The sequence below is a fragment of the Arthrobacter sp. TJ-270 genome, assembly GCF_058269075.1.
In genome coordinates this window covers 1-57671 of the sequence record NZ_JBZCNB010000003.1, presented here as the reverse complement: position 1 = coordinate 57671, position 57671 = coordinate 1, and the positions used below count along the sequence as shown (strand labels likewise).

Sequence of the window (57671 nt, the reverse complement as noted above, 5' to 3'; positions counted from 1 at the left end):
TTGAGCTGCTCAATCTGGATTTCGGAGACGTTCGACGGTTCCTCCAGTTCGACCACCAGGGCAAGATTTTGGGCCAGCCCACCGAAGGTTTCGTTCGCGTACACGAGACTGCCCCAGAAGCTTGCGGGGTTGTCATCGATGATCGCCCCGAGGTCGCCATCGGTCTGTGAGTTGAGCTCCGGGTTGTCGGGTACGAGGCGAATGACGTTTGTCGCCACGGGTTCGACAAGCTCAGGCTCCGGCGTTGCATCATCGGCAGGTGACGGCGAGGCGTCCGGGCTGGCAGTCGGCTCAACGGTGCTCTCCGCCGCCGTGGTCTCATTGGCGACAGGCTGATCGAAGATGGGCCGCAGCTGGCTCACAGCGAATACGACCGCGCCGACGATGACGAGGGCGAGGACGATACCCACGAGCAGCCGGGTGAAGCGCGGGTTATTTTCGCGGTCCTCGTCATCGGAATAGTCGTCGTAGGGATCGTCATCGTTGAATTGGGTGTCGGCAGCGGTGGCTCCACCAGCGGCGGCTGCGGCGGGAAAACGCGAAGGCGGCCGTTGGGACGCCGAAGTGTCCTCTGGGCGGTCGTTATCTTCAGGTGCCGAGGCTTTGGGGTGCCCGTTCCGTTCGTCAGCTGCAACTACACGGGGAGGGGCACTCGGCGGCGGCGGCACATTCGCACTGTCACCGGCCGCGCGCGTCGCTGAGATCTCCTGCGGTTCAGTACCCGGGTCCGAGGGCGCGGATGCTGCCGTTACGCCGGCGGCACCACCCGCGGCGGCACCGCCTGAGGCAGCACGTCCGAATCGCGGCATCCGTGCCTTCGGGAGGCGCGAAGGCCGCCGCTCCGGCTCGTCGTGATCGTAGTACTCGTCCTCGTAGGTTTCCGGTTCCGTGGAACGGGCAACGCCGAAAATCTCCGAACCGAGGGTGTCCGTGAAGAACGGTTCGATGAAGGGGGCGTCCTGCTGGATGACCAGGTCGAGGAGGTCCGCGGCCGGAGCGCGATTAGTGACAAGGTAAGTGCCGGCGTCGGTGATTCCGAGGTCAAGGACCTGGATGTGGCCGGCTCGCTCACCGGTGGCCACTTCACGCGCACTCGTAGCAACCTGGCTGGCGTTGGAAGGTGATGCCATCAGAATGCTGACCGGCCGATTCAGCACCTGATCGACACCGTCCAGCACCAGGTCCTTCTCAGCAGAGGCCAGTACGTAGGCGGTGACCTTGTATCGGCCGCCCAGTACTGAACCGACGTCTACTGCTTCAGGCACGAATTCCTCCCGGATGTGGATAATTTGTACCAATGCTACCGGTCACTTCCGGGCTGACTGGCGTGTACGCGCGGACCGGCGCTTACCGGCGCCGAAAGCGGGACAACAGTGGAGCGAGGAAGTCGCTCAACTCGGTGACCCGCAGGACCTTCAGCATTCCGATGTACACCACGGCCATCAGCGGTCCGGTAATCAAAAGTACGACGGCGGCGCTCGCCACCGACTGCCAGACGAACCCGTCCGGCCGGTACGCGCCGAAAAACCACATCAGGCCTGCGCCTGCGGCTGCTGCAATGAGGCCTGCGACGGTGAGCCGGACATGGAGGTCATAGATATGCCCGGCGCCGTATCCACCGATCTTTCGGACAAGGAATAGATGGCTGACGATGACGGCCACAATGTTGCCGATCGTGAAGCTCAGGGCAAGCATCGGCACGATCAGGGACGGCTCGAACAGACTTGCGGTGAGAGCGAGCGCGACCCCCGCAACGGAAAGGATCAGCTGAACCTTCAGCGGAGTGATCGCATCTTCCGCGGCGTAGAAGACCCGGTTGAGGAAGAAGTTCGCGCTCAGGAAGGGTGCGCCGACCGCAAGCAGGGTGATGACGACGGCGTTGAGGGCACCGCCTTCACGGATACCGCCCGAGAAGACCATGCCGAGCGGCGGCGCCAACGTAAGAAGGGCAGCTGCACCGAAGACGGTCGCGACGCCGATTGTGCGCAGGCCAAGCGACAGTGTCTCCTTGATGGTCTTCATGTCGTCCTGGGAATGCGCGGCCGCGAGGCGGTTGAACATCACGGTGGCCACCGACAACGCGATCACCGAGTGCGGGAGAACGTAAACCAGCGAGCCGATGTCCAGGTTGGTGAGACCGGCGATGTAGACATCGTCCGGAAGCTCGGTACGTGCCTCGGTGGCGATCGTGGCCACCCACTGGTTGACCATGTAGAGGCCGTTGCCGATCAGCATGGTCACGATAGTGATGGAAGCCAGGCGCCCGGTTTTCCCGAGACCGACGCCGCGCCAGCCGAAGCGTGGCCGGAGACCAAGGCGCAAACGGCGTAGGGGCACGAACAGGACCAGCGCCTGGACGACGATCCCGAGCGTGGTTCCACCCGCGAGCAGGAGTGTGTGGGTGACGGTCCAGGTGTCCGGAGTGTGGTTGGTGGTCCGTTCAGCGCCCATCATGGTGATGAAGGCGATCAGGAAACCGATGGAAACGATGTTGTTCACTACCGGAGCCCACATATACGGACCGAAGGATCCGTTGGCGTTGAGGACCTGGCCGATGATCGAGTAGAGGCCGTAGAAGAAGATCTGCGGCAGACACCAGTACGCAAAGACTGTGGTCAGGGCCAGCGCGTCCCCTGTCACGTTCGTGAGCAGATCCGCGAGGAACGGGGCCGCCAGCGTGATCAGTACCGTAAGGATGAACAGGACAATCGCGGAGAGCGTCATGAGGCGGCTGACGAAGTCCGCGCCCCGGTCCTCCTGCTGGCTTGCCCGGATGATCTGCGGTACCAGCACGGCGTTGAACACGCCGCCCGCGATCATCAGGAAGATGTAGGTCGGCAGGTTGTTCGCTGCCGGGAAGAGGTCAGATACAGCACCGACTGTTCCGATTGCCGTCGCGAGGAGGGCAACCCGGACGAGTCCGAGTATGCGGGATACCAGGGTGCCCGCAGCCATGATTGCGCTGGAGCGTGCTGTTGATTCGGTGGGCGGGACGTTGCCCGCTGGGGTGGGACGGCGGCCGGGCACCACGCCCGCATCCTGGACCGGTATTGAGGCGGTATTGGTATCAGACATCGTCACTTATCGTCTCACCAATACCTGCGGACGCCGGTAACGGGTGGTCACAGCTGCGCAACGGGGGTGCCGGATCAGAGGTACTGCGGCAGTACTTCCCGGGCGAGGTCAGCGATGCGGCGCTCATTGGGGAAGGAAAGCTTGCGGCCGAGGTCTGCGAGCGGCACCCATGCCACATCGACAGCCTCGTGATCCGGGTCATTCTCAATGGTGAGATGCCCGCCCGTCGATACAAGCAGGAAGTGGTGGACCGTCTTGTGGACGCGGTGCCCGCTGACGGTGAACCAGTAGTCGATGCTGCCCAGTGCGGTGAGCACGCGGCCGCGGATGCCGGTTTCCTCTTCGATCTCCCGCACTGCGGCCTGCTCGTTGTTCTCCTGGTTTTCCGGATGACCCTTGGGCAGGCACCATTCGAGACGCCCACCGCGGTTCAGGCGCGCGATGATCGCCACATTGAGCAGGTCTGTCGAGGCGTCGACGACGATCCCACCGGCCGATACTTCCTCCACAGTGGGAAGCGTCTGGTGGATCAGGGGCGCGCCTGTCCTGCCCAGTGACGCTGTCAATGGGGTGCGCTTTGGGGCGCTCGGAACGGGACGGTCCATGACCCCACTCTAACTACCTTTGAGGTGGGATGATGACGAGGCACCTAGCTTCGACGTCTCCATGCAGGACGTTCGGCGTGTTGCATGCGGGAACGGCTGCGACTGCGCTGTTCGCCCCGCACAACACAACCCGTAATGGTGTTTGGGCTGATCTCTGGCACGCTTGAAGAACTATGGTGCACCTGTTGGAAAACTCCCCGCTGACCGCCCCGCTTCCGGCGGTGGTTACTGAGCTCGGTCGGCTCTTCGCTGAGGCCGGCCATGAACTTTCCTTGGTCGGCGGCCCGGTGAGGGACCTTTTCCTCGGACGATCTTCCCCGGACCTCGACTTCACAACGGACGCAGACCCGGATCAGACACTCGCGGTCATCCGTCGCTGGGCCGATGCTTTCTGGGAGATTGGCCGGGAGTTCGGCACAATCGGCCTGCGCAAGGGGTCGTTCACCATCGAGGTCACCACCTATCGGGCCGAGGCTTACGATCCGTCTTCCCGTAAGCCGGTGGTCGCGTTCGGCACCAACCTGGAGGATGACCTCCTCCGCCGCGACTTCACGATCAACGCTATGGCCCTGCGCCTTCCTTCGATGGAGCTCGTGGACCCGTACGGCGGGGTGAAGGACCTCCACACCGGCCTGCTACGCACTCCGGGCGCGCCGTCGTCGTCGTTCTCTGACGATCCGCTCCGCATGATGCGGGCGGCGAGATTCGCCTCCCAGTTGGGAGTGGAGGTGGCCCCGGAAGTCCGGAAGGCAATGACAGCGATGGCGGAGCGAATCACCATTATCTCCGCCGAGCGGGTCCGCGACGAGCTCACTAAATTGATCAACGGGGCGCACCCGCGACGTGGGGTGGACCTGATGGTCTCTACCGGGCTGGCCGACCACATCCTCCCGGAGGTGCCCGCGCTGCGCTTGGAGATGGACGAGCACCACCGGCACAAGGATGTCTACCAGCACTCGTTGACAGTGCTGGAGCAGGCTTGTGAACTGGAAACGGACGACGACGGCGCGGTGCCGTCCCCGGACTTCGTCCTGCGGTTCGCTGCCCTCATGCACGACGTCGGGAAGCCGGCAACGCGGCGATTCGAACCGACGGGGGCGGTCAGCTTCCGCCATCACGACGTCGTGGGCGCGAAGCTCACGGCAAAGCGGATGAAGGCGCTCCGTTTTGACAACGACACCATCAAGGCTGTGGCCCGGCTGGTGGAACTGCACATGCGCTTCTACGGATATGGCGAGGCCGGCTGGAGTGATTCGGCCGTCCGCCGCTACGTCACGGACGCCGGCCCGCAGCTGGAGCGGCTGCACCGTCTGACCCGGTCGGACGTGACCACACGCAACCGCCGGAAGGCCGAACGGCTGGCCTTCGCGTATGACGATTTGGAGGCGCGCATCGCTGCGCTGGCCGAGCAGGAAGAGCTTGCGTCGATAAGGCCGGATCTCGACGGACAACAAATCATGGCGCTGCTCGGTATCGGGCCGGGGCCGGTTGTGGGGCGGGCCTACCGCTTCTTATTGGAGGAACGCATGGAGTACGGTCCGCATACGCCGGAGGAAGCTGAAGCAAAGCTGCGTACCTGGTGGTTCAGTCAGCCCGAAGCTGCCGGGGGTGCCTCATGAGCCAGTCGGGTGCGGCTGCCGCAGACCTGACCGCCGCCGGTACGCCGCTGCCTCACCTCTGGCTTCTGCGCCACGGTGAGACCGAGTGGTCGAGGGACGGCAATTACACCGGACTCACTGACCTCGCCCTGACCACGGCGGGTGAGCAACAGGCACGGGAGGCGGCGAGCCGGCTGGCCGGTGTCGAGTTCGATCTGGTGTTCACCTCCCCGCTGCAGCGAGCCCGGCGCACCGCTGAATTGGTTGGGTTCCCTGACGCCGAAGTAATCCCTCACGCGCACGAGTGGGATTACGGCGACAACGAAGGCCGTAACAGCGCCACGGTCCGCGAGGAAAACCCGGGCTACCTGATCTGGAAGGACGGCGCACCGAACGGAGAAACACTGGCCCAGGTCGGCGCCCGCGCAGACCAGATCATTTCCCGTGTTCAGGCCGGTTGCGGAACACCCGCAGATCAGGACCCCGACGCGGCTCCCATCCGGAACGCCCTGCTTGTGGCACACGGCCATTTCCTGCGGATCCTCACGGCACGCTGGCTGGAGTTCGACCCAATCGAAGGGCGGCGCTTCATCCTCGGTACGGCTGCGGTGTGCGCACTTGGCTGGGACAAGCGCACCCCGGCAATCCTTCGCTGGAACATCTAGTTAAGCCGTAACTGCTGACGCCGCCCGCCGTAGGTGATCCGACGCAGCAGCCATTCGGCCGGTCCTACCCGGACGCGCGAGAGCAGAATCCTGCTGAAAATCAGCTGAGCCAGGAAAATGACGACGGCGGTGCCCGCCACCGCGGCGGCCGGCAGCTGGTCGGAGAGCCGTAGCCCGTAGGCGGTGAAGACGAGCGCCATGATCACCGACTGCATCAGATAGTTGGTGAGCGCAATGCGGCCGGCAGGTGCGAGCAATCCGCAAAGGTGACCTCCCGCCGTCGTACGGAAAAACAGCAGGAGAAGGCTGACATATCCAGCGGTCAGCAGGGGTGCCGTGAGGGTGGAAATGCCAAACGCGAGAACGCTGAACCGGGCACCATCCACGTAGGTGGTCAGATATGCCTGGACGATGCCGGCGATGAGTCCGATGGGCAGACAGGCGGCCGCCGTCGTCGTCAGTGCACGGGCGGAGAGCCGCCGCTCCATAAGCCGCGATCTCCCGGCTGCAAGGCCGAGGTAGAACATGGCCAGGGAGAGGGGTCCCTGAAGAAACACCACCCCGGTAACGGTGTCCAGGAAGTTGCCGGCGTTGGAGGAGAACGCGGATCCTGGGCTCTCGACAAGAGCGCCGGCGTCCACAGTGATTCCGGAGGGCGGGTTGCCCGTCGGAGCGACGGCAATGAAAAGGCCCACCGCGAGAATCAGTGATCCAAGGACGCCGATCAGCGCGCTGCCCGCAATGGTCGCCGTGGATGTACGGATCGAGTGCGTAGCGAGCAGGATGAGCCCCATGAGTGAGTACGTCAGCAGGATGTCACCGAAGAACAGAAGAACGCCGTGCAACAGGCCGAGGACAAATAGCGCCGTCAGGCGGCGCCGCATCCTTTGAACCGGGGATACGTTCGCTGCTACCGCGGCTCGCCACTGCAGAACGTAGCTGTAGCCGAACAGAAAGGAAAAGAGCAGGTAGAACTTCGCTTCGAAAAGCGCGGCAACGGCGAAGCGGACTGCGAGGTCCTCGGCTGTGGAGTGATTCGGGCTGATCTCGCCGACGAGTGTGAGAGGGTCGGCGAAGTACCAGATGTTGACCATGAGGATGCCGCCGAGCGCGAAACTGCGCAGCGCATCAACCTCCCTGAATCGTTCTGATCCCACCTGTTTCCTCTCGTCCAGTCCCCGGTCAGCCTAACGCCGTGCGTGTCCGATTCACGCTCGGTATAGCCGCTATTCCCGCCGCGGAAAATTTTTGAGGGAATTCTCAGAAAGACCTAGGCGGAGGCGGTTCGCGTGGGGTAACTTTGAGGAGTGCCATTGGGAGATGTCAATCTTCCCTTGTTTTGCACTGTCAGGTAAGCGCTAGACAGAAGTGGAGGTGGGATCGGTGATTAATTTTCTCGGCGGCATGATGGCCGCGCGAACCCGCCCAGCCTCCGCCGTCGCTGCGCACTGATCTCCTGCTGAAACCGGCACTTCTCTCCTAATTCCTTTCTGGGAGAAGTCTCTCTTTCACCCGTTGTGTGTCAGGCGGAATCCGCCTCTCTTTTTCGTGTCCTTTTCACGAATTCCGCGCCTGCCCCGGCGTACTTCCAATTCATGCACCACATATCCAGGAGATATCCATGCCTGATTTACAGGTCCATTCCGCCCTCATTTCCACCGAGCGCACCACGACTCCAGTCGCTGTACAGCCGCGTTCGCAGGGGGAATTCATCATGTCCGGCAACCTCACCCGCCTCGACAGTATGGTCGGCCAACTGCCCATCGAAGCTGTTGATTCTGCAGCGGTGATGCCTGACTTCACGCAGCGGGAGGAGGTGAACGCCGTGATCAGGAAACTCCGTGAAAGTGTGTCTTTCTGGAAGCGAATACAGGAAACGTCCGTAGATAACGCCTGGGACAACGCCCAGTCCTATGCACTGCCGCAGCATCACCTGTACATCAAATAGCAGGTACGTCCGTGCGGCTGTGTGGTCGCTCCCTGTCAATCCGCGAAGGAGCACTGATGCAAGTCATCGGTCCTACCAATAGAGAAGCCCGCGCTTCCCAGCGCGGGCTTCCGCCTTTAACGGTTGGCATACTCCATTACGAGTTGTCGGACGGTCACGGAATGTAGCGGCTTGTATGCGCGTTATATGGTCAAACATGGTTAACGGGCACATGCGGTGAAGCCCACAACATGGATGGCGAAGGAGGGCTCGTGACCCCCGTGAAGCGCGTCGCGATGCTGTCGCTTCACACGTCGCCTTTCGACCAGCCAGGCGACGGAGACGCCGGCGGCATGAATGTGTACGTCCGCTCAGTCGCGCTGGAACTGGCCAAGGTTGGTATCGACGTCGAAATCTTCACGCGGGCGGCCGCCGACGGAAAACCGCACGTCGAGGAACTCGGGCCGGGCGTTCTGGTGCGCCACCTTATCGCGGGGCCCACCCGCAAGGTCCCCAAGGAAGTACTGCCGCAGCTCTCCGATGACATGGCGGACGCTATTTCGGATGCAACAGACCTGCTGGCAGACGGACACTTCGACGTCATCCACTCCCACTACTGGGTTTCCGGAATCGTAGGCCTGATGGTCTCCAGATCCCTCAATCTGCCGCTGGTTCATTCGATGCACACCATGGCCAGGGTGAAGAACCTTCGCCTCCACGCAGGCGGTGTGATGGAACCCGAGGAGCGGATCGTCGGTGAGCAAACGATCGTTGACGACGCTGATCGGCTTATCGCCAACACGAGCACCGAAGCCGCCGAGCTCGAGTCCCTCTACGGAGCAGGCGCCGAGAAAGTCGACATCGTCGCTCCGGGGGTGGACCTTGACGTCTTCAACGCAGTTGACCGATCCACCTCGCGGGAGAGGCTCCACTTCCCGTCTGATGTATTCCACGTGGTCTTCGCTGGCCGGATCCAGAAACTGAAGGGCCCGCACCTGCTTGTTGAGGCCGCCGCGGACCTCCGGGCACGTCGCCCCGACATTCCGCTGCAGGTCAGCATCATCGGGTCCGGCAGCGGAGCCGAAGCGCTGGAACTGCAGCCCCTTATCAATCGGCTCGGGTTGCATGATGTGGCTCGGCTTTATCCGCCCGTCCTGGCCAAGCAGCTTGCACACTGGTTCCGTGCCGCCGACGTCGTAGCCATGCCCTCCTACAGTGAATCCTTCGGCCTCGTGGCCCTGGAGGCCCAGGCCTGCGGTACTCCGGTGCTGGCCGCGAATGTCGGCGGACTGCCGCAGGCAATCAGCGACGGCCGGACCGGCGTGCTGGTGAACGGGCACAGTGCCGCCCTGTGGTCGGCAGCACTGGAAGCCCTGCACGACGACGGCGGCATGCGGCGCACGCTGGGCACCAATGCCGCGGTGCATGCGCTGGCCTTCGGCTGGCAGCGGACCGCGCTGTTTACTGCGCAGAGCTACCGCACCGCCGTCGAGCAGTATGAGGGTGCGCCGGTACCCTGACCCCTGGCGGGCTTTCCGGATCCTCAGGGCGGTGCGCCTAGGATGGTTGGGTGGACGCAGCCGAAGAACTTGCCAGCTATCTCGACTCCGTGGGTATCACCGGGAAGGTTGCCACGCCGCGGCAGGACAACCTGAGGCACATGCGGCTGTTCCTCGAAGGCAACGAGCACCTTGAGTTCGGGGTTCGTCTCACGCGGGAATGGACGTTCGACGAGGTTTTCGACCTGATGCATGAGCGTGTGGGCACCAGCGCCGACCGGGACCACCTCGAGGGCCAGGACACGATCGATGCCGCCAAGTGCGTTGCCGCGCTGGACAGGTTCGCCGACCGGTTGGGTGAGGCTGTTCGTGCCGGACACCGCATACTCTTCGCCACGGGTCATCCCGCCGGGCTGCTGCCCGTCCACGCCGCTCTCGCCGCCGCCGCCGAGCGGGGTGGGGCCACTCTGGTCAAGGTCCCGGAGGGGCAACCCTTCAGGGACGGTGACATCCGGCAGCTTTTCGGCGTCCTCGCGTGGCACCAGTACGGCGGCCTGGTCCACACGCATTACCCCGAGCCGATGCGGCTCAGCCTCGAGCTCCTCGCATCGCAGGGCGCCCTGCCTCCGCAGCTGGTGGTGGCCGATCACGGCTGGGCAGGGCATGCCGCATCGGAAGGAATCCCTTCACTGGGCTTCGCGGACTGCAATGACCCCGGTTTGTTTGTCTCCGAGGCCCAGGGCCATCTGGAGGTCGCGGTGCCGCTGGATGACAACCTGTGTCCGGGCCTGTACGAGCCGATGACACGCTACATTCTCGAGCGTGCAGGACTGTCCTGAACAGCTGGAATTGCCGGCGGAGCTGCCGTCGCCTGCGCTGGTAGATTGGACCTGAGCTCACACCCGAGCCACCGTAGTCCAGCCAGCACCCCGGAGGGATTCAGACGATGACGTCTATCCACGCCCCTGTGTCCGACCTCGACATCGCTCGAGCAGCCCGCATCCGTCCCATCGGGGAGATCGCGGCCGCTGCGGGAATCCCACCCGAGGCGCTGGAACTGTACGGGCGGTACAAGGCAAAGATCGATACTGCGCGGCTGCCTCACGTCCCGGGCAAGAAGCCCGGAAAGGTGGTGCTGGTAAGCGCCATGAGCCCCACGCCTGCCGGCGAGGGCAAATCCACCTGCACGGTGGGGCTGTCGGATTCGCTGGCCCGCGCCGGTCAGCGGGTGATGGTTGCACTGCGCGAACCCTCCCTGGGCCCGGTAATGGGCATGAAGGGCGGTGCCACGGGGGGCGGCTACTCGCAGGTGCTGCCGATGGAGGACATCAACCTCCACTTCACCGGTGACTTCCACGCAATCACGAGTGCGAACAACACGTTGATGGCCCTGGTGGACAACTCCATGTATCAGGGCAATCCCCTCAACCTCGATCCACGCAGGATTACGTTCCGGCGTGTGCTCGACGTAAACGATCGGGCGCTGCGGGAAGTAGTGATCGGTCTGGGCGGACTGACCCAGGGCATTCCACGCCAGGACGGGTTCGACATCACGGTCGCCTCGGAAGTGATGGCCGTCTTCTGCCTTGCAACCGATCTCGCTGATCTCAGGCGGCGGCTTGCCGCAATGACCGTCGGCTACACCTACGACCGGAAGCCCGTCACCGTTGCGGATCTCGGGGTCGAGGGAGCGCTCACGCTTCTGTTGAAAGATGCGGTCAAGCCCAACCTGGTGCAGACCATCGCCGGCACGCCCGCCCTGGTGCACGGTGGTCCGTTCGCCAACATCGCTCACGGCTGTAACTCGGTCATTGCCACAAGGACAGCGCAGAGCCTCGCTGACATCGTGGTGACGGAGGCCGGTTTCGGTGCGGACCTTGGCGCCGAGAAGTTCATGGACATAAAGGCGAGGGCAGCGGAGGTGGCGCCTGACGCCGTCGTACTGGTTGCCACCATCCGCGCGCTCAAAATGCACGGCGGAGTGGGGAAAGAGGGTTTACGGCAGCCGGATGTGTCGGCGGTGGAACGCGGCGTCGTGAATCTCCAGCGGCACGTGGAGAACGTGAAGAAGTTCGGAATCACGCCCGTGGTGGCGATCAACAAGTTCGCCACAGACACGGATGAAGAACTCGCCTGGCTGCTGCAGTGGTGCGCCTCCAAAGGCATCAGCGCCGCCGTCGCGGATATCTGGGGTGAGGGCGGCGGCGGACCGGGCGGTGACGAGCTTGCTGCGAAAGTCATGGCCGCGCTTGAGGCACCCCGTTCTTTCCGGCACCTGTACCCCTTGGAGCTGCCGGTGGAGGAAAAGATCCGGATGGTCGCTCAGGAGATCTACGGAGCTTCCGACGTCGACTTCTCTCCGGCTGCCCTGCGCCGGCTGACGGAAATCGAGGCGAACGGGTGGGATCAGCTGCCGGTGTGCATGGCGAAGACGCAGTACTCGTTCTCCGACGACGCCACCAGGCTTGGTGCGCCCGAGGGCTTCACCCTCCATGTGCGCGACCTGATTCCAAAGACCGGGGCAGGCTTCATAGTCGCCCTGACGGGCGCCGTCATGACTATGCCCGGCCTGCCCAAGGAGCCGGGAGCCCTGCGCATGGACGTGGACGACGACGGCGGCGCCGTAGGACTTTTCTGAGCACCGTCCGGCGATTCCAACGAGAGGACACCTGAGTGAAGGCGCTCTATAAACCCGGAGCCATGGCCGGATTCGAGTTCGTGGACCGGCCCGAGCCCACCGTGGGGCTCGGCGACGTGAAGATCCGCGTAATCACAACCGGCATCTGCGGGACGGACCTGCACATTGAGTCATGGGATGCCTGGGCGGCGAGCATCATCGAGGCACCGCTGATTCCCGGGCACGAGTTCTACGGCGAGGTGGTTGAGCTCGGTGACGGCGTGCATGACGTCCGGGTGGGAGACCGGGTCTCCGGCGAGGGTCACATTGTGTGCGGCATCTGCCGCAACTGCCGTGCCGGGCGCCGCCAGATGTGCATCCGGACCGTCAGCGTCGGTGTTCAGCGCGACGGAGCCTTTGCTGAGTTCATTGTGGTTCCCGAGACCAACGTGTGGGTGCACCATGACGGTGTGAGTCCGGAGCTTGGAGCAGTGTTCGATCCGTTCGGAAACGCCGTTCACACGGCACTGAGTTTCCCGCTTGTGGGCGAGGACGTGCTCATCACCGGAGCAGGCCCGATCGGGCTGATGGCGATCGCCGTCGCCCGTCACGCCGGTGCGCGGAACATCGCCATCACGGACGTTTCCGAACCTCGGCTGGACCTTGCCCGTGCCATCGGAGTGGATCTCGCCGTTGACGTGAGCAGGATGAGGATCACGGAGGCGCAGCGCGAACTGCACATGGTGGAAGGCTTCGACATTGGACTTGAGATGTCCGGATATCCCACCGCGCTGCCCGAAATGATCGACAACATGAATCACGGCGGCCGGATTGCGATGCTCGGCCTGCCGTCCCAGGACATCACGATCGACTGGGGGAAGGTCGTGACGCACATGCTCACCCTGAAGGGCGTGTACGGGCGCGAAATGTTCGAGACGTGGTACGCCATGAGCGCCATGCTGCAGTCCAATCACCGGTTGCGTGACGCTGTGGCGAGTGTGGTGACCGACGTGCTGCCGGCGTCGGACTGGCAGGAAGGTTTCACCATTGCGCGCAACGGGCGCAGCGGCAAGGTAGTGCTCGACTGGTCGGCGATCTAGAGGAGTTGAAATGTTTGTATCGGTGAGGGATCAGCTTCAGTCCGAATTGCAGGAAATCCGGGACGCCGGCCTGTACAAGCGCGAACGGACCATCTCGTCGCCGCAGTCCAACACCATTCGTGCGGCGCTGGGAAACGCGGAGGGAGCGCAGGTCCTGAACTTCTGCGCCAACAACTATCTAGGCCTCGCGGACCACCCCTCGATCATCGACGCGGCGAAGGGGGCACTGGACGATCGCGGCTTCGGAATGGCGTCCGTCCGGTTCATCTGCGGAACCCAGGACCTCCACCTGCAGCTCGAACAGCGTGTGTCGCAGTTCCTGGGAACTGAGGACACCATCCTTTTCTCCTCGTGCTTCGACGCGAACGGTGGAGTGTTCGAATCACTGCTGAACGCCGACGATGCCGTTATCTCCGACGCGCTGAATCACGCCTCGATCATTGACGGCATCCGGCTCAGCAAGGCGCAGCGGTTCCGCTACACGAACCGGGACATGGCGGATCTTGAGGCCAGGCTGCAGGAAGCCTCCGGCGCTCGCCGGCGTTTGGTTGTCACTGACGGCGTCTTCTCGATGGACGGCTATCTCGCTCCCCTGAAGGAGATCTGCGACCTCGCCGAACGGTATGACGCCATGGTGATGGTGGATGATTCTCATGCCGTGGGATTCATGGGAGCGACAGGCGCCGGAACGCCTGAGCACGCCGGGGTTTCCGACCGCGTTGACATCTACACGGGAACGTTCGGCAAGGCGCTGGGTGGTGCATCGGGCGGCTATGTGTCGGGGCGACGGGAGATTGTGGAGCTGTTGCGGCAGCGTGCGCGCCCCTACCTGTTTTCGAATTCCCTCGCGCCGTCGATTGTCGCGGCGACCCTCACGGCCCTGGACCTTGTTCAGAACAGCGCTGAGCTCCGTGCCCGGCTGGGTGAGAATGCCTCCCTCTTCCGGCGCCGCATGACCGAGGAAGGATTCGACCTGCTGGAGGGAGAGCATCCGATCATCCCGGTGATGTTCGGTGACGCCGCCCTGGCTGCCCGGGTGGCTGACAGCATGCTGGAGCACGGCGTTTACGTGATTGCCTTCAGCTACCCCGTGGTTCCCAAAGGCGCCGCGCGGATCCGTGTACAGCTGTCGGCAGCGCACAGCGCAGAGGACATCGAGGCGTGTGTGGGGGCTTTCGTCACGGCCCGCGATTCTGTGGCATAACCCTTACCCGCGGCGGCTGCTCATCCCGTCGACACACTGCGGCCCTGGACGCCCGGATGGCCGCTACGGGTGCGTTGCCGTCTACACTGGGCGACGTACGTCCGGCGTGGGGACGTACGTACGTCGTAGGGGGACGCGTGCAATTCGATGCCGGCCGCAGGGCACTCATTCTGGCGGGCCTGGGGATAACCCTGGCCGGGTGCGCGGCGGCGACGCCGCAAACAAGGCCGGCCGAGAGGCCGGTTCCCAGCCCGCGGCCTTCAGGAACGCCGTCGCCTACGTCGGAGCCCGCCCCGACCGGTTCGCCGTCCTTCCAGCCGCCGGTGCTGCCTACCCGGGACGAAATCATCGATAGGTTCACCGGGCACGTCCCACAACACTGGGGAATGGACGTTCCCGGTGCTGTCAGCCAACTGCCTGCTACTGCCGGCGGCGCCGTACTGACCCTTGACTATTGCGGCGGGCCAGGTGGGAGTCAGACTGACCATACAATCCTGGACCTCCTGCGTGAGCACAGGATGCCCGCGACCCTGTTCCTCAATTCGCGGTGGATCGCCAGTAACCGGGGACTTGCGAAGGAACTGGCAGAAGACCCGCTCTTCGAGATCGCCAACCACGGAACTCAACATCTGCCGTTGAGCGTGATGAGGCAAAGCGCGTACGGCATACCGGGCACAATCGGGCCGGGAGAGGTGTATGACGAGATCATGGTGAACACGGACATGATCGCGGAGCTCACCGGGAAACCGCCACGCTTCTTCCGGTCGGGCACAGCGCACCTCGACGAGCTGGCGTCCCAGATCTGCCTTGCCCTCGGTCAGACGCCGACCGGCTTCAGCATCAACGGCGATGCCGGCGCAACTTACCCGGCACACATCGTGACCCAGGAGATCACACGGGCGCAAAACGGCGACATCATCATCGCCCACGGGAACCAGCCCGCCGCCGCCACCGGCCAGGGCCTCGCTGCAGCCGTGCCACTACTCCAGACCAGCTTCATCCCGCTGAATCTGCCCGCGTGACGCTGGTAGCAACGCTAGGGGTTAGACCGGAGTCCTGGTTGTCCGGATGGTTCTGGTCGGCACCTTTCGCGGTGCCGGTCTGACCGCAAGGTACAGACCGGCTGCTGTCAGCAGCACCAGCACAGTAACGACGACGGCGGTAGCCGGGTCGTCAGCCAACAGTCTTGGTATTGCCCGCCCGGGTGCGGTGGCGGCGAACACGAACGCTATCGAGATGCCGATGTAGCTGCCGATCATGTTCGCCCGGTGCGCTGTGATGTTGCGCCGGATGGCGGACACGAGGCCGAGCGTCACGGTGATGATCGTGAAGGCTGAGAGGCCGTGCAGCCAGCTGTAGTGTCCGTCGGTGACAATCCAGAAGCTGCTGACGCAGACGAAGTACATGGCGCCCACCCACGTATAGCCAATGATCCGATGAGCCCGATCACGGCGGCGTCGGAAGATATTGAGGGGTCCCAGCACAAGCACGTACAGTGCGGCGATTACGTGGGCGGCTAAGAGCGGGCTCCAGTCCATGTCTATAAGATAGGCCTACTATCCCATGGTGTACATCAGGATAGTTGCCGCTGTTCTACTATCCGATGAGGAGTTCCCGATGCAGCTGAAGGAACTGAGCGCGGCAACGGGGATAAGCGCGGCCAGCATCAAGTTCTACCTGCGCGAGGGCATCCTTCAGCGCGGTGATGAGATCCACCCCACGCGAGCAGAGTACGGTGCCGGACACGTCGAACGCCTCGAGCTGATTGCGGGGCTGCGCTCCGTTGTGGGGCTACGCATTGACCAGATTCGCACCCTGATAGGGCTGGTTGAGGATCGTGGCGTCTCCCGGCTGGAGCTGCTCGGCAGGACCCAGGCGATGGTGCTCGGGGCCTCGGAGCAGAACGTACCGGATCACCCGCTTGTGGCCGAACTAATGGAAGCCCAGGATTGGCCGGATACCTCCTCCGATGCACGTGCGCTGCTCAACAGGACCCTGCAGGATATGGAGGCGATGGGCCTTTCGGTGAGTGCCGACGTCGTCCTCGGGTATGCGCGTGCGGCCGATCTGGTGGCCCGGCAGGATCTGGGCACCGTGTTCGACGCTCACTCGCGGGACCGGGCGGTGCTGGCCGTGGCAGTGGGCGTCCGCGCCTATAGCAAGCTGCTCCTGAGTCTGGTGGCGCTTGCGCAGGCGTCACAGAGTATCCGGCGCCTACGTGATGCGGACGAGGAGTAGGTTCGGTGGGCCGTTCGGTTCCTCAGGACAGCGGCAGGACCATCGTACCGACCAGGGATACCGCGAGAATGACCAGCGTGGAGAGCAGACCGAGCAGAATCGGGCGCCTGCCTACCCTCAACAGGCTTCTCAGTTGGACGCCGAGCCCGAGCGCGAACATCGCTGCTGAGAGCAGCAGTGTCTGTAGGACCTGTGCCAGTTCCAGAATGTCCTGAGGCAGCAGGTTCGAGGTACGCACGAGCATCGCTCCTACGAACCCCACAATGAAGAGGGGGACCACCGGCGGCATCTTCCCGCCGGCCCTCGGCCGGGTGCGGCGCATATGCATCACAATGCCCGCGGTGATGGGGGCCAGGGTGAGAACTCTGGCGAGCTTGACCGTGACAGCCACGGCAAGCGCGGACCCGCCCACCGCTTCACCCGCCGCAACGACCTGTGCTACCTCGTGAGTCGAAGCCCCGATCCATATCCCCAGTGGCCCCTCGGGAAGTCCCAGGAGCTCACCGAAGAAGGGGACGGCCGGAATCATCAGGGTTCCGAAGAGCACCACCAGTCCGATGGCTGTGGCAACTTCAGTTTTCTTGGCTCCGGCTGCGCTCTCCATCGCGGCCACCGCCGCGGCGCCGCAGATCGAGAACCCGGACGCTATGAGGAGGCGCTGCGCGAGGCTGACGCCCAGGAGCTTGCCGAGCCAGAGCGTCGCAGCGAAGGTAAGGCCAACCGACAGCAGGACAATCAGCAGTACACCTGGCCCCAGTTCGAGGACTGCCGACAGTGAGAGCTGGAGACCGAGCAGTACGATCCCGGCCCGCAACAGGTTTCTGGAGGAGACCGCGATACCTCCGAAAAAGCGGGTGGGGATCGGCCACAGGTTTCCCCATACCGCTCCCAGCAGGATAGCTATCAGCAGCGGACTCGCTCCCGGGAGCACGCGGCTCACGAGCCAGGCCAGCGTCGCAGCGGCGAGGCAAACGCCCAGCCCGGGAAGGATCGCCAGGATCCGGCCGAAGGGTCGTTCCGTCATGGCCGGGCGGTAGGTGGGACCAGCGGCAGCCGGCGTGTCCGCCAGAAACGAAACGCCCCCGGCAGAGCCAGGGGCGTTTCGTGAAAGTGAACGTGTCTAGCGCTCAATGTCACCGCGGATGAAGGCCTCGACCTTATCGCGGGCGATGTCGTCGTTGTACTGCTCCGGCGGCGACTTCATAAAGTAGCTCGATGCCGAGAGGATCGGACCGCCGATGCCGCGGTCCGAGGCGATCTTTGCGGCACGGATGGCGTCGATGATCACGCCGGCCGAGTTCGGGGAGTCCCACACCTCGAGCTTGTACTCAAGAGAGACGGGGGCATCGCCGAAGTTGCGGCCTTCGAGGCGGACAAACGCCCACTTGCGGTCATCGAGCCAGGCGACGTAGTCCGAGGGGCCGATGTGGACGTCGTCGGCGTGCATTTCAGCCTCAACGTTGGACGTAACAGCCTGGGTCTTGGAGATTTTCTTGGACTCAAGGCGGTCCCGCTCAAGCATGTTCTTGAAGTCCATGTTGCCGCCCACGTTCAGCTGGTAGGTGCGGTCCAGCGTGACGCCGCGGTCTTCGAACAGCTTGGCCATGACGCGGTGCGTGATGGTTGCGCCGATCTGGCTCTTGATGTCATCCCCCACGATCGGGACGCCGGCCGCGGTGAACTTGTCAGCCCACTCCTTGGTGCCCGCAATGAAGACGGGAAGGGCGTTGACGAATGCGACTCCGGCGTCGATTGCGCACTGGGCGTAGAACTTGGCAGCGGCTTCGGAACCGACGGGCAGGTAGCAGACCATGACGTCGACCTGTGAGGCCTTGAGCTCTGCCACGACGTCAACCGGCTCAGCGTCCGACTCGACGATGGTTTCGCGGTAGTACTTGCCCAGGCCGTCGAGGGTGTGGCCGCGCTGGACCTTTACGCCGGTGACCGGAACGTCGGCGATCTTGATGGTGTTGTTCTCGCTGGCGCCGATGGCCTCTGCAAGGTCCAAGCCGACCTTCTTGCCGTCAACGTCGAACGCCGTAACAAACTGCACGTCATTGACGTGGTACTTGCCGAATTGCACGTGCATCAGGCCGGGGATGGTCGCCGTTGCGTCCGCATCCTTGTAGTACTGAACGCCCTGTACCAGCGACGCGGCACAGTTTCCGACACCGACAATTGCTACCCGAATGGGGTTAGTTCCCACTGTTCTCCTCTTTACGCGCTTTTGTAACCGCTCGGACTGAGGTCTCTGTTCGCCTTATGTCCACGGCCAAATCCACAGCTCACACAGTCTACTTCTTAATGGGAACACACATTATTGCCCACACATTCCTTGTACTCCCCTGAAAGTTCGATTCCCGGACGCATCAGCAGAGGAGGGGTACCGCCGTCGTGCCCTTTCGCTAGGCTTCGACACATGGAGCACGAAGAGAGCCCGCGCCGCCCCGCGAGCATCTCCGTGCCCACCCGCAAGGACTCTTTGCTGAGGCATCTGACTGAGGTCGTGGGAGGCCCGCTGGGCCGACATGCTGCCCCAGGGATTGTCCGCCCGGCGGTTTTCACCGTGGAGCGGGTTCTGATTCTCATGACGACGGCGGCTGCCGTTCTCGCGGTGCTGATCAAGGCTCCCTGCCGGGTTGACGGGTGGGTGCGGCCCGTCCAGTTCTATCGGGCCTGCTATTCCGACTGGACGGAAGCGTTCCAGTTCCAGGGCCTTGGAAGCGGGCTTTTCCCCTTTGCGGAGGGTTCCATTTTTGACGGTCCGGTGCTGGTTGGAGTGTTCGCGGGCCTGGTTGCGTTCCTGGTGCCGACGTCGGAAGCCGGGATAATCCAGACGCAGTCCGTGGTGCAGTATTTCGATGTCAATGCCGTGTTGATCGCAGCTGCCTGGATCGGAACGGTTGTCGCGACGATGCGGCTGGCCAGCCGGCGGCCCTGGGATGCGGCAATCGTTGCTATGGCGCCGATCGCCGTCCTGACCGTGACCTCAAGCTGGGCCCTGCTGTCCGTTCTGCTCAGTGTCTTCGCCGTATGGGGATTCGCGCACCAGCGCTATGTGGTGTCCGGTGTGCTGCTGGGGCTAGGCGCAGGGTTCAGCATCCATGTGCTCCTGGTCTTCGGTGCCGTGATTCTGCTGGCCCTGCGCACCGGCCGTTTTCGCGCCGCGCTCATGACGGGTAGTTCGTTGGCCGCGGTGTGGGTTCTCACCGTTCTTCCGTTCGGTCCGGGACGGGGAATGGCCCTTCCGTGGGAGTACGATCCGGCGCGCCTCGAGGTTTCATCGTCGCTCTGGGCCGGTTACAACCTCATCGCACAGCAGGCGGGCCTGCCGAGCCTCACACCCAACGCAACGGGGATTGCGGCGCTAACCGGCTTCGGGATACTGACGGCGCTCATCGTTCTGCTGGTGTTGCGGGCACCTCGACGGCCGAGGCTTCCGCAGGTGGTGTTTCTCCTGATTGGGGCGCTGGTGCTCGTTGTTCCGGACTACCGGCCGGAATTCAGTCTGTGGCTGCTGCCGTTCCTGGCGCTTTCATATGTCGATTGGAGAATATTTCTCACCTGGCAGCTCGTAGAAGTCCTTCACTGGTGGGCGTACTGGATGTTCGTCGCCCGGGAGGTTTCAGCGGGCGTGGTTGAGAACAACATCGACGCCGTCTACTATGTGGCCGCAACCGTGGTTCGACTGTTAGTCACGGGTTATCTCCTCTACCGGGTCGCACAACATGTACTTGAACCGGCATATGATCCGGTACGGCGTCTGGACATCGATGACCCTGCGGGCGGTCCTTTCAACGGCGCTCCTGATCGAAAGGCTTACGCTCCGGTAGGCTTGAGCGAGCCCCGTCCGGGCCCGAAAATCCCCGCACCGAAAGACTCCCAGTGACAGAATCCGTCTTCCGCAGCGAGCGCCTTACGCCTGAAGCTTTCGAGGCCTTGGCGTCGGCTCATCCCGACGTCATCATCCCCCTCGAGCAGACGCCGCAGTGGGCACTTTTCGAGCGGAGCCTGGGCCGGGAGCCCTATGGCCTGTGGGCCTACTACGACGACGGCGGCGCGCCCGTTGTGTTGATGAGCCTCCTGCGGGTGCGGCGAAAGTTCCGTGAATCGCTGGTAGCAATCAATGGGCCCGTCTGGTTCGCCGACCGTTCACCTGCCGCTGAACTTCGCCTGATGCGGACGGTTCAGGAGCAATTCGCCGAAGACCCGGGCGCGGATCCGCTCTACGTCCGGATGCAGGTCAGGACTCCCCAGCCTCCGGCTGATGGTCCGATTGAGCATGGCTGGTATGAGCGCGAGATCGTCGTGGACCTGACGCCCAGCGAGGACGCCATCTTCAAGTCCTTCCGGCCGAACGCCCGCAACAGCATCCGGCGTGCGGAACGCTCAGGCGTAGAGGTCCGAACCATCGAACGGGCCGATTGGGTTGATGTTTTCCGTCAGGACCTTTATCCCATCCTGCAGGAAACAGCCGAACGCGATGGCTTCTCAAGCTTCAGCACCGACTACTACGAAAAACTCCTCTCGGAGCTGGGGGACTACCTCCGGCTCATGGTGGCTTACGTGGACAACCGGGCGGTGAGCTGGCTTATCACCACGGAGTACCGCGGGTATTCGGTTTACTACTTCGCGGGCAGCACACTCGATGCCCGTAAGACCTTCGCCCCCTACCTGCTGCTGTGGGAAGCGTTCAAACAGCTCAAGGCTGCGGGAAACACAGCCTGCGGTCTCACCGGGATCGTCAGCGAGAACTACCCGCAACTGGTCAACGTGACAACGTTCAAACGGAACTTCTCGAAGAACGTCGTGGACATCCCAACCACGTACGACATCCCGCTGAACCCCGGAAAGTATCGGGTAGTGGCCGGATTGCTGTCGTTCCGCAGGACGGCACCGGCGAAGGGCCGTGCGCTGCTGATGGGGGCGGCGGCGCGGTTGTCGAAGCTGCGGGCCGGTCGCACCGAGGTCAGGAACTAGTCATGGCCGACGTCGCGATTGTCGGTGCCGGGCCCAACGGGCTGGCGGCCGGCGTCGTGATGGCACGTGCAGGACTGAGCGTCGAGGTTTTCGAGGCCGGGAAGACTGTCGGCGGCGGATCGCGCACCATGGAGCTGCTCGAACCGGACCATCTCCATGACACCTGCTCTGCAGTTCACCCGATGGCGTTGGCCTCGCCGTTCTTCCGGGAGTTCGGCCTCTCCGAGCGGGTCCCGTTCGCGGTGCCTGAGCTGTCCTATGCGAACCCGCTCGACGACGGGCGGGCCGGCCTTGCCTACCGGGACTTCGGGCGCACGGCTATGAGTCTCGGCAAGGACGGACAAGCCTGGCGACGACTGATGCGTCCGCTCGTGCAACATATTGACGGTGTGGTGGACACCGGGCTGAACCAATTCCTTCGTATCCCTCGCCGCCCTGTGGCTGCGGCCCGGCTGGGTCTGGGGACCCTGGAGCAGGGTTCGCCGCTGTGGAACCTGCGCTTTTCAACGGAAGAGGCGGCAGCGTTGTTCACCGGCGTTGCCGCGCACGCGGTATCTCCATTGCCGACCCTCGCTGCTGCCGGTGCCGGACTTACCCTTGGTGCGTTGGCCCACGCGGTGGGATGGCCCATTCCACTGGGAGGGTCGCAGGCACTGGCAAATGCCATGGCGGAGGACATCCGGGCGCACGGAGGAGTGATCCACACTGCTCGCCGGATCGAGTCGATCGCCGAGTTCGACGACGCCCGTGCAGTCCTGCTCGACGTTTCCCCTAGCGCTGTCGGAAGCCTTGCGGGCCATCGTCTGCCTCCGGGATACCTTTCGGCGCTGGAGGGTTTCCGGTACGGCGGCGGAGCCTGCAAGGTCGACTTCATCCTCTCAGGGCCGGTGCCCTGGGCGAACGAGGAAGTACGGACCGCGGGCACTGTCCACGCGGGTGGTACACGGGCGGAAGTAGCGGCTTCCGAAGCCGAAGTGGCGGCGGGACAGCATCCGGACAAGCCCTACGTCCTGATCTCGCAGCCTTCACTGTTCGATTCCTCCCGTGCCCCGCACGGACGGCACATCCTCTGGACGTACTGTCATGTACCCAACGGATCCACGAAAGATATGACCGAGGCCATAGTGCGGCAGATCGAGCGTTTCGCGCCCGGCTTCCGTGACGTCGTCGTACGTTCACACACAATGACGGCGGCCGATCTGGAACAGTACAACGCCAACTACGTGGGGGGAGACTTCGGCGGCGGTGCGGTCACCATCCCGCAATTGCTGGCGCGTCCCACGTTCGGGCCGAACCCGTGGCGGATGCCTGCGAAGGGTCTGTACCTGTGCTCGGCGTCCACTCCGCCGGGGCCGGGCGTTCACGGCATGGGCGGGTATCACGCTGCGAAGCTGGCGTTGAAGGATGTGTTCGGTCTGTCGGTACCGGATCTGTCTCCGGCCTCCTAGAAGGAACATCAGAACCGCGAATCGCGTTCCATCACGAGGAACGGAAGCAAGGAGATGCGCGGGTGCTGCAAGTAATAGTCATTGGTGCGGGGCAGGCCGGGCTTTCCGCGGCGTACCACCTGCAGCGGCAGGGTCTCCGACCGGAACGTGACTTCCTGGTCCTCGACGCGAACGAGGGCCCCGGTGGCGCGTGGCGGCACCGCTGGGACTCACTGACCTTCGGCGCAGCGCACAACATTCATGATCTGCCCGCCATGGAACTGGGCACACCTGACCCGACCGAGCCGTCCTCGTCCGTTGTTGCCCGCTACTACGGCTCCTACGAGCGGGAGTTCGAGCTCAGAGTTCGCCGCCCAGTCAGGGTCGAAAAGGTCACCGAGGAAACATCGGGAACGCTCACCGTCCACACTGACGCAGGAACATGGGAGACCCGCCTCCTCATCAACGCCACGGGCACGTGGGACCGCCCGTACTGGCCCTACTATCCAGGCCGGGAACAGTTCCGCGGACGGCAGCTGCATACCCAGGACTTCGTCAGCGCGGAGGAGTTCCGCGACAGGAGCGTTGTGGTGGTCGGTGCGGGAACTTCGGCCGTCCAGTTCCTTCTCCAGCTCCACGAAGCCGGCGCGAGAACCACCTGGGTGACCCGCCGCCCACCTCTCTTCACCGACCGGACGTTCGACTCCGAGTGGGGCCGCGACGTCGAGCGCAGGGTGCACGAGCACACCAAGGCCGGGCTTCCGCCGTCGAGCGTTGTGTCGGTGACCGGACTTCCGCTGACACCCCAATACAGGGCGGGCATTGACGCAGGCATCCTCCGGTCGGAGGGGCCGCTCAGGAGGATCACAGAAACCGGCCTAGAGCTCGCCGACGGCAGGACGGTCGCAGCCGACGCCATCCTGTGGGCCACCGGGTTTCGTGCCGCACTCGACCACCTGAAACCGCTGAAGCTACGGGAGCCGGGGGGCGGCATCCGGATGGACGGCGTGAAGGTCCTGAAGGATGATCGCGTGCTGCTGGTGGGCTACGGCGCATCAGCATCAACCCTCGGAGCCACCAGGGCCGGACGGGCGGCAGCGATTCAGGCAGTGAGGCAGCTCAGAATCGTGGATCAGCAGGAAGAGCTCGCGGGCTGACGCCCAACCATTTCCGGCGTGCGTTGCCGAAGAGTAAGATTGCTCACGATCACACAATTGAATAGCCATAACCAGCCAATGACCCGCAGCGGGAGAGTTCTGCCGTTGACTCACGTCCGGCAGGCGCCGTAGGAGCAAACCCTCCCCAGGAATCTCTCAGGCCCAGCACCGCAGCGGAAAGGCAACTCTGGAAAGCAGTACAACCACAGCGTGATTGTGCTCACCGACGGTGCAATGCGAGCGTCTCGTCCGCAAAATCTCTCAGGTCCAATACAGAGTGGGGAGGAACCCGATAATCGTCCGCACACCCCGAGCGGACCCGATCTACGGAGTTCCCATGACCCACCAGACGGAATCAACCTTCTCCGACCGCCACATCGGTCCGCGCTCGAATGACGCGGAGCGGATGCTCAAGGTCCTCGGATACCCAAGCCTGGACAAGCTCGTCGACGTAGCGGTGCCGGAGAGCATCCGCATTGAAGAAGGTCTCGACCTTCCGTCTGCGCTGAGCGAGTCGGAGGTTCTCGCAGAACTGCGCAGCATCGCGGCGAAGAACAAGACCGCCGTCCAGATGATCGGTCAGGGCTACTACGACACCGTTACGCCCCCGGTAATCCGCCGCAACGTCCTCGAATCTCCCGGCTGGTACACCGCCTACACGCCGTACCAGCCGGAGATCTCCCAGGGCCGGCTGGAAGCACTGCTGAACTTCCAGACGATGGTCCAGGATCTCACCGCACTGCCGATTGCCAACGCGTCCCTGCTCGACGAAGCTTCCGCCGTGGCCGAAGCGGTCCTGCTGATGCGACGCTCCGGCAAGAACAAGGGACGCACCGTCCTGGACGCCGACTGCCTGCCCCAGACCATCGCCGTCGTCACGGGCCGCGCCGAAGCGCTCGGTTTCGACATCGAGATTGCTGACCTTTCCAACGGTTTGCCCGACGGCGACATCAACGGCGTCGTCCTCCAGCAGCCCGGCACGTCCGGCGTCCTGCGCAACTCCACCGACCTCATCGCCAAAGCGCACGACGCCGGAGCGCTGGTCACGGTCGCGGCCGACCTGCTGGCGCTGACCCTGATCACCCCGCCCGGTGAGCAGGGCGCGGATATCGCCGTCGGCTCCGTCCAGCGTTTCGGTGTGCCGCTGTTCTTCGGTGGACCTCACGCCGCGTACATGGCCGTCCGCAAGGGGCTGGAGCGGATGCTTCCCGGCCGCCTGGTCGGTGTGTCAAAGGATTCAGACGGCGCTCCCGCCTACCGGCTTGCGCTGCAGACCCGTGAGCAGCACATCCGCCGTGAGAAGGCGACGTCGAATATCTGCACCGCGCAGGCGCTGCTCGCGATCGTGGCCAGCATGTACGGCGTGTACCACGGGCCGGACGGACTGAGGGCTATCGCTGAACGCGTCCACGGCAAGGCCGCGAAGCTCGCCGCGGCTCTTCCCGGAATCGTCCACGGCCAGTTCTTCGACACTCTCCTCGTGAAGGCGGACGGCGCGGCCGCGGACCTCGTCAGCAAGGCCGAAGAGTGCGGCATCAACCTGCGCCTGGTCGACGAGGATCACGTAGGCATTTCCTGCGACGAAACCACCACGGACGCTCATCTTGAGACGATCGCAGAGGTTTTTGGCGCCGGCCTTCCGGACGAAGCGGATGTTGAGACGACGATTCCCGCCGAACTGCAGCGTTCGTCGTCGTACATGACCCACCCCGTCTTCTCGCTGCACCGCTCCGAGACCCAGATGATGCGTTACCTGCGCAGCCTGTCCGACCGCGACCTGGCGTTGGACCGCACGATGATCCCGCTGGGCTCCTGCACCATGAAACTCAATGCCACCGTTGAGATGGAGCCGATCTCCTGGCCGGAGTTTGCAACCATCCACCCGTTTGCTCCTGAGCATCAGACCGAGGGGTGGCGCCAGTTGATCGGCGACCTTGAAGACCGCCTCGCTGAAATCACCGGCTATGCCAAGGTTTCGATCCAGCCCAACGCAGGGTCGCAGGGTGAACTCGCCGGGCTCCTGGCAATCCGGAACTACCACCTGTCACGCGGCGATGAGGCGCGCAAAGTGTGCCTCATCCCGTCTTCAGCGCACGGCACCAATGCCGCGTCGGCCGTGCTCGCCGGCATGAAAGTGGTGGTTGTGAAGACCGCCGAGAACGGTTACATCGACCACGACGACCTGCAGGCCAAGATCGAGGCGAACGGTGACTCGCTGTCCGCGATCATGATCACCTACCCGTCCACGCACGGCGTCTTCGAGGAAGACGTGCGCTGGGTCTGCGACCAGGTACATGCGGCCGGTGGCCAGGTCTATATCGACGGCGCCAACCTCAATGCCCTCGTTGGGCTCGCCAAGCCGGGTGAGTTCGGCGGCGACGTCTCCCACCTGAACCTTCACAAGACCTTCTGCATCCCGCACGGCGGCGGCGGGCCAGGCGTTGGCCCGGTTGCGGTGGCGCAGCACCTCGTGCCGTTCCTGCCCGGAGACGCGAATGATGTGTCGAAGAGCGACATCCATACTGGCGTCCCCATTTCCGCCTCCCGCTTCGGTTCAGCAGGTGTGCTGCCGATTTCCTGGGCGTACATCGCCCTGATGGGCAGTGAGGGCCTGACGGCGGCAACCAAGTCCGCGCTGCTGGCCGCCAATTACGTGGCCACCCGCTTGAACGAGCACTTCCCGGTGCTCTACTCGGGCGAGAACGGACTCGTCGCCCACGAGTGCATCCTGGACCTTCGCGCACTGACGGCCAAGACCGGGGTTACCGCTGAGGACGTCGCCAAGCGCCTCATCGACTACGGCTTCCACGCTCCCACCCTGAGCTTCCCGGTTGCGGGCACGCTGATGGTTGAGCCCACTGAGTCGGAGGATCTCGGGGAACTGGACCGTTTCGTGGACGCGATGATCGCCATCAAGAGCGAGATCGACCGTGTCGGCTCCGGTGAGTGGCAACTCGAGGATAGCCCGCTCCGCCAGGCTCCTCACACCGCCCAGGCACTCATCAGCGACGAGTGGTCCTTCGCCTACTCCCGCGAACTGGCGGCTTTCCCGCTGCGCACGCTGCGCCACGACAAGTATTTCCCGCCGGTTCGCCGCATCGACGGCGCGCACGGAGACCGGAATCTTGTGTGTTCGTGCCCTCCCCTTGAAGCCTTCGAGGAAAGCGCGGCATCCGTCGAGGACACCACAGCCGATGTCAACGCCTAAGGAAGCCGCCATGACAAAGCAGACAGCGCTCTATGCGGAGCACCAGGAACTCGGCGCCGCCTTCACCGACTTCGGCGGGTGGCAGATGCCCCTGAAGTACCGCAGCGAGCTGGAGGAGCACCACACCGTCCGCCGGGCGGCCGGTATTTTCGACCTATCCCACATGGGGGAGGTGATGGTCAGCGGACCGCAGGCAGCGGACTTCCTCAACTACGCGCTCGTGAGCGACCTCGCATCAACGGCGGTAGGCAAGGCGAAGTACTCCCTCATCTGCAACGAAGACGGTGGAGTGATCGATGACCTCATCATCTACCGCCTCGCCGGGGACCGTTTCCTGGTGGTTCCCAACGCCTCGAATTCCGACACCGTCGCCGCTGAACTTCAGCGGCGTGCCGGGAACTTCACTGTAAAGGTCGAGGACCAGTCCCAGGACACGGCGCTCATTGCGGTCCAGGGACCGAACGCCGAGGCGATCCTGCTGGGGATGAGCGGTGGCACGGACCGGGAGGCCATCACCTCGCTGAAGTACTACTCGGCTGTCCACGTGGACCTCGCCGGGCAGTCCGTTCTCCTGGCCCGCACGGGCTACACCGGAGAGGACGGTTTCGAACTCTTCATCGAGAACGGCCAGGCCGTGCAGCTGTGGAAGGCCGCAACCGAGGCCGGTGCAGAACACGGCCTGGCGCCGTGCGGCCTGGCCTCCAGGGATTCGCTACGCCTCGAAGCGGGTATGCCGCTCTACGGACACGAGCTTGGCCTGGACACCAATCCCTTCCAAGCCGGTCTGGGGGGTGTGGTGAGCCTGAAGAAGACCGGGGACTTCGTGGGCCGCTCGGCGCTTGAGCCGCTCAAGGGGGAGGCCCCTGCCCGGAAGCTTGTCGGCTTGCGCGGTGCGGGACGGCGATCAGCCCGCGCCGGTTACGACGTCGTCCGGGACGGACGGACCGTCGGTACCGTCACGTCCGGCCTCCCAAGCCCAACCCTCGGGTACCCGGTTGCGCTCGCGTACGTCGAGACGGAGCTGAGCGAACCCGGCACCGAACTCCAGGTCGATCTGCGGGGCCGCCCTGAGGGGTTCACCGTGGTCGGACTGCCGTTCTACAAGCGTCCGGGCCGATCATGACAATCAGCGCCTTCGACCTGTTCAAGATCGGAATAGGTCCGTCAAGTTCGCACACCGGCGGACCGATGACAGCCGCGTACCTGTTCACCCGGATACTCTCCGAGCAGGGTCTGCTCGAACAGGTGAGCCGGGTCGAGGCGGAGTTGTTCGGTTCGCTCGGCGTGACCGGTCATGGGCACGGTACCGTCAAGGCCGTGATCCTCGGCCTCGAGGGTGAGCAGCCGCACCTCACCGATCCGGAACGCGCCGAACCGCGCGTCGAGGAGATCGGTGAGTCCAAGGTCCTCCGACTGGCCGGGACGCACGAGGTCGCCTTCGATGTCACGGAGGACCTGATCCTGCACCGCAAACAGAGGCTCGATTACCATACGAATGGTATGCGCTTCTCGACATATAACGCTGATGGAATACTCGTCTGTGCGCGGGAATACTACTCGGTGGGCGGCGGATTCGTGCTGGATCAGGACCAGATCGGCGCGGACCTCTCCGGTGGCCCCGCCGTCGCTGTTCCCTATGCGTTCGAGTCGGGCGAGCAGCTGCTCGGGATTGCGGCCGGCACCGGAAAGTCCTTCTCGGAGATAGTGCTTGCGAATGAACTGGCAGTCCGGTCTGAGGAGGAGGTTCGCACCGGCCTCCTCGAAATCTGGGACGTCATGCAGGACACCATCCGGCGCGGATCCACCAACAGCGGCATCCTTCCCGGCGGACTGCATGTCCGTCGCCGCGCTGCCCGGCAGCTCGAACTGCTCCGCAAGGAAGCAGACCCCGACGACCACCTGAGCACCATGGAATGGGTGACGCTGTTCGCGCTCGCGGTGAACGAGGAGAACGCAGCCGGTGGTCGGGTGGTCACGGCTCCCACCAACGGTGCGGCCGGCATCATCCCGGCCGTCCTGAAGTACTACACGGACTTTGTTCCAGGAGCCGACGACGACGGCGTCATCCGTTTCCTGCTTGCCGCCACTGCCGTCGGTGCCCTGTTCAAGAAGAATGCATCGATCTCCGGAGCCGAAGTAGGCTGCCAGGGCGAAGTGGGCTCCGCCTGCGCAATGGCGGCCGCCGGGCTGGCCGAGGTGCTGGGCGGTACTCCTGAACAGGTGGAGAACGCCGCGGAGATCGGCATTGAACACAATCTGGGTTTGACCTGCGACCCCGTCGGCGGTCTGGTCCAGATTCCGTGCATCGAGCGCAATGCGGTGGGAGCCATCAAAGCGATCACGGCCGCCCGGATGGCCGTCCGCGGCGACGGGCAGCACTTCGTCTCGCTCGACGCCGCGATCAAGACGATGCGCGAGACCGGCGCGGACATGATGGACAAGTACAAGGAAACGGCCCGGGGCGGGCTTGCCTTGAACGTCGTGGAATGCTGAGTGGGCTTCCCGAGCCGGGTTGAGATCGTGCCGGGCGGCGACGTCGTCGTCCGGCTGCAACGCCATCTTGCCCCGCCGGCCACGGTAGCCGTGACGTGCCTTCCGCACCACGGCGCGGCGAAGACGGTGGAGGTCTCGGTTGAGCTTGCCGGGCTCGGGTACCGCGCGATCCCGCATCTGGCCGCACGATCGATTGGCTCCAGGCAGCAACTCGCGGAATTCACTTCGCGTCTCGCCGATGCCGGCGTGCGCGATATTTTCGTGATCGCCGGGGATGCCCGCGAGGCAGAAGGGCCGTACGCCTGGAGCCTGCCGCTCATGGAGGATATTGCCGACATCGGCGGGTTTGAGACGGGCTTCGCCGCCTACCCCGAAGGCCATCCCACCGTTCCTGAACCCGAGCTCACAGAGCTGCTGCTGAAGAAGCAGCAACTCGGTGGTTGGGCAGTCACGCAGATGTGCTTCTCCGGGCAGGTGCTTGGCGACTACGTCACCCGGCTGAGGTCCCACGGCTTGACGGTGCCCGTGTGGGCCGGTGTCCCCGGGAGGGTCCGGCGCACCCGCCTCGTCTCGCTCGCCGGACGCATCGGCGTGGGCCCATCGCTCAAGTTCGCCAGGCGCAGCGGTACGCTGCTGCGCACGATGCTGGCGCCGTCGTCGTACGATCCTTCGCGGTTGGTGCGCTCCATAGAGAAAACCAACGCATTCGCCGGGATGCATATCTACAGCTTCAACGACTTCCGAGGGATCGAGGGCCGCTAACTGTTGCGGCTCAGACCGAGTCGCACTCCTTCTCGGAATGGTGGCCGAAATCCTGTCCGGCGATAGGGTCGGAGTAATGCAACATCAACAGCATGCTTCCGATCTCCCGGAGCACATCCTGCCGGCGCCTGATTCCACTCATCTCACTGATGGCTTTGTGCGTGTTCGGGGCGCTCGTGAAAACAACCTGCGCAACGTGGATGTGGACGTCCCGCGTGATGCGATCGTGGCGTTCACCGGAGTATCCGGCTCGGGCAAATCCTCGCTGGCCTTCGGGACCATCTATGCCGAAGCCCAGCGACGCTATTTCGAATCGGTGGCACCGTACGCCCGCCGGCTCATTCAGCAGGGGCACAACCCCAAAGTGGAACAGATTACCGGTCTGCCTCCAGCCGTAGCCCTTCAACAGCGACGCGGCGCGCAGAGCAGCCGCTCCACTGTCGGCACGGTCACCACCCTGTCGAACTCCGTGCGTATGCTCTTTTCCCGCGCCGGCAGTTACCCGGAGGGCGCCGAGCAACTTGATTCGGATGCCTTTTCCCCGAACACCGCGGCAGGCGCCTGCCGGGAGTGCCATGGCCTGGGCATAGCGCACACCGTCAGTGAGGACTCCCTGGTACCGGATCCCTCCCTCAGCATCCGCGATGGAGCCATCGCCGCATGGCCGGGCGCCTGGCAGGGCAAGAACCTGCGTGACATCCTCACGCACCTCGGCTACGACGTCGAAACTTCGTGGCAGAAGCTGCCGAAAAAGGACCGGGACTGGATTCTTTTCACCGAAGAGCAGCCCGTGGTGGAAGTAACGCCCCAGCGCGACCGCGTTGCCAAGCCGTACAAGGGACGGTTCTGGAGCGCCCGGAGCTACGTTCTGCACACCCTGGCCGACTCAAAAAGTACCGCCATGCGTAACCGGGTGTTGCAGTTCATGCATACTGGCCCATGCTCACGCTGCGGTGGCAGCGGGCTGAGGCCCGAAGCCATCGCCGTGACGTTCGCCGGTAAGACCATCGCCGAATTCAACGCCCTACCGTTGAACGATCTGGCCGAAATCATCCGGCCCACCGCAGAACTCACGTCACCCGGGACCGCCTCGCGCGGGCGGACTTCAGGCGAGAATGATGAGGTGGCCGTTGCCCTGACCAGGGATCTACTGCTTCGGATCACCGTGCTCCTGGACCTGGGGCTGGGTTACCTCGCCCTTGGGCGATCCACACCCACGCTGTCCCCGGGTGAAATGCAGCGACTCCGGATCGCCACTCAACTTCGGTCCGGGCTGTTCGGTGTGATTTACGTGCTCGACGAACCCTCGGCTGGGCTACACCCAGCCGACGCCGAACCTCTCCTCGCAGTGCTGGACCAACTCAGGGTGTCCGGCAATTCGGTGTTCGTCGTGGAACACAACATGGACGTGGTGCATCGCGCGGACTGGATAGTGGACGTGGGACCGCGCGCCGGTGAGGGTGGAGGAGAGGTGCTCTACAGCGGACCGGTGGACGGTCTCCGCGAGGTTGCCGCTTCGGTTACGAGGCCTTTCCTGTTTCCAGAGCATTCCGGCGGGCCGGACAGCGGCAATTCAAACATCGAGGATGATGGCAGCAAAGATGCCCGTGGCGGTTCCGGCAGGGAAGCCGCCGGTTGGCTCGAAATAAGGGATATCAGCCGGCATAACCTGCGCAGGCTCGATGTGGACTTCCCTCTGGGTGTGCTGACGGCAGTCACCGGCGTATCCGGCTCAGGCAAATCAACTCTGGTCAGCCAGGTTCTTGCCGAGGTCGTCAGTGAACGGCTGCACCCTAGGAGCGAGGCGCCGGAAGAGCCGATCCCGGAAATCCAGGATGGCACCGCCGCCTCCCAGGCCGGAGCACTGAGCGTGGGGTCCTTTCCCGGGCTGAACCAGCTTGACCGGCTGGTGAAAGTCGACCAGAAGCCGATCGGCCGAACTCCGCGCTCCAACCTCGCAACCTACACCGGACTCTTCGACTCCGTCCGCAAGGAGTTCGCCGCCACGGACGAAGCCCGGTCCCGGGGCTTCGGCGCCGGACGGTTCTCCTTCAATGTGGCAGGCGGCCGCTGCGAGACCTGCCAGGGGGAAGGCTTCGTAGCGGTGGAACTGCTGTTTTTGCCCGGCAGTTATGGGCCTTGCCCTGAGTGTCATGGTTCGCGGTTCAACCCCGAAACTCTTGAAGTTGAGTACCGCGGACGGAATGTCGCTGATGTTTTGGGAATGACGGTGAGCGCCGCCGCAGAGTTCCTCTCCGACGTACCTGCAGCAGCGCGCAGCCTCCAAACGTTGCTGGAAGTGGGCCTTGGCTACCTCCGGCTCGGCCAGCCCGCCACCGAACTCTCCGGGGGCGAGGCCCAGCGCATCAAGCTGGCCACCGAAATGCAGCGCGCCCACCGTGGCCATACCCTGTACGTGCTGGATGAGCCGACGACGGGGCTACACCCGGCCGACGTCAAGCTTCTAATGGCGCAGCTGCACGGGTTGGTCGATGCCGGCAACACAGTGATCGTGGTTGAACACAAGATGGATGTCGTGGCCTCCGCTGACTGGGTGATCGATCTGGGTCCCGCCGGTGGCGACGGCGGCGGACAGATCATCGCCGTCGGCACCCCTGCCGAAGTTGCGCGCTCCAACGAGAGCCGGACGGCGCCCTACCTCGCCGCTGCTCGCCGGCTTGGAGCTCAAGCCTCCCTCGCCGATGCTTCAAGCTAGTCGCCCTTGACGTTTACGATCTGGCGCAGCGTGTGCCGGATGCGGACCAGGTCGCGCGCGTCTTCCATCACGACGTCGATGTCCTTGTAGGCTGCCGGGATTTCATCGATGAAGGCGTCGGTGTCGCGGTACTCGATGCCGCGCATTGTCCGCCTCAGTTCGTCGCGGGTGAAGGTGCGCCGCGCGGCGGTTCTGCTGTACTCCCGGCCCGCACCGTGTGGAGCGGAGTTCAGCGACGGCGGGTAGCCCAGCCCCTCGACCACGTAGGACGCCGTCCCCATTGACCCCGGGATGAGCCCCGGCCGGCCGGGGGAGGCGTCGATCGCACCCTTGCGGCTGAGCCAGACCTGTTTGCCGTAGTGGGTTTCCTGGGCGGTGTAGTTGTGGTGACAGTTGATGCGTTCCAGTTCCTGCACCTCGTCGCCCGTCCACCGGGCGAAGCACCCGATCACGCGGTCCATCATCTCCTTCCGGTTGAGCAGGGCGAAGTCCTGAGCCCATCGCAGCTCGCGGATGTATTTCTCGAACTCGTCATCACCTTCGTTGAGGTAGGCGAGGTCGTTGTCCGGAAGGGCGATGCGGCGTTTGTCGCACAGATCCAGAGCCACACGGATGTGATGCTGCGCGATCCGGTTCCCCACACCGCGTGATCCGCTGTGGAGGAAGAGCCACACGTCGTCGTTCTCATCGAGGCTCACCTCGATGAAGTGATTGCCGGATCCGAGTGATCCCAGTTGCAGCGCCCACTGTTTCGAGTACGACGACGGATCGAACCCTGCGTTGTCAGCATCCCGTGCCAGCCGCTCGACGCGTGGCTCCGCCGACTCGAGGATTTTCTTGTTGCTGTGCCCGGCCGAGAGGGGAATCGCCCGCTCGATCGACTGGCGAAGAGTCTTGCGGTCCAGCCTCTGCAGGTCACCGGCCCTGTGCTGGGTGCGCACGGCGATCATCCCGCAGCCAATATCCACGCCCACCGCCGCCGGGATGATGGCGCCCAGGGTGGGGATGACGGAACCGACCGCAGCCCCCTTGCCCAGGTGGGCGTCAGGCATGCTCGCGAGATGTGGATAAATGAACGGCATCGACGCGGTCTTCAGATTCTGCTCGCGCGTCCTGGGATCCAGAATGCTCGCGAAGTTTATGTAGGTGGGGCTGACCTTTTCCATGGTCGTCTCATCCTCCTGCACAGATACGGGCGCATCAACCAACTTTTCCCCAAGGCGGGGAGGCAATCATCAAGCATTCCTTCCCGGCAGCGGCCGGCGAGGCAACCGTGTGCAGGAGGATTGATGGGCGTGGAAATCATCGCCGCCGTCGTGATGGCGGCGGTCCTGACTCTGGTGGTAGCGGCGGTCCGGCTCGACACACAGGAACGACCACGTGGCATCCCCGCCGGGACGCTGCTATCGGCTGAGGATCGGCGCCTGCTGCACCTGCTGAAACTCACGCCGGCGGAGTGGCTCATTTTAACGAACCAGCAGCGGGAGGATTTACGGGAGCGAGCCTATCGAGGTATGGAGTAGCGGCACGGTTACTGTCTTCAACCGTGAAAGACTTGAGCGGTGGCACATCTTGACCTATCCAACATTGACTACTTCCTCTCCGACGGCCGTCAATTGCTCAACGGCGTCACCTTCAAAGTCGGTGAGGGCCACAAGACCGCGCTGATCGGGCCCAACGGAACCGGAAAGACCACCCTCCTGCGTATTGTCGCCGGTGACATCACCGCGGACGAGGGAGCCGTCACCCGGTCCGGCAGCATGAGCATCATGCGCCAGTTCGTCGGCCAGGTCCGTGACGACACCACCGTTCGTGATCTCCTCGTCTCCGCCGCTCCGCCGGCGCTCGCCGCAGCCGCGAAGCGCATCGATGACGCCGAGCTGGCCATGATGGAGCACGACGACGAACCCACCCAGATGCGGTATGCACAAGCCATTGCCGACTGGGGAGACGCCGGCGGGTACGAGCTGGAAACCACCTGGGACGAAGTGACGATGGCGGCGCTCGGCGTGCCCTATGACCGCGCCCAGTACCGCGCGGCGTCGTCGTTGTCCGGAGGCGAGCAGAAGCGGCTGGTGCTGGAAGCGCTGTTTTCGGGACCTGACGAACTGCTCCTCCTCGACGAGCCCGACAACTACCTCGACGTCCCCGGCAAGCGCTGGCTGGAAGCAAAGCTCAATGAGTCCAGCAAGTCTGTGCTGTTCGTCAGTCACGACCGGGAGCTTCTCGACAACGCTGCCACCCGGATCGTCACGCTCGAGCCCGGCGCCCTCGGTGCGTCGAGCTGGGTGCACGGGGGAGGCTTCAGCACGTACCTGCAGGCGCGGACCGACCGGAACGCGCGGTTCGAGGAACTGCGGCGCCGCTGGGACGAGGAGCACATCAAGCTCAAAGAGCTCGTGAACATGTATAAGAACAAGGCGGCGTTCCGCTCGGACATGGCGAACCGGTACCACGCCGCCCAGACGAGACTGGCGAAATTCCTGGAAGCAGGACCGCCCGAAGCGATACCGATTGAGCAGAACGTGAACATGCGGCTCAAGGGCGGCCGCACAGCGAAGCGGGCCGTCGTTGCGCAGAAGCTCGAACTCACAGGACTGATGAAGCCGTTCAGCACCGAGATCTGGTTCGGTGACCGGGTGGGGGTGCTCGGTTCCAATGGATCCGGCAAGTCCCACTTTCTCCGCTTGCTCGCAGCCGGCGGTACGGACCCGGAGAAGGAACACGAGCCCGTGTCCGAGGTGAGCATCGATCCGGTGCCGCACACCGGCGTCGTGAAGTTGGGTGCCCGCATCCGGCCCGGATTTTTCGCCCAGACGCATAGCCGCCCGGATCTGTTGGGCCGGACGCTCCTCGACATCCTGCACCGCGGGGATGACCATCGGTCCGGTCTCGGGCGGGAAGCGGCGTCCGCTGTGCTGGACCGCTACGGGCTCGCTGGCCAGTCGGAGCAGCTGTATGACTCGCTTTCCGGCGGACAGCAGGCACGGCTGCAGATCCTCCTGCTCGAGCTTTCCGGCGCCACGCTGCTGCTGCTGGATGAGCCCACGGACAACCTCGATCTGCATTCAGCCGAGGCATTGGAACGCGCCATCGACGCATTTGAGGGCACCGTACTCGCAGTGACCCACGACCGCTGGTTCGCACGCGGCTTCGACCGGTTCCTGGTCTTCGGCGAGGACGGCAAGGTGTACGAGTCCGAGACTCCCGTCTGGGACGAGGGCAGGGTGCAGCGGGCGCGCTAAGTCCCCGGTGGGGTTGACTCTCAGCTTCACTGTCGGTTCCATCACACTTGGCGCCGCGTGTAGACCCGGCCTGTACCTGCGCATAGGGTTTATGGGTGCAGAGCAAAGTCAATCCGGCCATGTGGGCTACCTTCGCAATCTTCGGGCTCAATGGCCTCATCTTCGCCAGCTGGGCGGCGCGGATTCCGTCCGCGTCGGACGTGCTGGGACTGAGCGACGGTCAGACGGGTGCGCTGCTGCTGGTCGCGGCCATCGGCTCCATGATTTCCCTGCCGTTGTCCGGAGGAATCGCGGCCCGAATCGGCACCGCGAACACCGTGAGGGTTGGTGGGGTTGCTTCCGCAATCGCAGCATCCGTCATTGCCGGTGGCCTCATGACTCAATCGGTAACTCTCGCCGCGGCAGGCCTGTTCATCTTCGGCCTGGGCATCGGCCTGTGGGATGTTGCGCAGAATCTTGAAGGAGCCGACGTCGAACGCCGGCTCCTGCGCACCATTATGCCGAAGTTCCATGCAGCCTTCAGCGGCGGTGCCTTTGTCGGTGCGGTTGCCGGCGCCGCCCTGGCCGCCGGCGGTGTAGCGCTCTCGACACACCTGGTGGTGGTGGCCGCCCTGGTGCTGGTCATTTCACTGTGGATTCCGCGCTACTTCCTGCCGGAGCAACCTCACGCCGAAACGTACGACGACGCCGCCCCGCGCCGGGGCGGATTCGCCGCCTGGAAGGAGCCTCGCACTCTCCTCATCGGATTGGTGGTCCTTGGTGCCGCGCTCACCGAAGGCGCAGCCAATGACTGGGTAGCGAAGGCCACCGTCGACGGTCTCGGTGCCAGTGAGGCCGTCGGTGCCTTGATGTTCGGTGTGTTCGTTGCCTCGATGACGATTTTCCGGTTCATCGGCGGCGGCTTCATCGACCGGTTCGGCCGGGTGCGGGTGCTGCAGGTGAGCCTCGCGTCCTCCCTTGCCGGCCTGGTGCTCTTCGTCTTCGCGCCCACCGTGTTTCTCGCAGGTGTCGGAGCGGTCCTGTGGGGGACAGGTGCAGCCCTCGGCTTCCCGATGGGCATGTCCGCCGCCGCCGATGAGCCGCGGTTCGCGGCCGCGCGCGTATCGGTTGTCTCGACCATCGGCTACACGGCGTTTTTGGCGGGACCACCGCTGCTGGGCTTCCTCGGCGACCAGGTGGGCATCCGTAACGCCCTGCTGGCTGTTGGTGTGGCCGTATTGGCTTCCTTCATCGTGGCACCGGCTGCTGCGGAGCGCCGAGCGGAAGAATCGGAAGGCACCCGCGTTCCGTCCTGACGCCGTCGTTATTTGGGGTTAGCGGACGCCGGCAGGGGGCGGGCAGCCGTGCTGCCCGCGCCTGCCGCTCTTGTGTGCCGTCCCTTGCGGAGATCGTCCTTTAGGACGACGCCGGCCGCCGGCCGGGTCGCTAGGCTCGGAAATGCTGCCCGGATCCGGGTGCGAGGAAAGCCGGAGGAAAACCAGTGGAGCATACCCGACCGATCGAACAGTTCTCGGTGACGCAGAAGATCACCATGATGGTGAACCGGTATGAAGTGCGCTCAGTTGACTCCGACGGGGAGCCGGTAGAGCTCTTGGCCCTCGCCCAGCAGAAGCGGGCTGCCTTCAAGGAAGAGGTCCGCTTCTTCTCTGATGAATCGAAGAAGACGGTGATTTTCTCCTTCAAGGCACGTCAGAGGCTGGACCTGGGGGCCACCTACGACGTGCGCGACGCCCAGGGAAATTCAATCGGCAGCTTTCGGAAGAACTTCGGTGCTTCACTGCTGCGCTCAACCTGGCAACTGGATGCGCCGGGGATCCAGGCGGTTGGCAGTGAACGCAGCCAGGCTGTTGCGATCGCCCGCCGTATCTGGGAGTTCGTCCCATTCCTCGACGCCATACCGGTGCCCTTCCTGTTCCACTTCGACTTTCGCGACCCGTCCGGCCAGGTGGTCTTGACCTCGGAACGGCGGCGATCCCTGCGCGACCGTTATGACGTCACTGTCCCGGGGGCACGTATCGACTGGCGGGTGGCTGCAGCGATGGCGGTGGCACTGGACGCCTTGCAGTCCCGGTAGGGGGCTGGGCCGCACAAAACCATTGCCCTGACGGACAATGATGTATACGGTGTCTACATACATAAACCCGCGCACGTGGACCGTCCGTCCACGGCTCCCGTCCTACGCGGAACACCCCGGTGATTAGCGGACCCAATCTGTCCGCAATGCCCTTCATCCCACAACTTGCCAAACCTAGGGTTGACCCATGACGATCATCCAGGCCGAAGGTCTGAAGAAAACATACACATCGAAGAGCGGCCCGGTGCATGCACTCGCGGGCCTCAACCTTTCCGTTCCCCAGGGGACCGTGAAGGCACTGCTGGGTCCCAACGGGGCGGGTAAGACGACGGCAGTCAAGGTCCTTACCACCCTCATCAAGCCGGATGAGGGTACGGCCCACATCGACGGAATCGACGTGATCCGCAACCCGAAGGCAGCCCGGCGGATCATCGGCGCATCCGGCCAGTATGCGGCGGTCGATGAGAATCTGACCGGATTCGAGAACCTGGAGATGGTGGGCAGGCTCTATCACCTGGGTGCGAAGAGGGCGCGAAAGCGTGCACAGGAACTGATTGATCAGTTCGAGTTGACGGAAGCCGGCAACCGCCCGGTCAAGGGCTTCTCCGGTGGCATGCGCCGTCGTATTGACCTTGCCGGTGCCTTGGTGATCAACCCCAAGATCCTGTTCCTCGACGAACCGACCACCGGACTGGATCCGCGCAGCAGGCTCGCCCTATGGGAAATCATCAAACAGCTGGTCAACGACGGCACCACGCTCCTCCTGACCACCCAGTACCTGGAAGAGGCGGACCACCTCTCGGATGACATTGCCGTGATCGACGGCGGCAAGGTGATCGCCGAGGGCACCTCGGATAAGCTGAAGGCCCAGATCGGTGGCCACCGGGTGGTTGTCACGCTGGTGCACCAGGCCGATGCCGGGGCGGCACGCGAGATCCTCGCACGCCACGGAGACGGTGCTCCTGCGGGGAACGACCGCACCGTGGAGGTGTCCGTCGTCGAAGGTCCGCGGGCGCTGCAGTATGTGCTTTCAGACTTGGGACAGGCGGGGATCCAGCTCCACGACGCCGGCATGCGCCGACCAACGCTTGATGACGTGTTCCTCAAGCTCACCGGCCACAAAGCCGAGGATGAGACCAGCAAGAGCGATGCCGAGATGGAGAAAGCCCAATGACCGCGGTCAGCCAACCCGCCTACGAGAGCGTAGGTTCACCGTTCGCTCAGCTGCTTTCAGATGGCTGGATCGCGACCCGCCGCAACCTGATCAAGATCAAGCGGGTCCCGGAGATCCTTGTCTTCACCATCCTTCAGCCCATCATGTTCGTACTCCTGTTCAGCCAGGTCTATGCCGGTGCAATGAACGTTCCTGACTACGTGAACTTCCTGATGGCCGGCATTTTTGCCCAGACAGTCATCTTCGGCTCCACCTTTTCGGGAGCTGCAATGGCACAGGACCTGAAGGACGGAATCATTGATCGGTTCCGCACCCTTCCCATGAGCCCGGCGGCAGTGCTGATCGGGCGTACCAACGGCGACCTCGTGATCAACAGCATCTCGATGATGATCATGATGGGCACCGGCTGGCTGGTCGGTTGGCGCGTGACCACGTCGTTCTGGGGCTTCCTGGGCGGAGTCGCGGTTCTGCTTCTGTTCTCCTACTCCTTCAGCTGGGTCATGGCGCTCCTCGGGATGAGTGTCCGTAGTCCGGAGGTCATCAACAACGCGTCCTTCATGATCCTGTTCCCGCTGACCTTCATCTCGAACGCGTTTGTCCCGATCCATACCCTGCCGGAGGTGCTGAAGAACATTGCGGAGTGGAACCCGGTGTCCGCCCTCGTGGAGTCGGCGAGGTTGCTGTTCGGGAACACCAACCCCGATTTCCCGGAGCCCACGGCCTGGACACTGCAGAATCCCATCATCACCGTGATCCTCGGAATCATCGTGATGCTTGTGATCTTCGTGCCGCTCTCGGTGAAGAAGTTCAAGTCCGTCAGCTCCCGCTAGCAACAGAAGACGACGGCGGCGGCCCGTGTGGCTGCCGTCGTCATCCCGCGGGGGGGGGAGTCACCATCAGCCGCCGCGCCGTCGTGCCGGCTGATGGGCCCTGGAAGGCATCATCCTTTTGGCGTACGGGGGCAGGGGCAAGATCATCCCGCCGGTCGGCGCCGCGCAGGCAGTTGCTCCGTAGTGTTGAGGTATCCCAAGAACTCCCTTCCCCAAGGACGCCCATCATGATTGAGGCAACGGATCTGTCCAAGCGTTACGGCGCCAAAGCGGCGGTAGACCGGATTTCGTTCAGCGTGAAACCAGGCCGCGTCACCGGGTTCCTCGGACCCAACGGCGCCGGCAAGTCCACCACCATGCGCATGATCGTCGGACTCGATAATCCGTCGGGCGGCGACGTCCGAGTCAACGGCAAGCACTACGCACAGCATTCCGCGCCCCTGCGTGAAGTGGGTGTGCTGCTTGATGCGAAAGCTGTCCACACCAAGCGCACCGCCTATAACCACCTCCGGGCGATGGCCGCCACCCATGGCATCCCCAACAGTCGGGTCAAGGAAGTCATCGAGATGACCGGCCTGGGGCCGGTCGCCAAGAAGCGCGTCGGGGGGTTCTCCCTCGGAATGGGCCAGCGGCTCGGCATTGCGTGTGCGCTGCTGGGAGACCCGCACACCGTCATCCTGGACGAACCCGTCAATGGGCTGGACCCGGAAGGTGTGCAGTGGGTACGGCACCTCGCCAAGGGCCTGGCGTCCGAGGGCCGCACCGTCTTCCTCTCCTCGCATCTGATGTCGGAAATGGCGCTCACCGCGGACCACCTCATAGTGATCGGCCGCGGGCGTATCATCGCCGATGCTCCGATCCGCGAGATCCTTGACGGACACGGCCAGACCCGGGCACGCGTGCGCACCGACCGTCCGGCCGACCTGGTAAGGGCCCTGGCCGCGGATGGTGTTTCCAGCCAGCACCTCGAGCCGGAGCTTCTCGAAATCACCGGCGCAGACTCCCGCCGTATCGCCGAAGTTGCACTTGCACGCGGCATCCTCGTCTACGAACTGACGCCGCTCCAGGCATCCCTCGAGGACGCGTACATGCAGCTCACCACCGACGAGGTCGAGTACCACTCACAATCTCTTCCGCAGGCTCCTGCCGGGACCGGCCCGAAGGAAGGCAAGTAGCCATGGCACATACAGCCACCGCAGCGAACCCAGCCGGCGCAACCACCCGCCGGGAGACCTCCGGGGCCGGAGTGAGCTTCTTCCGTGTCCTCCGATCAGAGTGGATCAAGGTGACCACCGTCCCCTCCACCATGATTCTGTTGTCGATCACGCTGGTGGTGATGATCGGCCTGTCCGCGCTTTTCGCGTGGTCCATGGCATCCAGCCAGGCCTCAGCCGAGTCATTCACGTCTTCTGATCCCGAGATTGCCGCTCAACTCGCAGCTACCGATTACGGCGAACTCGCGCTGAGCTCGCCGAGCGCCGGGATCATCTTCGGGCAGCTCCTCATCGCTTCCCTCGCCGTCGTGCTGATCGCGTCCGAATGGGGAACGGGGATGATCCGCTCAACCATGGTCGCGGTCCCCAAGCGCATCCCCGCACTCCTCGCAAAGAACTTCATCATCGCAGCCGTCGCCTTCGTGGTGGGGGCAGGGGCCGCCCTGATCTCCTACTTCGTTGCGCAGCCCTTCCTCGCGCCAGAGGACATTGACTTCGCCATCACCACGGACGGGGTGTTGCTGAGCATCATCAATACGGGTTCCGTGCTGGCGCTGATGGCCGTCATCGCCATGTCAATCGGCACCTTGCTCCGCAACACCGCCGGCGGTGTGGTGACGGCGATTGGGTTGCTGATGGTGCTGCCCATCATCATTCAGCTCTTCTCCGGACTCGCTGACTGGATTCCCGACGCCGCGCGGTTCCTGCCGAGCAGCGCCGGCGAGCAGATGGTTGCCATTTCCATTGCCGATGATGCCCTGAACCAGTGGCAGGGAGCCCTGGTGCTGGGCGCTTGGGCACTCGTGCTGCTGTTAGTTTCGCTGGTTGTCACGAAGAAGCGCGACGTTTAGGCGGGATTGATCAGCACACCCAATATGCTCACTCCATGAGTGACAAAGCCTCGTTGAGGGAGGCGGCGGAACGAACGGCTGCCGTCTCCTTCACCGAGATCAATGCACGACGGCTAGGCCCCATCCGCCGGTACTTCCGATCACACCCGCGGATGATGGACCTCGTCGTCGTTCTGTTGTTCCTGCTCAGCAGCGTACCCAACATCCTCCTGCCCCTTGAGCGGGCTGCAGGCCCATGGAGCCTCTTGCCGATCGGCGTGGCGGCCGTCATCCTTTTTTTCCGGCGTAGCCGTCCGCTGATTGTTCTCGCACTGCTGTGCGCCATTGAACCCGTTGCCCTGGTGATCTCTGACGCCCGATCAACGGTGGGCATCGGCATCTGGTTCGCGCTGTACGCGGTGGCCGTCGCCTTCCCGGTCCGCACGGCGGTCTGGGCCTTCGCGGGAGCGGTGGTGACATCGGTCTTCCCGCTCGCTTTCATTCCCGCCGCGATGCCGGAGGAGGCGCCGTATGTAATCTGGGTAATCATGGGCTTCGCGGTGATGTGGTACGTGGTCGCCGTCGGAGTAGGCGTGACAATCCGCCGCGAGAGACTGCATGAACACGAACTGCGCGAATGGGCAGAGCGCAACGCCGAACTCGCCTCCGCCACTGAGCGGAACCGCGTTGCACGCGAAATGCACGACGTCGTTGCCCACTCCCTGTCGGTGATGATCGCGCTGTCGGACGGAGCCGCCGTCGTCATGAAACGCGATCAGGACCGTGCGCGGGAAGTTCTCGCCGAACTCTCCGCCACCGGGCGAACCGCCCTCGCGGACATGCGGAGAGTGCTCGGTGTCCTCCGCGAAGGGCCCGACTCCGCACCGCTTGCCCCGTTGCCGGCCGGTGGTTCGCTCGCGGGCCTCCTTGAAGGGTTCCGAGCCGCCGGACTGCCCATCCGGGTGCAGCTCAGTGGCCCCGGGCTGCCGGAAGACGCGGCCTTCGAGGTGACCATTTACCGCATCGTTCAGGAGTCGCTCACCAACGTCCTGCGCTATGCCAAAGCTGTGACCACCGTTGACGTCCTGATTGCCAGGCTGGGCGACTCCGTCAAAGTACGCGTGTCCGACGACGGCCGCGGAGCCATGGAGCCCGTACAGTCAGTGGGCACGGGACAGGGGATCGCCGGCATGCGCGAGCGTGCCGCCATCTACGGCGGCACCGTCAGTTGCGGGCCGGGCCCGTCCGGTGGGTGGATTGTCACGGCCGAACTCCATACCCCTGTTGAGAACCGTCAGGAGAAATCCGCGTGAGCGAACCAACCAGAGTCCTCCTGGTGGACGACCAGCCGCTGCTCCGCATGGGGTTCCGTCTCATTCTCGAAGGGGAAGAGGACATGCGGATAGTCGGAGAAGCTTCCGACGGCGCCGAAGGGGCGCGGTTGGCAGAACGGCTGGTTCCCGACGTCGTACTCATGGACGTCCGCATGCCGGTGATGGACGGAATAGAGGCGACACGGCGCATCACGGAGTCGGGCGCGTGCGCCCGGATCATCATTCTCACCACGTTCGATCTGGACGAATATGCGTTCGCCGGGCTGCGGGCAGGCGCGTCCGCGTTCCTTCTCAAGGATGTCGCGCCTCATGACCTGGTGCAGGCTGTCCGGGTGGTAGCGAGCGGCGACGCGGTGGTTGCTCCGCGGGTGACGCAGCGCCTGCTCGAAGAGTACGTGCGCTCGCGACCGGACACTCCGAAACCCCTCCGCGACCCCCTGCTCCGGGATCTGACGCCCCGCGAACTCGAAGTCCTCGGCGCCATTGCCGAGGGGCTCTCCAACGCCGAACTGGCGCACCGGTTCTTCCTCTCCGAGGCCACGGTAAAGACGCACGTGCGCCGCATCCTCACCAAGCTGCACCTGCGCGACCGCGTCCAGGCCGTCGTGTACGCGTACGAGACCGGTCTGGTGACGCCCAGCCAGGGACTCGACTTCTAGGCACGGGCCCCTCGGTCAGTACGCTTGGAGGCATGACTGCCGCTCACGCTCACATTGCCGACCTTGGCGCTTATGTCAGCGCTTCACCGTCCAGCTTCCATGCAGCCTCCGAGGGCGGCGCGCGATTGGAGGCGGCAGGCTTTACCCAACTTCACGAGGGCGAGGCCTGGGACGGCGGCCCTGGCCGCTTCTACGTCATTCGTGACGGCGCGTTGATCGCGTGGATCACCCCGTCCACAGCAACTGAGACCACCGGCTTCCACATCCTCGGTGCGCATACCGACTCACCGTCCTTCAAGCTGAAGCCGAAGCCGACCACCGGACGCCACGGCTGGCTGCAGGCGGGTGTCGAAGTCTATGGCGGACCTTTGCTGAACTCGTGGCTGGACCGCGAACTGGCGCTCGCCGGCCGGCTGGTGACGCACGACGGCGTGGAGCACCTCGTGCACACCGGGTCGCTTCTGCGCTTCCCCCAACTGGCTATCCACCTGGACCGCTCGGTCAACGACGGGCTGAAGCTCGACAAGCAGCAGCACATGAACCCGGTCTGGGGCCTTGGTGATCCGGCCCGCGCCGACCTGCTGCAGATCCTTGCCGTCGACGCTGATCTGGAGGCCAGGGACATCGGCGGGTTCGACATCGTGGTCGCAGACACTCAGCAGCCCCGGGTTTTCGGTGCGGAGGGCGAATTCTTCGCGTCCGGCCGGCTGGACAACCTCTCCTCGGTGCACGCCGGGCTCATCGCCCTCGTTCACGCCACAAAGAACGACGCCGACAGCGCACCTATCGCGGTGCTGGCAGCCTTCGATCACGAGGAAGTGGGCAGCGCCTCCCGCTCCGGGGCGAGCGGACCTTTCCTTGAGGACATCCTCCACCGCATTTCCTCCGGCCTGGGCGCAAGCGAGGAGCAGCGGCGCCGGGCCTTCGCGTCGTCGTTCTGTGTCTCCGCGGACGCCGGCCACGCCATCCACCCCAATTACGCCGAGCGCCACGACCCCGCGAACCACCCGGTCCTCGGCGGGGGCCCGCTGCTGAAGATAAATGCCAACCAGCGGTACACTACTGACGCGCCGGGTGCCGCCTACTGGGCCCGGCTGTGCAGGGAAGCCGCTGCTCCGTACCAGGAATTCGTGTCGAACAACGGGATGCCCTGCGGATCCACCATCGGCCCGCTGACCGCCACCCGGTTGGGAATCCGTACGGTCGACGTCGGAGTCCCCCTGCTCTCCATGCACTCCGCCCGCGAGCTCTGCGGCGTCGAGGACCCGTACCAGCTGATGCGGGTGGTTCGGCAGTTCTTCTCCGTTTCCTAGGGAGCGCTGACTGTCCACAGCCGGTTCGGCGACCCGTTTTCGGTCCGGTAGTATTGATGAGTCCGTGCCGACGTGGAACCGCTGGAAGTAAAGCGGCAACAGCTTCACGGATCAACGCAAAAGAACCTCCTGTTGCGGAAGGACCGCGACCGTTTAGCCCAGAGGAGGTGGGTTCACAAATGCGTGCATATGAACTGATGGTAATCATCGACCCCGATGTCGAGGAACGTACCGTTGAGCCAACCCTTGAGAAGTTCCTGAACGTTGTACGCAACGGTGAAGGAACCGTGGACAAGGTAGACATCTGGGGACGTCGCCGGTTGGCCTACGAAATCAAGAAGAAGTCCGAGGGCATTTACGCCGTCGTCAATTTCACCGCTACTCCGGCAATTGCTGCTGAACTTGACCGCCAGCTTGGTCTGAACGAGACCATCATGCGCACCAAGATCATCCGCCCCGAAGAGCAGAAGGTTTCTGCCGAATAGTTTCGGCTTTCAACCCAGGTCCACCCCGGTGGGCCAGTGACCGTAGGAGGCACCATGGCAGGCGAGACCACAATTACGGTCGTCGGTAATCTCACCAGCGACCCGGAACTTCGTTTCACGCCCTCAGGCTCTGCAGTGGCTAATTTCACCATTGCTTCGACGCCGCGGACCTTCGACCGTCAGTCCAACGAGTGGAAGGACGGCGAAACGCTGTTCCTCCGGGCGTCGGTCTGGCGTGAAGCGGCTGAGAACGTCGCGGAGACCCTCACCAAGGGAACCCGTGTTGTTGCACAGGGCCGCCTCAAGTCACGCTCGTATGAAACCAAGGAAGGCGAGAAGCGCACCGTCATGGAGCTGGAGGTGGACGAAATCGGTCCGTCACTGCGCTACGCATCCGCCAAGGTAAGCCGAACCCAGCGCTCCGGCGGTGGCGGCGGCGGCTTCGGCGGGGGAGACAGCGGCGGCTTCGGCGGCGGCGGTGGCTCCAACCAGGGTTGGGGCGGCGGCGGCCAGCAGAGCCAGCCTGCGCAGCAGGACCCATGGGGTGCACCAGCGGGCGGTAATTCGTCCGATTGGGGCAGCGGCCCGGAATCATCCGAACCGCCCTTCTAGACCTTTCAGGAAGCGTCGCTGCTATGGAGGCGTTTCCACCATGTAATTCCCATCCCGCAGAACCGTTCTGCGGGCTCCATCAGACATAAGGAGCACCACGATGGCTAAGGCTGAACTTCGTAAGCCCAAACCAAAGTCCAACCCCTTGAAGGCCGCTGACGTCACCGTCATCGACTACAAGGACGTAGCACTGCTGCGTAAGTTCATTTCCGACCGCGGAAAGATCCGTGCACGCCGTGTAACAGGCGTGACCGTGCAGGAACAGCGCAAAATCGCTCTGGCAATCAAGAATGCCCGCGAAGTTGCTCTCCTGCCTTACTCCGGCGCAGGCCGCGGCTAAGGAAAGGAACACACCATGGCAAAGCTTATTCTGACCCAGGAAGTCACCGGCCTGGGAACCGCAGGCGATGTTGTCGAGGTGAAGAACGGTTACGCACGTAACTACCTTCTGCCCCGCGGCTTCGCTCTCACCTGGACCAAGGGTGGCGAGAAGCAGGTGGAGTCCATCAAGGCTGCACGTGCCGCTCGCGAGCACGCTTCGCTTGAGGACGCCCAGCGTCAGGCTGCAGCCCTGCAGGCAAAGCCGGTCAAGCTGACCGTCAAGGCCGGCGAGTCCGGTCGTCTCTTCGGAACCGTCAAGGCCGATGATGTCGCGAAGGCCGTCGAGGCCGCAGGTCTCGGCTCCATCGACAAGCGCAAGGTTGAACTGCCGGCACACATCAAGTCGGTTGGCAGCTACCAGGCGAACGTTCGTCTTCACGAGGACGTTGCCGCTGTGATCGACCTCGACGTCGTCGCCAGCTAACTCAGTAGCTAGCAGTACTGCCGAAAGGCCCCCGCTCCTCGGAGCGGGGGCCTTTTGCATGCACGCTCATGGGAGCACATTGTGCCCGGGCTGCGTGGCTGGTTGCGCCGCAGGAAATATATCCTGCGACTGGAGTATTCCCTATTCCGTACGTCTATTCGCGGAACATCAGCCCCCGGGCATAGAGGGCCGTCATGCTATTTATTCGTTGTGACGTACACCGGGGCCGCCTTGTTGCACAGTTGTGGATAGATGGTGCATAAATGCCGCTCGGTAGGCCTATTTTCTGCTTCTGTCAACACGGAAGCAGGGGATGAACGTTCCTCTGAGAAAGTTTTTCTCCACAGCCTGTGCGGAACGTTTCGCCTAGTGAGGGCCGCTTTGTGGATATATGAGCCCACAAATCCACATAGATATCCCCAGCCTCTGCACACAACACGCCGAACAATCACCAACTTATACACACCCCCTGTGGATAACTCGCTTGGCAGGGGACTGGATGGGCACTACGGTTGCGGGGTATCCCATACCGCAAAGACTGTCGGTGGCGGCTGGTACCTATGGTTATTCAGCTCGGGTCCACCGCCTGCCTTCGGGCAACCGGTGTAGGGATTCGGAAAGTTTCGGGAAGGAAGGCCGCACCAGTGTCTTTGGCTCATGCGGATTCATCAGCAGACACGCGCTCGCCCGAGTTCTCCCGCACACCTCCCCAGGATCTGGTCGCAGAACAGTCCGTCCTCGGCGGGATGATGCTGTCCAAGGACGCCATCGCAGACTGCGTAGAGGTGCTCCGGGGCGTGGATTTCTACCGCCCGGCCCACGAGAGCATCTACGAATCCATCATCGATCTCTACGGCCGCGGCGAACCCGCTGACGCCGTCACCGTATCGGATGAGCTGACCAAGCGCGGAGAGATCTCCCGCATCGGCGGCCCCGCCTACCTCCACACACTGATCCAATCGGTGCCCACCGCAGCGAACGCCGGCTTCTATGCGGAGATCGTCCGGGAGCGGGCTGTCCTGCGCCGCCTGGTGGACGCCGGTACCAAGATTGTGCAGCTCGGGTACTCCAACGACGGCGAGGTCGATGACATTGTCAACGCGGCGCAGGCTGAGGTCTACGCTGTTGCCGAACGTCGTACTGCCGAAGACTATGTGCCTCTGAAAGACATCATCGAGGGCACGGTCGATGAGATCGAGTCTGCCGGTCATCGCGGTGAGGGGATGACGGGGGTGCCGACGGGGTTCTACGAGTTCGACGAACTCACGCAGGGTCTGCATGGTGGCCAGATGATCGTGATTGCGGCCCGTCCGGCGATGGGTAAGTCCACGTTCGCACTTGACTGGGCGCGCTCAGCGGCCATCAAGCACAATATGACCACGGTATTCTTCTCCCTGGAAATGGGCCGGAACGAGATCGCGATGCGACTGCTGTCCGCGGAAGCCACCATCGGGCTCCAGGATCTGCGTAAGGGCACCGTGAAGGACGAGCAGTGGGGCAAGATCGCCACCACAATGGGCCGCATGAATGACGCCCCGCTCTTCATTGATGACAGTCCCAACATGTCGCTTATGGAGATCCGCGCGAAATGTCGCCGCCTCAAACAGCGGCATGATCTGAAGCTTGTTGTCCTCGACTACCTGCAGCTGATGTCGTCCGGAAAGCGCGTCGAATCGCGGCAGCAGGAAGTCTCGGAGTTCTCGCGAGCCCTGAAGCTCCTGGCCAAGGAACTGAACGTTCCCGTTGTCGCTCTGTCACAGCTCAATCGTGGTTCCGAGCAGCGCACAGACAAGCGGCCCATGGTCTCTGACCTGCGAGAATCCGGGTCCATCGAGCAGGATGCCGATATGGTCATCCTGCTCCACCGCGACGATGTGTATGACAAGGAGTCACCGCGGGCCGGTGAGGCCGACGTCATCGTTGCCAAGCACCGTAACGGTCCCACGAAGACCCTCGTGGTCGGGTTCCAGGGTCACTACTCGCGCTTCAACAACATGGCAGCTGACACCGGCGGTTTCTAGAGCTGCCGCACTTCGTCAGGGCAGTCTGCTGGGCCTCAACCGGTGGGCAACGCCGGCCTGCGACGGATCGAGTTCCACGGGGCTCACCAGCACCGCCGGGCCTCGGTGCAGCAGGCCGGAAGAGACCGGCTGACACCGCACACCGCCACGTCCACGCATCGCTGGGTGCGCTCCCGGAGCGAGCATCCGGTCCATCCATGCACACGGGTGGGCTGGCCTGCCGCCCCGCAATGTCACCCGGCCGCCGCCGGATTCGAGCGTGAACTCATGGCCGACCAGCGGCGGCAGGTGTGCACCCCTCAGGATCACGTTGCGCCGTGTCAGCATCGGATCCAAGGTTCCAGCGCCCAGCTCCGCCGCGATCGACTCCAACGCTTCGATGGCGAATACGGTCACTGCGGCGTCCATGTGCGCCGCCTTGCCGAAGAACCGGTCCCCAACGATGCCCTTGCCTGCCACAACCTCGGCTTGCTCTGCGTCCGTCGTAGTAACATTTGCCGCTCCGTCACGTGCCCGGCCGAAGTAGGCGTGCTGAGGGGATACGAGCAGGTGCAGAATCTCGACGTCGTACCGGAAGACAGGCATGTACTCAAAGCTAACGGTTCCCCTTCCGTGAGGTGCTGCCCGCACCGCGCACACGTCACGACGCCGGATACTGCCATGCCGGGGGATGATGGACCCATGAGTGCCGAAGTTCCAGGGCAAAGCCACACAGGGACGAGCTACGACACCGCCGGTTCAGCGTTGCGTCGAAGTTCGGTGGAGCTGGTCAGAACTGGGCAGGGCGCCGACGTCCGCTGGATAGTGAAGCTCCAATTCGCCGGAAACCGCCACGAAGTAGTCTTCAACGGACTGAAATCGCGCCCCTTGGGCATCCCGGCTACCCTGCTGCGTCACCTTGCCGGCCTTACCGGGGACGCCACGCTCGAACCCCAACAGGAGAGCGGTCGCCACGAGGTCGACGATGACGCCCTCCGTAAACACCCCGGGGATGCAGCCGCAGCACTCACCGTGATGGTCCGGGGACTCTCGGATGAGCTGCTTGTAAGCGATCTCGCGGTGCGACTGGATCTTCCCGATGCCATACACCAACTGCGCGTGACCTGCCGATCCTTCCGGGCCCTGCTGACGGCGGCGGCTCCATTCCTCGATGTCCGCCAAAGGAAGAACCTCGAGGTGGGACTGGGAGACCTTGCAAGGCGGTGCAGCGCGGCCCGGGACGCCGAGGTCGCCGCCGAGCTTCTGCCCGGCGGCGTTGAATTGCTCGGAGGCGTCATGCAGCCCGCCGCCCTCGACCTGTTGGAGACGCGCGCATTCGAGCAATTCACCGGTGCTTCGCGCGCGGTCAGGCGGCATCTGCAGCGCAACGAGCATCTGATACTTCTGGTGGAGATACAGGCATTCGCTTCCCGCCCTCCGCTGACAGACGCAGTACACGGCCGGTCCTCCCGCCAGCTCGCCAACCGGCTGCTTCGGCGCAGTCTTCGCAAGCTGGAGAGGATTGCGGCACGGTCCCCGGAGGCACGGGACGCGGGCGCAGGCGAAGAGGCAGCGTTCCACCACGCCCATGACGTTCGCAAGGCGGTGAAACGCGTCCGCTACGTCACGTCGGCATTGGACGCCGCGGAGATCCGGGCGCGGAAGAAGCTCCGTCGGGCCGCCAAAGACGCAAAGAGATACCAGCGTGAACTGGGCGACATTATCGATCTGGCAGTGCTGCATGAATGGCTGTCAAGGACAGCGGTGGAACTGGAGAAAGAAGGAGACCGCTACGACGTCGGTCTCCTTCAGGGCGTCGCGATCAGCAGGTTCAGCGATGGGATTCGTCGCTCCGAAGTGCTGATCGACGAACTTCTCGCTCAGTTGGCGAAGGACGCGTGACCGTCCTAGCCGCCGGCAACCGACTGGATGATCATCACCTCGGATCCCGGTTCAACAGGTGTGAAAAGACCGTCGGCCCGGCGAACATCCTCGCCGTCCACGTAGATATTCACATATCTGCGCAGCGCCCCGGTCTCGTCACGGATTCGTCGCGCGAGGATGGGCCTCCCATCCGCCAGTGTGTCCAGGACCGATGAGACCGGCGCTGGAGCCTCCAGAACAACCTCGACGGAGGACCGGTCCTCGACGAACGGCCGCAACAGCGTTGGAATGAGGACCGTGACCGGACTCATGGCGAGTCAACGGGCTCGCTGGAACCCACGACGACGGCGGCACGGACGCAGAGTACGTCCGGCAGGTGCGCTGCCACTTCAGTAAAAGTTTCCCCTTCGTCGGCGCTGGCATAGACGGAACCGCCGCGGGTCCCGAAATAGACGCCGACCGGCTCTGCCGTGTCCACCCCGGCAGCATCGCGCAGCACGGCGTTGTACTCGCTGACCGGCAGGCCGTTGTCCAGACGCGTCCAGGAGGCACCGGCGTCGTCCGTGCGGTGAACGGCGAGGCGCGCGTCCGGGGGAATGCGCTCACCGTCTGCCTTCAGCGGGATGACCCAGGCGGTGCCGCCGCGGCGGGGATGCGAAAGCATGACGAAGCCGAAGTCAGCCGGCAGCCCGTCAGCAATCGACTCCCACGTCTCGGCGCCGTCGTCGGACCGGTACACGCCGTGGTGGTTCTGGGCGTAGAGGCGCTGCGGGTTCTCGGAATCGCGGGCGATCTTGTGGACGCACTGGCCAAACTCGGGGTTCGGGTCGGGCATGAAGTACGCCGAGATCCCCTTGTTTCGGGGCTCCCAGGACTGGCCGCCGTCAGTGGAGCGGTAGACGCCGCCGGTGCTCATGGCCACGTGGACGGTGTCCTCGACCGGGCTGGGAGTGACGGTGTGCGCCGCCGCTCCGCCGAATCCGGCACCCCACTCGGAGCGGTGGGGGTGATCCCACAGCCCGCGGTTGAGCTCAAAGTGCTGGCCCCCGTCGGTCGATTTCCACACCGAGATCGGTTCGCATCCCGCCCACACGACGCCGGGCCGATCCGCCGAGTCCGGCTGTAGCTGCCAGATCCGGCCGAGGGCGGTCTCGTCGGATTCGTCGAATTTGATGGCGCCCTGCTCGGGTTCGGACCAGCTGGCGCCGAGGTCGTCGGAGTAGACGACCGTGGGGCCCCAATGCCAGTCCATCATGCCCACGAGGATCCGGGTCCGCCCGTCACGGGTGTCTATTCCGATGCTGGGGATCTCCGACATGAGGTGGTGGGGCTGCGACAGGGTCCAGTCCTGCCGGTCGGTGCTGGTTGCAAGCCACAGGCCTTTTTTCGTGCCGATGGCAAGGAGGGTGGTTTCCATGGGTACTCGATTCGCGAAGTGGCGTACGCGGTCGCCGTGGATGCATCTCCCAGGAACGGCACCGCATGTAGACACTGTAAACAATGGCACAGGGACCTCCGGCTGTACAGGGGTTTTCCGGGAGCTTTTCCGGGTCCACTCCCGCCGGCGCTCCGTGCGAAACCACCGGTCGGTACGCTTGGTTCCATGGCCGTGTACATTGATCCTCCGCTCTGGCCCGCACACGGCACGCTTTTCTCGCACCTCATCTCGGATACCTCGCTCGATGAGCTGCACACGTTCGCGGCCGGCGCCGGCATCCCGGAACGCGCTTTCGATGTGGACCATTACGACGTTCCCGCCCGGCGATACCGCCAGCTCGTCGGGCTCGGTGCGCACGAGGTCGACGGCGGCACGCTGGTCCGCGTTTTGATCGCGAGCGGCTTGCGGGTGCCTGCCCGACGAAGGCCCGACCGCCTCCACCGCTACCTCCTGACGCGGTGGGAGCAGACGCTTCCCGGCGCCTCCCGGTTGGGCGAGGAGCTTCTGGACCGCTGGTCGGAACCACATCGCCGCTATCACACCCCCGGGCATCTGCTCGATGTGCTCGAGGCATTAGACCTCCTTTTCAACGGGAACGACGACGCCGACACTCGCCTGCACGTCCGGCTCGCCGCCTGGTTCCACGACGCTGTGTACGCCGGTGAGGCGGGAGCGGACGAGGAAGCTTCAGCTGCACTGGCCGAGTCGTCGCTCAAGCGCTATATCGCGTGTCAGGCCGAGGTGGGACGGCTGGTATTGCTGACCGCTTCGCATGCCCCCGAATACGGTGACCGGGCCGCGGAGCTCCTGTGCGACGCTGATCTGGCCGTCTTGGGCCGGCCGGGGGGTGGGTATCGCCGTTATGTTGAAGCCGTACGCGAGGAGTACGCCCACGTACCTGAAGATGACTTCACCCGCGGGAGGGCCGCCGTCGTCGACCGATTGTTGAGTCTGGACCCGCTCTATCGAACAGCGGAGGGCCGGCGTCTGTGGGCTTCGAACGCTCAACAGAACCTGGAAGCAGAGGCGGCTACGCTGCGCTGTCCGGAGGCAACGTACAGCGATAACGACTACCGGGCCATCTCGGGCCGAGGCCGCCCGCTTCGATCCTGAAGCGGGCTGCGAGCTACCGGGTGGAGTTCGACGGGGCCGCACCGGTGCGTTCCATTGCGTTGTTCATGATCATGTTCAGCAGCACGTTGCCGGACCAGCCCCTGACTGCACGCGAGGCGGTCAGGGGCTGAGCGGTTCTCCCACCGGGTGCTCCGGCGGGGCCGGTTCAGGACTCGTCGTCCTCTTCGGCGCCGTCCTCGGTCTCGGTGCCCACGACGTTGAAGTTCTCATCGAGTTGCACGTCGACTTGGGTGCCGTTGTCGAGAGTGACCTCCACTTCGTAGAGGCTTTCCTCGTCGCCGACCTCAGTCTCGGTGACCTCGCCACCGCCGGTCTCGGCTAGGGCGGCCTCTTGGGCCTGCTGGAGAGCGGCGCCGGTGATGGGCTCGTCCCCGGCGTCGTCGCCGCCGCTGTATGCGACGGCGACACCGACACCGGAGGCGGCCACGAGAACTGCCGCGCCGAGCAGGGATCCGGTCCTCTTGTTGATACGGAATGCCATGTGGTGCTCCTTTCGTCTGGAGTTTCCCACGGTAGCTGCCGAAGATGAGGCCACGATGAATGCCGGACCGGCCCCGCTCCACTCCGGTGGGGAGTGCTGCCCCTCTCGGACCGGCGGGGAGACCGGCGTAAGATGTGCCGGATGCGGATTCTGGTGGTGGAGGACGAGGCAAAGATGGCCAGCCTGTTACACCGTGCGCTAACGGAACGGGGCGACGCGGTCGACGTTACGGCCACCGGCGGCGACGCGGTCGCGGTTGCTGCCCTCGCCGACTTTGATGTGATCCTGCTTGACGTCATGCTCCCGGACATGGACGGTTTCGAGGTCTGCCGCCGCCTTCGTAGCCAGCACGTGTGGGCGCCCGTGCTGATGCTAACGGCTCGTACCGCGGTCGAGGACCGGGTGCGGGGTTTGGACGTGGGGGCCGATGACTACCTCGCCAAGCCCTTCTCTTTCGAGGAGCTGCTGGCCCGCATGCGCGCCCTTGCCCGGCGGGGGCCCGTCGAGCGCCCTGTTGTGCTGACGGTCGGGGACCTGCGTCTTGATCCCGCTGCCCGCCGGGTGTGGCGCGGCGGGCAGCAGATCGACTTGTCGGCGAAGGAGCTGGCGCTGCTGGAGACGTTTATGCGGCGCCCGGGGCTGGTACTCTCGCGCGATCAGCTGCTGGACCATGCCTGGGACATGGGCTATGAGGCCCGTTCCAATATCGTTGACGTTTACGTGCGCCAGCTGCGGGAGAAGATTGACCGGCCCTTCGGGAGGGACACCCTGGAGACGCTACGCGGCGCAGGCTACCGGCTGAAGGCCGACTCGTGAAGGACCGCCTGCCGCTGCGCCTGAAGGTCGCGGCCACCTTCGCCGTGGCGGCGGCGCTGGTGCTGACCGGGCTGGCGTTTTTCGTCTACTACCGGGTCGAAGCGACTCTCGAGCAGCAGATGCGCACGTCCCTGCGGGCCCAGCTGGAGTCCGTGGTGCAGGCGGATCCGTCGCGACGACCCGGGCTCGCCTCGGCCATGGACGGGGAGTCTTTCGCGCAGGTCCTGTCGCCGTCGGGGGAGGTGGTCGCCTCCTCCGATGAGGTATCCGGACCCCTGCTGACTCCCGGGCAGCTCCCTCGCTCCATCGACGGGGATGTAGCGCTCACCCGTGAGGTGTGGCTGACGGACGAAGGGGAGCGGGAGCCGGCGACGCTGCTGTCGCGTCGCCAAGGGGAGCAGGTGCTGGTGGTCGGGACTTCGCGTGAGGACCTGGAAGACGCACTGGAGGGCGTGTCCTCACAGTTCCTGGTGGGTGTTCCGCTGGCGCTGCTCCTGGCCTCCGCGCTGGGATACGCGGTGGCCGGTTCGGCCCTGCGGCCCATCGACAGGATGCGGCAGCAGGCCGCCAGTATTTCAGCGCGGAACCTGGATGAGAGGCTGCCGCTACCGGCGGCCCGGGACGAGATCCACCGGCTGGGCAGCACGCTCAACGCCATGCTCGAGCGCCTCGACGTCGCCCTCGAGCGGGAACGCCGTTTCGTGGCGGAGGCCGGCCATGAGCTGCGGACCCCACTGGCGCTGCTTCGGATGGAGGTCGAGCTGGCTCTCGCCCGTCCCCGCTCCGCGGAGGACCTCTCGGCGGCCCTGTACTCGGTCAACGAGGAGGTCGACCGGCTTAGTCGCCTCTGTGAGGATCTGCTCCTCCTGGCGGCCTCCGATGAGGGCAGACTCGTCCTACGGAAGGAGGAGTTCGACCTCCGCGAAGTGCTGGGTGCGGTGGCGGACCGCTTCGGGACGCGGGCCAATGCCGAGGGGCGCGTCATCACCGTGGCCGGCAGTGATGCGCTGCCACTGCGGGCAGACCGAGCCCGCATCGACCAGGCCGTGAGCAACCTCGTCGACAACGCCCTGCGCCACGGCGAGGGGGAGATCCGCATCGGCGCGTCGGCGGACGAGGGCGGGGTGACGATCCGGGTGACAGACGAGGGTGAGGAGATGAACGCGGAACTGCGGGCCTCAGCGTTCGAGCGGTTTAGCCGCTCTGCGGGCGCACGCTCCGTCGGCGCCCGCGGACTCGGCCTGTCGATCGTGCGGGCCGTCGTCGAAGAGCACGGTGGAACGGCGAGCATCACGGGCGGAGAAGCCGGAAGCGGGACAACGGTGGCGATGACTCTTCCCACCTCTTGACCGCCCAGAGGACTGCGCGGAGCATGTGGTCCGAACTCTAGCGACCGCTCTGCGCCCCAACTCTATGGGCTTGCAACCCAAATGAAACAACTTCCTCCGCGATGCATGAATATGCGGCCTACGGCGGGCGCACACTGCATCGAACCTGAATAGACAATCGGTTTCGCGGTCGTGTCGAGCGGGCCGGGCCTTCACAAACGGTGCCGCTGAGGCTGAAACAGTCGTGACCACAGGCCGGCGGACACGTACGCCTCATACATGGGGTTTCCGATGCGGTCGAGCTGCCCGGAAGCGGCCCCAACCGCTGGAACCATGGCCGCGTTGATCGAAGAGCACCAATCGTCCCCGATCACGTAGGGTAGCTCGTTGCGCTTGAAATTCCTGTAGACAGGAACCGAATCGGTGAACAAAGACAACCGTGAGGGGGCCTTCGACCTGTCCATCAGACCGTTAGAGGAACGTAGTCGGCCCACCTCCATGAGTAGGAGGTGGGCCGATTGGTGAGCCCTGGGGCTCGGTTGTTACCGGTTGTTACCGGTTGTCGACGAGGTTGGCTTCGTCGACCTTGCGGTGGAAGTGCATTCCGGCTTTGCCGCCGAGGATCGCTCCGGCGAGGGAGACGATCGCGGCGATAATGGCCGAGATGATTCCTGCTGTGGTCAGGTTCTCCGGGTTGGGGATCTGCGGGAAGGTGTTGAGCTGGGCGAGGAGGTTGAACTGGGC

The 57671-nt window shown here is 64.1% G+C and carries 51 protein-coding genes, 1 pseudogene and 2 riboswitches (1 of these 54 running past the window's edge); of the genes and pseudogenes, 39 read left to right on the top strand and 13 right to left on the bottom strand.

Features of this window, described 5'->3' with window-relative positions:
* From AC4D2M_RS07455 to AC4D2M_RS07445, 3 genes are all read right to left on the bottom strand, one after another.
* A protein-coding gene (locus AC4D2M_RS07455; RefSeq protein WP_490891012.1) for an ABC transporter substrate-binding protein crosses the window boundary here: on the bottom strand, positions 1–1265 show its 5' portion. Its footprint begins 238 nt before the window's first position; 1265 of the gene's 1503 nt are visible here — the first part of the coding sequence; its start codon is at positions 1263–1265; its stop codon lies off the left edge, out of view.
* 82 nt (positions 1266–1347) lie between these two features.
* Positions 1348–3075 carry a murein biosynthesis integral membrane protein MurJ gene (gene murJ, locus AC4D2M_RS07450; RefSeq protein WP_490891011.1) on the bottom strand — a complete coding sequence of 576 codons (1728 nt, stop codon included), beginning with the start codon at positions 3073–3075 and terminating at the stop codon, positions 1348–1350.
* A gap of 74 nt (positions 3076–3149) precedes the next feature.
* Positions 3150–3680, bottom strand: coding sequence for an NUDIX hydrolase (locus tag AC4D2M_RS07445; protein ID WP_490891010.1), 531 nt, complete (start codon positions 3678–3680; stop codon positions 3150–3152).
* Positions 3681–3853: 173 nt separating this feature from the next.
* Here AC4D2M_RS07445 and AC4D2M_RS07440 point away from each other — a divergent pair, with 173 nt between their 5' ends.
* Positions 3854–5299, top strand: coding sequence for a CCA tRNA nucleotidyltransferase (locus tag AC4D2M_RS07440; RefSeq protein ID WP_490891009.1), 1446 nt, complete (start codon positions 3854–3856; stop codon positions 5297–5299).
* On the top strand, positions 5296–5943 hold the full coding sequence (locus tag AC4D2M_RS07435) for a histidine phosphatase family protein (protein ID WP_490891008.1): 648 nt from the start codon (positions 5296–5298) through the stop codon (positions 5941–5943). The genes AC4D2M_RS07440 and AC4D2M_RS07435 overlap by 4 nt, the downstream gene beginning before the upstream one ends.
* On the opposite strand, the gene AC4D2M_RS07430 is transcribed toward AC4D2M_RS07435, so the two are convergent.
* Positions 5940–7100, bottom strand: a complete 1161-nt coding sequence (locus tag AC4D2M_RS07430; protein ID WP_490891007.1) for a DUF418 domain-containing protein — start codon at positions 7098–7100, stop codon at positions 5940–5942. The genes AC4D2M_RS07435 and AC4D2M_RS07430 overlap by 4 nt on opposite strands.
* A gap of 464 nt (positions 7101–7564) precedes the next feature.
* On the opposite strand from AC4D2M_RS07430, the gene AC4D2M_RS07425 reads away from it, so the two are divergent.
* The 7 genes from AC4D2M_RS07425 (at position 7565) to AC4D2M_RS07395 (ending at position 15312) form a co-directional block, all read left to right on the top strand.
* The gene (locus AC4D2M_RS07425; protein ID WP_490891006.1) at positions 7565–7891 is read left to right on the top strand and encodes a hypothetical protein; all 327 of its coding nucleotides are present in this window, start codon (positions 7565–7567) and stop codon (positions 7889–7891) included.
* Positions 7892–8142: 251 nt separating this feature from the next.
* Positions 8143–9390: a D-inositol-3-phosphate glycosyltransferase gene (gene mshA / locus AC4D2M_RS07420; RefSeq protein ID WP_490891004.1), complete on the top strand. Its 1248-nt coding sequence runs from the start codon at positions 8143–8145 to the stop codon at positions 9388–9390.
* A gap of 50 nt (positions 9391–9440) precedes the next feature.
* A complete protein-coding gene (locus AC4D2M_RS07415) occupies positions 9441–10208 on the top strand; it encodes a phosphatase (RefSeq protein WP_490891003.1) in 768 nt (255 codons plus the stop codon).
* A 107-nt stretch (positions 10209–10315) separates the two neighbouring features.
* Positions 10316–12007, top strand: coding sequence for a formate--tetrahydrofolate ligase (locus AC4D2M_RS07410; protein ID WP_490891001.1), 1692 nt, complete (start codon positions 10316–10318; stop codon positions 12005–12007).
* Positions 12008–12042: 35 nt separating this feature from the next.
* Positions 12043–13086, top strand: coding sequence for an L-threonine 3-dehydrogenase (gene tdh / locus AC4D2M_RS07405; protein ID WP_490890999.1), 1044 nt, complete (start codon positions 12043–12045; stop codon positions 13084–13086).
* Between the two features lie 10 nt (positions 13087–13096).
* Positions 13097–14290: a glycine C-acetyltransferase gene (locus AC4D2M_RS07400; RefSeq protein ID WP_490890998.1), complete on the top strand. Its 1194-nt coding sequence runs from the start codon at positions 13097–13099 to the stop codon at positions 14288–14290.
* 56 nt (positions 14291–14346) lie between these two features.
* The gene (locus tag AC4D2M_RS07395; protein ID WP_490890996.1) at positions 14347–15312 is read left to right on the top strand and encodes a polysaccharide deacetylase family protein; all 966 of its coding nucleotides are present in this window, start codon (positions 14347–14349) and stop codon (positions 15310–15312) included.
* Positions 15313–15333: 21 nt separating this feature from the next.
* On the opposite strand, the gene AC4D2M_RS07390 is transcribed toward AC4D2M_RS07395, so the two are convergent.
* A complete protein-coding gene (locus AC4D2M_RS07390; protein ID WP_490890995.1) occupies positions 15334–15828 on the bottom strand; it encodes a DUF2306 domain-containing protein in 495 nt (164 codons plus the stop codon).
* A gap of 79 nt (positions 15829–15907) precedes the next feature.
* Here AC4D2M_RS07390 and AC4D2M_RS07385 point away from each other — a divergent pair, with 79 nt between their 5' ends.
* Complete coding sequence (locus AC4D2M_RS07385) at positions 15908–16528, top strand: MerR family transcriptional regulator (protein ID WP_490890993.1); 621 nt, start codon at positions 15908–15910, stop codon at positions 16526–16528.
* A 22-nt stretch (positions 16529–16550) separates the two neighbouring features.
* Here AC4D2M_RS07385 and AC4D2M_RS07380 read toward each other — a convergent pair whose 3' ends face one another.
* Both AC4D2M_RS07380 and AC4D2M_RS07375 read right to left on the bottom strand, forming a co-directional pair.
* On the bottom strand, positions 16551–17552 hold the full coding sequence (locus tag AC4D2M_RS07380) for a YeiH family protein (protein ID WP_490890992.1): 1002 nt from the start codon (positions 17550–17552) through the stop codon (positions 16551–16553).
* A gap of 96 nt (positions 17553–17648) precedes the next feature.
* A complete protein-coding gene (locus AC4D2M_RS07375; RefSeq protein ID WP_490890991.1) occupies positions 17649–18734 on the bottom strand; it encodes an inositol-3-phosphate synthase in 1086 nt (361 codons plus the stop codon).
* A 213-nt stretch (positions 18735–18947) separates the two neighbouring features.
* Here AC4D2M_RS07375 and AC4D2M_RS07370 point away from each other — a divergent pair, with 213 nt between their 5' ends.
* The 9 genes from AC4D2M_RS07370 to AC4D2M_RS07330 all read left to right on the top strand — a co-directional run bounded on the left by AC4D2M_RS07370 (position 18948) and on the right by AC4D2M_RS07330 (position 33271).
* The gene (locus AC4D2M_RS07370; protein ID WP_490890990.1) at positions 18948–20417 is read left to right on the top strand and encodes a glycosyltransferase family 87 protein; all 1470 of its coding nucleotides are present in this window, start codon (positions 18948–18950) and stop codon (positions 20415–20417) included.
* Complete coding sequence (locus tag AC4D2M_RS07365; protein WP_490890989.1) at positions 20414–21508, top strand: lipid II:glycine glycyltransferase FemX; 1095 nt, start codon at positions 20414–20416, stop codon at positions 21506–21508. Before AC4D2M_RS07370 ends, AC4D2M_RS07365 begins: the two co-directional genes overlap by 4 nt.
* A 2-nt stretch (positions 21509–21510) precedes the next feature.
* On the top strand, positions 21511–22956 hold the full coding sequence (locus AC4D2M_RS07360; RefSeq protein ID WP_490890987.1) for a phytoene desaturase family protein: 1446 nt from the start codon (positions 21511–21513) through the stop codon (positions 22954–22956).
* A gap of 62 nt (positions 22957–23018) precedes the next feature.
* Positions 23019–24092 carry an FAD-dependent oxidoreductase gene (locus tag AC4D2M_RS07355; RefSeq protein ID WP_490890986.1) on the top strand — a complete coding sequence of 358 codons (1074 nt, stop codon included), beginning with the start codon at positions 23019–23021 and terminating at the stop codon, positions 24090–24092.
* A gap of 79 nt (positions 24093–24171) precedes the next feature.
* A riboswitch (glycine riboswitch) is annotated at positions 24172–24273 on the top strand.
* 1 nt (position 24274) lies between these two features.
* A riboswitch (glycine riboswitch) is annotated at positions 24275–24378 on the top strand.
* A gap of 51 nt (positions 24379–24429) precedes the next feature.
* Entirely contained in the window at positions 24430–27300 is a 2871-nt protein-coding gene (gcvP, locus tag AC4D2M_RS07350) for an aminomethyl-transferring glycine dehydrogenase (protein WP_490890985.1), read from the top strand.
* Between the two features lie 10 nt (positions 27301–27310).
* Positions 27311–28423 (top strand): glycine cleavage system aminomethyltransferase GcvT, encoded by a 1113-nt coding sequence (gcvT, locus tag AC4D2M_RS07345; protein WP_490890984.1) that lies wholly within the window; start codon positions 27311–27313, stop codon positions 28421–28423.
* The gene (locus tag AC4D2M_RS07340; protein WP_490890983.1) at positions 28420–29793 is read left to right on the top strand and encodes an L-serine ammonia-lyase; all 1374 of its coding nucleotides are present in this window, start codon (positions 28420–28422) and stop codon (positions 29791–29793) included. The genes gcvT and AC4D2M_RS07340 overlap by 4 nt, the downstream gene beginning before the upstream one ends.
* Entirely contained in the window at positions 29794–30555 is a 762-nt protein-coding gene (locus AC4D2M_RS07335) for a methylenetetrahydrofolate reductase (protein ID WP_490890982.1), read from the top strand.
* Positions 30556–30631: 76 nt separating this feature from the next.
* Positions 30632–33271 carry an excinuclease ABC subunit UvrA gene (locus AC4D2M_RS07330; protein ID WP_490890981.1) on the top strand — a complete coding sequence of 880 codons (2640 nt, stop codon included), beginning with the start codon at positions 30632–30634 and terminating at the stop codon, positions 33269–33271.
* On the opposite strand, the gene AC4D2M_RS07325 is transcribed toward AC4D2M_RS07330, so the two are convergent.
* On the bottom strand, positions 33268–34437 hold the full coding sequence (locus AC4D2M_RS07325; RefSeq protein ID WP_490890980.1) for an RtcB family protein: 1170 nt from the start codon (positions 34435–34437) through the stop codon (positions 33268–33270). The two genes, AC4D2M_RS07330 and AC4D2M_RS07325, sit on opposite strands and share 4 nt — an antisense overlap.
* A gap of 123 nt (positions 34438–34560) precedes the next feature.
* Between AC4D2M_RS07325 and AC4D2M_RS07320 the strand changes: the two genes are divergently transcribed.
* The 16 genes from AC4D2M_RS07320 to dnaB all read left to right on the top strand — a co-directional run bounded on the left by AC4D2M_RS07320 (position 34561) and on the right by dnaB (position 49867).
* Positions 34561–34794 carry a hypothetical protein gene (locus AC4D2M_RS07320; protein WP_490890979.1) on the top strand — a complete coding sequence of 78 codons (234 nt, stop codon included), beginning with the start codon at positions 34561–34563 and terminating at the stop codon, positions 34792–34794.
* A gap of 39 nt (positions 34795–34833) precedes the next feature.
* The gene (locus AC4D2M_RS07315; protein WP_490890978.1) at positions 34834–36516 is read left to right on the top strand and encodes an ABC-F family ATP-binding cassette domain-containing protein; all 1683 of its coding nucleotides are present in this window, start codon (positions 34834–34836) and stop codon (positions 36514–36516) included.
* A 95-nt stretch (positions 36517–36611) separates the two neighbouring features.
* The gene (locus AC4D2M_RS07310; protein WP_490890977.1) at positions 36612–37811 is read left to right on the top strand and encodes an MFS transporter; all 1200 of its coding nucleotides are present in this window, start codon (positions 36612–36614) and stop codon (positions 37809–37811) included.
* A 185-nt stretch (positions 37812–37996) separates the two neighbouring features.
* On the top strand, positions 37997–38590 hold the full coding sequence (locus AC4D2M_RS07305) for an LURP-one-related family protein (protein WP_490890976.1): 594 nt from the start codon (positions 37997–37999) through the stop codon (positions 38588–38590).
* 187 nt (positions 38591–38777) lie between these two features.
* Positions 38778–39764 carry an ATP-binding cassette domain-containing protein gene (locus AC4D2M_RS07300; RefSeq protein ID WP_490890975.1) on the top strand — a complete coding sequence of 329 codons (987 nt, stop codon included), beginning with the start codon at positions 38778–38780 and terminating at the stop codon, positions 39762–39764.
* Positions 39761–40594: an ABC transporter permease gene (locus AC4D2M_RS07295; RefSeq protein WP_490890974.1), complete on the top strand. Its 834-nt coding sequence runs from the start codon at positions 39761–39763 to the stop codon at positions 40592–40594. Before AC4D2M_RS07300 ends, AC4D2M_RS07295 begins: the two co-directional genes overlap by 4 nt.
* Positions 40595–40821: 227 nt before the next feature.
* Positions 40822–41769, top strand: a complete 948-nt coding sequence (locus tag AC4D2M_RS07290; protein WP_490890973.1) for an ABC transporter ATP-binding protein — start codon at positions 40822–40824, stop codon at positions 41767–41769.
* A gap of 2 nt (positions 41770–41771) precedes the next feature.
* The gene (locus tag AC4D2M_RS07285) at positions 41772–42659 is read left to right on the top strand and encodes an ABC transporter permease (RefSeq protein ID WP_490890972.1); all 888 of its coding nucleotides are present in this window, start codon (positions 41772–41774) and stop codon (positions 42657–42659) included.
* Between the two features lie 35 nt (positions 42660–42694).
* Entirely contained in the window at positions 42695–43951 is a 1257-nt protein-coding gene (locus tag AC4D2M_RS07280; RefSeq protein WP_490890970.1) for a sensor histidine kinase, read from the top strand.
* Positions 43942–44631 (top strand): response regulator, encoded by a 690-nt coding sequence (locus AC4D2M_RS07275; protein WP_490891382.1) that lies wholly within the window; start codon positions 43942–43944, stop codon positions 44629–44631. The genes AC4D2M_RS07280 and AC4D2M_RS07275 overlap by 10 nt, the downstream gene beginning before the upstream one ends.
* Before the next feature lie 32 nt (positions 44632–44663).
* Complete coding sequence (locus tag AC4D2M_RS07270) at positions 44664–45944, top strand: M18 family aminopeptidase (RefSeq protein WP_490890969.1); 1281 nt, start codon at positions 44664–44666, stop codon at positions 45942–45944.
* Positions 45945–46123: 179 nt separating this feature from the next.
* Positions 46124–46429, top strand: a complete 306-nt coding sequence (gene rpsF, locus AC4D2M_RS07265; RefSeq protein ID WP_490890968.1) for a 30S ribosomal protein S6 — start codon at positions 46124–46126, stop codon at positions 46427–46429.
* A gap of 54 nt (positions 46430–46483) precedes the next feature.
* Entirely contained in the window at positions 46484–47041 is a 558-nt protein-coding gene (locus AC4D2M_RS07260; protein WP_490890967.1) for a single-stranded DNA-binding protein, read from the top strand.
* A 100-nt stretch (positions 47042–47141) separates the two neighbouring features.
* A complete protein-coding gene (gene rpsR / locus AC4D2M_RS07255) occupies positions 47142–47381 on the top strand; it encodes a 30S ribosomal protein S18 (protein WP_026543915.1) in 240 nt (79 codons plus the stop codon).
* Positions 47382–47396: 15 nt separating this feature from the next.
* On the top strand, positions 47397–47846 hold the full coding sequence (rplI, locus tag AC4D2M_RS07250; RefSeq protein ID WP_026543916.1) for a 50S ribosomal protein L9: 450 nt from the start codon (positions 47397–47399) through the stop codon (positions 47844–47846).
* Between the two features lie 644 nt (positions 47847–48490).
* A complete protein-coding gene (gene dnaB, locus AC4D2M_RS07245) occupies positions 48491–49867 on the top strand; it encodes a replicative DNA helicase (protein ID WP_490890965.1) in 1377 nt (458 codons plus the stop codon).
* 15 nt (positions 49868–49882) lie between these two features.
* Here dnaB and AC4D2M_RS07240 read toward each other — a convergent pair whose 3' ends face one another.
* Entirely contained in the window at positions 49883–50452 is a 570-nt protein-coding gene (locus AC4D2M_RS07240) for an MOSC domain-containing protein (RefSeq protein WP_490890964.1), read from the bottom strand.
* Positions 50453–50548: 96 nt separating this feature from the next.
* On the opposite strand from AC4D2M_RS07240, the gene AC4D2M_RS07235 reads away from it, so the two are divergent.
* Positions 50549–51748 (top strand): CHAD domain-containing protein, encoded by a 1200-nt coding sequence (locus tag AC4D2M_RS07235; RefSeq protein ID WP_490890963.1) that lies wholly within the window; start codon positions 50549–50551, stop codon positions 51746–51748.
* Positions 51749–51753: 5 nt separating this feature from the next.
* Here AC4D2M_RS07235 and AC4D2M_RS07230 read toward each other — a convergent pair whose 3' ends face one another.
* Entirely contained in the window at positions 51754–52041 is a 288-nt protein-coding gene (locus tag AC4D2M_RS07230) for a MoaD/ThiS family protein (RefSeq protein WP_490890962.1), read from the bottom strand.
* The gene (locus AC4D2M_RS07225) at positions 52038–53147 is read right to left on the bottom strand and encodes a WD40/YVTN/BNR-like repeat-containing protein (protein WP_490890960.1); all 1110 of its coding nucleotides are present in this window, start codon (positions 53145–53147) and stop codon (positions 52038–52040) included. Before AC4D2M_RS07225 ends, AC4D2M_RS07230 begins: the two co-directional genes overlap by 4 nt.
* Positions 53148–53333: 186 nt before the next feature.
* On the opposite strand from AC4D2M_RS07225, the gene AC4D2M_RS07220 reads away from it, so the two are divergent.
* Positions 53334–54281, top strand: coding sequence for a DUF4031 domain-containing protein (locus AC4D2M_RS07220; RefSeq protein WP_490890959.1), 948 nt, complete (start codon positions 53334–53336; stop codon positions 54279–54281).
* 166 nt (positions 54282–54447) lie between these two features.
* Here AC4D2M_RS07220 and AC4D2M_RS07215 read toward each other — a convergent pair whose 3' ends face one another.
* Complete coding sequence (locus AC4D2M_RS07215) at positions 54448–54783, bottom strand: PepSY domain-containing protein (protein ID WP_490890958.1); 336 nt, start codon at positions 54781–54783, stop codon at positions 54448–54450.
* Between the two features lie 141 nt (positions 54784–54924).
* Here AC4D2M_RS07215 and AC4D2M_RS07210 point away from each other — a divergent pair, with 141 nt between their 5' ends.
* Both AC4D2M_RS07210 and AC4D2M_RS07205 read left to right on the top strand, forming a co-directional pair.
* Positions 54925–55599 (top strand): response regulator transcription factor, encoded by a 675-nt coding sequence (locus tag AC4D2M_RS07210; RefSeq protein WP_490890957.1) that lies wholly within the window; start codon positions 54925–54927, stop codon positions 55597–55599.
* Positions 55596–56948: an ATP-binding protein gene (locus tag AC4D2M_RS07205; RefSeq protein WP_490890956.1), complete on the top strand. Its 1353-nt coding sequence runs from the start codon at positions 55596–55598 to the stop codon at positions 56946–56948. The genes AC4D2M_RS07210 and AC4D2M_RS07205 overlap by 4 nt, the downstream gene beginning before the upstream one ends.
* A gap of 531 nt (positions 56949–57479) precedes the next feature.
* Here AC4D2M_RS07205 and AC4D2M_RS07200 read toward each other — a convergent pair.
* Positions 57480–57671 (bottom strand): annotated as a pseudogene (locus AC4D2M_RS07200) (hypothetical protein); the annotation flags it as partial.

What these genes read in the sequence shown, in the direction of transcription:
- AC4D2M_RS07220 (WP_490890959.1), top strand. Translation starts at nt 53,334, where the DNA reads ATGGCCGTGTACATTGATCCTCCGCTCTGGCCCGCACACGGCACGCTT.
- AC4D2M_RS07400 (WP_490890998.1), top strand. Translation starts at nt 13,097, where the DNA reads ATGTTTGTATCGGTGAGGGATCAGCTTCAGTCCGAATTGCAGGAAATC.
- gcvP (WP_490890985.1), top strand. Translation starts at nt 24,430, where the DNA reads ATGACCCACCAGACGGAATCAACCTTCTCCGACCGCCACATCGGTCCG.
- AC4D2M_RS07435 (WP_490891008.1), top strand. Translation starts at nt 5,296, where the DNA reads ATGAGCCAGTCGGGTGCGGCTGCCGCAGACCTGACCGCCGCCGGTACG.
- AC4D2M_RS07280 (WP_490890970.1), top strand. Translation starts at nt 42,695, where the DNA reads ATGAGTGACAAAGCCTCGTTGAGGGAGGCGGCGGAACGAACGGCTGCC.
- AC4D2M_RS07210 (WP_490890957.1), top strand. Translation starts at nt 54,925, where the DNA reads ATGCGGATTCTGGTGGTGGAGGACGAGGCAAAGATGGCCAGCCTGTTA.
- rpsF (WP_490890968.1), top strand. Translation starts at nt 46,124, where the DNA reads ATGCGTGCATATGAACTGATGGTAATCATCGACCCCGATGTCGAGGAA.
- AC4D2M_RS07240 (WP_490890964.1), bottom strand. Translation starts at nt 50,452, where the DNA reads ATGCCTGTCTTCCGGTACGACGTCGAGATTCTGCACCTGCTCGTATCC.
- rplI (WP_026543916.1), top strand. Translation starts at nt 47,397, where the DNA reads ATGGCAAAGCTTATTCTGACCCAGGAAGTCACCGGCCTGGGAACCGCA.
- AC4D2M_RS07325 (WP_490890980.1), bottom strand. Translation starts at nt 34,437, where the DNA reads ATGGAAAAGGTCAGCCCCACCTACATAAACTTCGCGAGCATTCTGGAT.
- AC4D2M_RS07385 (WP_490890993.1), top strand. Translation starts at nt 15,908, where the DNA reads ATGCAGCTGAAGGAACTGAGCGCGGCAACGGGGATAAGCGCGGCCAGC.
- AC4D2M_RS07370 (WP_490890990.1), top strand. Translation starts at nt 18,948, where the DNA reads ATGGAGCACGAAGAGAGCCCGCGCCGCCCCGCGAGCATCTCCGTGCCC.
- AC4D2M_RS07285 (WP_490890972.1), top strand. Translation starts at nt 41,772, where the DNA reads ATGGCACATACAGCCACCGCAGCGAACCCAGCCGGCGCAACCACCCGC.
- gcvT (WP_490890984.1), top strand. Translation starts at nt 27,311, where the DNA reads ATGACAAAGCAGACAGCGCTCTATGCGGAGCACCAGGAACTCGGCGCC.
- AC4D2M_RS07410 (WP_490891001.1), top strand. Translation starts at nt 10,316, where the DNA reads ATGACGTCTATCCACGCCCCTGTGTCCGACCTCGACATCGCTCGAGCA.
- AC4D2M_RS07225 (WP_490890960.1), bottom strand. Translation starts at nt 53,147, where the DNA reads ATGGAAACCACCCTCCTTGCCATCGGCACGAAAAAAGGCCTGTGGCTT.
- AC4D2M_RS07320 (WP_490890979.1), top strand. Translation starts at nt 34,561, where the DNA reads ATGGGCGTGGAAATCATCGCCGCCGTCGTGATGGCGGCGGTCCTGACT.
- AC4D2M_RS07230 (WP_490890962.1), bottom strand. Translation starts at nt 52,041, where the DNA reads ATGAGTCCGGTCACGGTCCTCATTCCAACGCTGTTGCGGCCGTTCGTC.
- AC4D2M_RS07260 (WP_490890967.1), top strand. Translation starts at nt 46,484, where the DNA reads ATGGCAGGCGAGACCACAATTACGGTCGTCGGTAATCTCACCAGCGAC.
- AC4D2M_RS07300 (WP_490890975.1), top strand. Translation starts at nt 38,778, where the DNA reads ATGACGATCATCCAGGCCGAAGGTCTGAAGAAAACATACACATCGAAG.
- AC4D2M_RS07215 (WP_490890958.1), bottom strand. Translation starts at nt 54,783, where the DNA reads ATGGCATTCCGTATCAACAAGAGGACCGGATCCCTGCTCGGCGCGGCA.
- AC4D2M_RS07235 (WP_490890963.1), top strand. Translation starts at nt 50,549, where the DNA reads ATGAGTGCCGAAGTTCCAGGGCAAAGCCACACAGGGACGAGCTACGAC.
- AC4D2M_RS07380 (WP_490890992.1), bottom strand. Translation starts at nt 17,552, where the DNA reads ATGACGGAACGACCCTTCGGCCGGATCCTGGCGATCCTTCCCGGGCTG.
- AC4D2M_RS07440 (WP_490891009.1), top strand. Translation starts at nt 3,854, where the DNA reads ATGGTGCACCTGTTGGAAAACTCCCCGCTGACCGCCCCGCTTCCGGCG.
- rpsR (WP_026543915.1), top strand. Translation starts at nt 47,142, where the DNA reads ATGGCTAAGGCTGAACTTCGTAAGCCCAAACCAAAGTCCAACCCCTTG.
- AC4D2M_RS07425 (WP_490891006.1), top strand. Translation starts at nt 7,565, where the DNA reads ATGCCTGATTTACAGGTCCATTCCGCCCTCATTTCCACCGAGCGCACC.
- AC4D2M_RS07290 (WP_490890973.1), top strand. Translation starts at nt 40,822, where the DNA reads ATGATTGAGGCAACGGATCTGTCCAAGCGTTACGGCGCCAAAGCGGCG.
- AC4D2M_RS07360 (WP_490890987.1), top strand. Translation starts at nt 21,511, where the DNA reads ATGGCCGACGTCGCGATTGTCGGTGCCGGGCCCAACGGGCTGGCGGCC.
- AC4D2M_RS07270 (WP_490890969.1), top strand. Translation starts at nt 44,664, where the DNA reads ATGACTGCCGCTCACGCTCACATTGCCGACCTTGGCGCTTATGTCAGC.
- AC4D2M_RS07395 (WP_490890996.1), top strand. Translation starts at nt 14,347, where the DNA reads ATGGCCGCTACGGGTGCGTTGCCGTCTACACTGGGCGACGTACGTCCG.
- AC4D2M_RS07330 (WP_490890981.1), top strand. Translation starts at nt 30,632, where the DNA reads ATGCAACATCAACAGCATGCTTCCGATCTCCCGGAGCACATCCTGCCG.
- AC4D2M_RS07390 (WP_490890995.1), bottom strand. Translation starts at nt 15,828, where the DNA reads ATGGACTGGAGCCCGCTCTTAGCCGCCCACGTAATCGCCGCACTGTAC.
- AC4D2M_RS07445 (WP_490891010.1), bottom strand. Translation starts at nt 3,680, where the DNA reads ATGGACCGTCCCGTTCCGAGCGCCCCAAAGCGCACCCCATTGACAGCG.
- murJ (WP_490891011.1), bottom strand. Translation starts at nt 3,075, where the DNA reads ATGTCTGATACCAATACCGCCTCAATACCGGTCCAGGATGCGGGCGTG.
- AC4D2M_RS07340 (WP_490890983.1), top strand. Translation starts at nt 28,420, where the DNA reads ATGACAATCAGCGCCTTCGACCTGTTCAAGATCGGAATAGGTCCGTCA.
- AC4D2M_RS07295 (WP_490890974.1), top strand. Translation starts at nt 39,761, where the DNA reads ATGACCGCGGTCAGCCAACCCGCCTACGAGAGCGTAGGTTCACCGTTC.